General features: G+C 48.7%; 54 protein-coding genes (2 of these 54 running past the window's edge). 19 read left to right on the forward strand and 35 right to left on the reverse strand.

The window, feature by feature from the left end; translation table 11 throughout:
• Positions 1-703 carry the 3' portion of a flagella assembly protein FlgT middle domain-containing protein gene (locus ACO0K3_RS09140; RefSeq protein WP_422983849.1) on the forward strand. The gene continues 257 nt to the left of window position 1, outside the view, so 703 of the gene's 960 nt are visible here — the last part of the coding sequence; the start codon falls outside the window, past its left edge; its stop codon occupies positions 701-703.
• Between the two features lie 388 nt (positions 704-1,091).
• Here ACO0K3_RS09140 and ACO0K3_RS09145 read toward each other — a convergent pair whose 3' ends face one another.
• Positions 1,092-2,780, reverse strand: coding sequence for an acyl-CoA synthetase (locus tag ACO0K3_RS09145; protein WP_422983851.1), 1,689 nt, complete (start codon positions 2,778-2,780; stop codon positions 1,092-1,094).
• A gap of 126 nt (positions 2,781-2,906) precedes the next feature.
• Between ACO0K3_RS09145 and ACO0K3_RS09150 the strand changes: the two genes are divergently transcribed.
• From ACO0K3_RS09150 to ACO0K3_RS09185, 8 genes are all read left to right on the forward strand, one after another.
• Entirely contained in the window at positions 2,907-3,788 is an 882-nt protein-coding gene (locus tag ACO0K3_RS09150) for an alpha/beta fold hydrolase (protein WP_422983853.1), read from the forward strand.
• A 142-nt stretch (positions 3,789-3,930) separates the two neighbouring features.
• Positions 3,931-4,518: a hypothetical protein gene (locus ACO0K3_RS09155; RefSeq protein ID WP_422983855.1), complete on the forward strand. Its 588-nt coding sequence runs from the start codon at positions 3,931-3,933 to the stop codon at positions 4,516-4,518.
• A 231-nt stretch (positions 4,519-4,749) separates the two neighbouring features.
• Positions 4,750-5,991 (forward strand): cystathionine gamma-synthase family protein, encoded by a 1,242-nt coding sequence (locus ACO0K3_RS09160; protein ID WP_422983857.1) that lies wholly within the window; start codon positions 4,750-4,752, stop codon positions 5,989-5,991.
• 193 nt (positions 5,992-6,184) lie between these two features.
• Positions 6,185-8,701 carry an ABC transporter permease gene (locus ACO0K3_RS09165; RefSeq protein ID WP_422983859.1) on the forward strand — a complete coding sequence of 839 codons (2,517 nt, stop codon included), beginning with the start codon at positions 6,185-6,187 and terminating at the stop codon, positions 8,699-8,701.
• Between the two features lie 154 nt (positions 8,702-8,855).
• A complete protein-coding gene (locus ACO0K3_RS09170; protein WP_422983861.1) occupies positions 8,856-9,275 on the forward strand; it encodes a group II truncated hemoglobin in 420 nt (139 codons plus the stop codon).
• Between the two features lie 145 nt (positions 9,276-9,420).
• On the forward strand, positions 9,421-10,917 hold the full coding sequence (gene rmuC, locus ACO0K3_RS09175; RefSeq protein WP_422983863.1) for a DNA recombination protein RmuC: 1,497 nt from the start codon (positions 9,421-9,423) through the stop codon (positions 10,915-10,917).
• A 254-nt stretch (positions 10,918-11,171) separates the two neighbouring features.
• Positions 11,172-11,768: a hypothetical protein gene (locus tag ACO0K3_RS09180; RefSeq protein ID WP_422983865.1), complete on the forward strand. Its 597-nt coding sequence runs from the start codon at positions 11,172-11,174 to the stop codon at positions 11,766-11,768.
• Positions 11,769-11,918: 150 nt separating this feature from the next.
• A complete protein-coding gene (locus ACO0K3_RS09185) occupies positions 11,919-12,518 on the forward strand; it encodes a DUF924 family protein (protein ID WP_422983867.1) in 600 nt (199 codons plus the stop codon).
• Between the two features lie 31 nt (positions 12,519-12,549).
• Here the strand turns inward: ACO0K3_RS09185 and ACO0K3_RS09190 are convergent, their stop codons facing one another.
• From ACO0K3_RS09190 to ACO0K3_RS09235, 10 genes are all read right to left on the reverse strand, one after another.
• Positions 12,550-13,227: a hypothetical protein gene (locus ACO0K3_RS09190; RefSeq protein ID WP_422983869.1), complete on the reverse strand. Its 678-nt coding sequence runs from the start codon at positions 13,225-13,227 to the stop codon at positions 12,550-12,552.
• Between the two features lie 645 nt (positions 13,228-13,872).
• On the reverse strand, positions 13,873-15,486 hold the full coding sequence (locus ACO0K3_RS09195; RefSeq protein ID WP_422983871.1) for a diguanylate cyclase domain-containing protein: 1,614 nt from the start codon (positions 15,484-15,486) through the stop codon (positions 13,873-13,875).
• Positions 15,487-15,618: 132 nt separating this feature from the next.
• The gene (locus ACO0K3_RS09200; protein WP_422983873.1) at positions 15,619-16,059 is read right to left on the reverse strand and encodes a hypothetical protein; all 441 of its coding nucleotides are present in this window, start codon (positions 16,057-16,059) and stop codon (positions 15,619-15,621) included.
• Positions 16,060-16,068: 9 nt separating this feature from the next.
• Positions 16,069-17,328, reverse strand: coding sequence for a porin (locus ACO0K3_RS09205; RefSeq protein WP_422983875.1), 1,260 nt, complete (start codon positions 17,326-17,328; stop codon positions 16,069-16,071).
• 218 nt (positions 17,329-17,546) lie between these two features.
• Positions 17,547-17,888, reverse strand: coding sequence for a ComEA family DNA-binding protein (locus tag ACO0K3_RS09210; RefSeq protein WP_422983877.1), 342 nt, complete (start codon positions 17,886-17,888; stop codon positions 17,547-17,549).
• 98 nt (positions 17,889-17,986) lie between these two features.
• Positions 17,987-18,838, reverse strand: a complete 852-nt coding sequence (locus ACO0K3_RS09215; RefSeq protein ID WP_422983879.1) for a peptidylprolyl isomerase — start codon at positions 18,836-18,838, stop codon at positions 17,987-17,989.
• A gap of 197 nt (positions 18,839-19,035) precedes the next feature.
• The gene (gene glp, locus ACO0K3_RS09220; RefSeq protein ID WP_422983881.1) at positions 19,036-20,334 is read right to left on the reverse strand and encodes a gephyrin-like molybdotransferase Glp; all 1,299 of its coding nucleotides are present in this window, start codon (positions 20,332-20,334) and stop codon (positions 19,036-19,038) included.
• Positions 20,335-20,342: 8 nt separating this feature from the next.
• Positions 20,343-20,954 carry a molybdenum cofactor guanylyltransferase MobA gene (gene mobA / locus ACO0K3_RS09225; RefSeq protein WP_422983883.1) on the reverse strand — a complete coding sequence of 204 codons (612 nt, stop codon included), beginning with the start codon at positions 20,952-20,954 and terminating at the stop codon, positions 20,343-20,345.
• A 173-nt stretch (positions 20,955-21,127) separates the two neighbouring features.
• The gene (gene moaA, locus ACO0K3_RS09230) at positions 21,128-22,255 is read right to left on the reverse strand and encodes a GTP 3',8-cyclase MoaA (protein WP_422983885.1); all 1,128 of its coding nucleotides are present in this window, start codon (positions 22,253-22,255) and stop codon (positions 21,128-21,130) included.
• Between the two features lie 238 nt (positions 22,256-22,493).
• Complete coding sequence (locus tag ACO0K3_RS09235) at positions 22,494-25,442, reverse strand: Rne/Rng family ribonuclease (RefSeq protein WP_422983887.1); 2,949 nt, start codon at positions 25,440-25,442, stop codon at positions 22,494-22,496.
• Positions 25,443-26,125: 683 nt separating this feature from the next.
• Between ACO0K3_RS09235 and ACO0K3_RS09240 the strand changes: the two genes are divergently transcribed.
• The 7 genes from ACO0K3_RS09240 to ccoS all read left to right on the forward strand — a co-directional run bounded on the left by ACO0K3_RS09240 (position 26,126) and on the right by ccoS (position 32,649).
• Complete coding sequence (locus ACO0K3_RS09240) at positions 26,126-27,145, forward strand: RluA family pseudouridine synthase (protein WP_422983889.1); 1,020 nt, start codon at positions 26,126-26,128, stop codon at positions 27,143-27,145.
• Between the two features lie 102 nt (positions 27,146-27,247).
• Positions 27,248-27,907 carry an HAD-IIIA family hydrolase gene (locus tag ACO0K3_RS09245; RefSeq protein WP_422983891.1) on the forward strand — a complete coding sequence of 220 codons (660 nt, stop codon included), beginning with the start codon at positions 27,248-27,250 and terminating at the stop codon, positions 27,905-27,907.
• A gap of 11 nt (positions 27,908-27,918) precedes the next feature.
• Positions 27,919-28,284, forward strand: a complete 366-nt coding sequence (locus tag ACO0K3_RS09250; RefSeq protein WP_422958612.1) for a Rieske (2Fe-2S) protein — start codon at positions 27,919-27,921, stop codon at positions 28,282-28,284.
• Between the two features lie 12 nt (positions 28,285-28,296).
• Positions 28,297-29,271 carry a S49 family peptidase gene (locus ACO0K3_RS09255; RefSeq protein ID WP_422983893.1) on the forward strand — a complete coding sequence of 325 codons (975 nt, stop codon included), beginning with the start codon at positions 28,297-28,299 and terminating at the stop codon, positions 29,269-29,271.
• A 531-nt stretch (positions 29,272-29,802) separates the two neighbouring features.
• Entirely contained in the window at positions 29,803-30,063 is a 261-nt protein-coding gene (locus tag ACO0K3_RS09260) for a heavy metal translocating P-type ATPase metal-binding domain-containing protein (protein WP_422983895.1), read from the forward strand.
• A 29-nt stretch (positions 30,064-30,092) separates the two neighbouring features.
• Positions 30,093-32,402 carry a heavy metal translocating P-type ATPase gene (locus tag ACO0K3_RS09265; RefSeq protein WP_422983897.1) on the forward strand — a complete coding sequence of 770 codons (2,310 nt, stop codon included), beginning with the start codon at positions 30,093-30,095 and terminating at the stop codon, positions 32,400-32,402.
• 103 nt (positions 32,403-32,505) lie between these two features.
• A complete protein-coding gene (ccoS, locus tag ACO0K3_RS09270; RefSeq protein WP_422983899.1) occupies positions 32,506-32,649 on the forward strand; it encodes a cbb3-type cytochrome oxidase assembly protein CcoS in 144 nt (47 codons plus the stop codon).
• 158 nt (positions 32,650-32,807) lie between these two features.
• On the opposite strand, the gene mnmH is transcribed toward ccoS, so the two are convergent.
• On the reverse strand, positions 32,808-33,869 hold the full coding sequence (mnmH, locus tag ACO0K3_RS09275) for a tRNA 2-selenouridine(34) synthase MnmH (RefSeq protein ID WP_422983901.1): 1,062 nt from the start codon (positions 33,867-33,869) through the stop codon (positions 32,808-32,810).
• Positions 33,870-33,873: 4 nt separating this feature from the next.
• A complete protein-coding gene (locus ACO0K3_RS09280; protein ID WP_422983903.1) occupies positions 33,874-34,566 on the reverse strand; it encodes an arylesterase in 693 nt (230 codons plus the stop codon).
• Between ACO0K3_RS09280 and ACO0K3_RS09285 the strand changes: the two genes are divergently transcribed.
• The gene (locus ACO0K3_RS09285) at positions 34,565-35,302 is read left to right on the forward strand and encodes an ABC transporter ATP-binding protein (RefSeq protein ID WP_422983905.1); all 738 of its coding nucleotides are present in this window, start codon (positions 34,565-34,567) and stop codon (positions 35,300-35,302) included. The two genes, ACO0K3_RS09280 and ACO0K3_RS09285, sit on opposite strands and share 2 nt — an antisense overlap.
• A 271-nt stretch (positions 35,303-35,573) precedes the next feature.
• Here ACO0K3_RS09285 and ACO0K3_RS09290 read toward each other — a convergent pair whose 3' ends face one another.
• From ACO0K3_RS09290 to fliF, 14 genes are all read right to left on the reverse strand, one after another.
• Positions 35,574-37,139, reverse strand: coding sequence for an NAD(P)H-hydrate dehydratase (locus ACO0K3_RS09290; RefSeq protein ID WP_422983907.1), 1,566 nt, complete (start codon positions 37,137-37,139; stop codon positions 35,574-35,576).
• A 12-nt stretch (positions 37,140-37,151) separates the two neighbouring features.
• On the reverse strand, positions 37,152-37,943 hold the full coding sequence (fliR, locus tag ACO0K3_RS09295) for a flagellar biosynthetic protein FliR (protein WP_422958603.1): 792 nt from the start codon (positions 37,941-37,943) through the stop codon (positions 37,152-37,154).
• A gap of 56 nt (positions 37,944-37,999) precedes the next feature.
• Positions 38,000-38,269 carry a flagellar biosynthesis protein FliQ gene (gene fliQ, locus ACO0K3_RS09300; RefSeq protein ID WP_422958112.1) on the reverse strand — a complete coding sequence of 90 codons (270 nt, stop codon included), beginning with the start codon at positions 38,267-38,269 and terminating at the stop codon, positions 38,000-38,002.
• Positions 38,270-38,404: 135 nt separating this feature from the next.
• Positions 38,405-39,139, reverse strand: coding sequence for a flagellar type III secretion system pore protein FliP (gene fliP / locus ACO0K3_RS09305; RefSeq protein ID WP_422984055.1), 735 nt, complete (start codon positions 39,137-39,139; stop codon positions 38,405-38,407).
• A 71-nt stretch (positions 39,140-39,210) separates the two neighbouring features.
• Entirely contained in the window at positions 39,211-39,651 is a 441-nt protein-coding gene (gene fliO, locus ACO0K3_RS09310; protein WP_422983909.1) for a flagellar biosynthetic protein FliO, read from the reverse strand.
• Positions 39,652-39,698: 47 nt separating this feature from the next.
• A complete protein-coding gene (gene fliN, locus ACO0K3_RS09315; RefSeq protein WP_422958114.1) occupies positions 39,699-40,127 on the reverse strand; it encodes a flagellar motor switch protein FliN in 429 nt (142 codons plus the stop codon).
• Positions 40,117-41,133 carry a flagellar motor switch protein FliM gene (gene fliM / locus ACO0K3_RS09320; protein WP_422958598.1) on the reverse strand — a complete coding sequence of 339 codons (1,017 nt, stop codon included), beginning with the start codon at positions 41,131-41,133 and terminating at the stop codon, positions 40,117-40,119. The genes fliN and fliM overlap by 11 nt, the downstream gene beginning before the upstream one ends.
• Positions 41,134-41,173: 40 nt before the next feature.
• Positions 41,174-41,677: a flagellar basal body-associated protein FliL gene (gene fliL / locus ACO0K3_RS09325; protein WP_422983911.1), complete on the reverse strand. Its 504-nt coding sequence runs from the start codon at positions 41,675-41,677 to the stop codon at positions 41,174-41,176.
• Positions 41,678-42,153: 476 nt separating this feature from the next.
• The gene (locus ACO0K3_RS09330) at positions 42,154-43,536 is read right to left on the reverse strand and encodes a flagellar hook-length control protein FliK (RefSeq protein WP_422983913.1); all 1,383 of its coding nucleotides are present in this window, start codon (positions 43,534-43,536) and stop codon (positions 42,154-42,156) included.
• Between the two features lie 110 nt (positions 43,537-43,646).
• Complete coding sequence (fliJ, locus tag ACO0K3_RS09335; protein ID WP_422983915.1) at positions 43,647-44,087, reverse strand: flagellar export protein FliJ; 441 nt, start codon at positions 44,085-44,087, stop codon at positions 43,647-43,649.
• 33 nt (positions 44,088-44,120) lie between these two features.
• Positions 44,121-45,434: a flagellar protein export ATPase FliI gene (fliI, locus tag ACO0K3_RS09340; RefSeq protein WP_422984057.1), complete on the reverse strand. Its 1,314-nt coding sequence runs from the start codon at positions 45,432-45,434 to the stop codon at positions 44,121-44,123.
• 94 nt (positions 45,435-45,528) lie between these two features.
• Positions 45,529-46,200 (reverse strand): flagellar assembly protein FliH, encoded by a 672-nt coding sequence (locus ACO0K3_RS09345; RefSeq protein ID WP_422983917.1) that lies wholly within the window; start codon positions 46,198-46,200, stop codon positions 45,529-45,531.
• A complete protein-coding gene (gene fliG, locus ACO0K3_RS09350) occupies positions 46,193-47,188 on the reverse strand; it encodes a flagellar motor switch protein FliG (RefSeq protein ID WP_422958593.1) in 996 nt (331 codons plus the stop codon). Before fliG ends, ACO0K3_RS09345 begins: the two co-directional genes overlap by 8 nt.
• On the reverse strand, positions 47,181-48,893 hold the full coding sequence (fliF, locus tag ACO0K3_RS09355; protein ID WP_422983919.1) for a flagellar basal-body MS-ring/collar protein FliF: 1,713 nt from the start codon (positions 48,891-48,893) through the stop codon (positions 47,181-47,183). The genes fliG and fliF overlap by 8 nt, the downstream gene beginning before the upstream one ends.
• A gap of 206 nt (positions 48,894-49,099) precedes the next feature.
• Here fliF and fliE point away from each other — a divergent pair, with 206 nt between their 5' ends.
• Complete coding sequence (gene fliE, locus ACO0K3_RS09360) at positions 49,100-49,465, forward strand: flagellar hook-basal body complex protein FliE (RefSeq protein ID WP_422983921.1); 366 nt, start codon at positions 49,100-49,102, stop codon at positions 49,463-49,465.
• A gap of 117 nt (positions 49,466-49,582) precedes the next feature.
• On the opposite strand, the gene ACO0K3_RS09365 is transcribed toward fliE, so the two are convergent.
• The 8 genes from ACO0K3_RS09365 to ACO0K3_RS09400 form a co-directional block, all read right to left on the reverse strand.
• On the reverse strand, positions 49,583-50,344 hold the full coding sequence (locus ACO0K3_RS09365) for a flagellar brake protein (protein WP_422983923.1): 762 nt from the start codon (positions 50,342-50,344) through the stop codon (positions 49,583-49,585).
• 34 nt (positions 50,345-50,378) lie between these two features.
• On the reverse strand, positions 50,379-50,684 hold the full coding sequence (locus tag ACO0K3_RS09370; protein ID WP_422983925.1) for an EscU/YscU/HrcU family type III secretion system export apparatus switch protein: 306 nt from the start codon (positions 50,682-50,684) through the stop codon (positions 50,379-50,381).
• Positions 50,671-51,807: a flagellar hook-length control protein FliK gene (locus ACO0K3_RS09375; RefSeq protein WP_422983927.1), complete on the reverse strand. Its 1,137-nt coding sequence runs from the start codon at positions 51,805-51,807 to the stop codon at positions 50,671-50,673. Before ACO0K3_RS09375 ends, ACO0K3_RS09370 begins: the two co-directional genes overlap by 14 nt.
• 39 nt (positions 51,808-51,846) lie before the next feature.
• A complete protein-coding gene (locus ACO0K3_RS09380; RefSeq protein WP_422983929.1) occupies positions 51,847-52,164 on the reverse strand; it encodes a flagellar protein FliT in 318 nt (105 codons plus the stop codon).
• Between the two features lie 15 nt (positions 52,165-52,179).
• Positions 52,180-52,650 (reverse strand): flagellar export chaperone FliS, encoded by a 471-nt coding sequence (gene fliS / locus ACO0K3_RS09385; protein ID WP_422983931.1) that lies wholly within the window; start codon positions 52,648-52,650, stop codon positions 52,180-52,182.
• A 42-nt stretch (positions 52,651-52,692) separates the two neighbouring features.
• Positions 52,693-54,708 (reverse strand): flagellar filament capping protein FliD, encoded by a 2,016-nt coding sequence (fliD, locus tag ACO0K3_RS09390; protein ID WP_422983933.1) that lies wholly within the window; start codon positions 54,706-54,708, stop codon positions 52,693-52,695.
• A gap of 122 nt (positions 54,709-54,830) precedes the next feature.
• On the reverse strand, positions 54,831-55,202 hold the full coding sequence (locus ACO0K3_RS09395) for a flagellar protein FlaG (protein WP_422983935.1): 372 nt from the start codon (positions 55,200-55,202) through the stop codon (positions 54,831-54,833).
• Positions 55,203-55,294: 92 nt separating this feature from the next.
• Entirely contained in the window at positions 55,295-57,091 is a 1,797-nt protein-coding gene (locus ACO0K3_RS09400) for a flagellin (protein WP_422983937.1), read from the reverse strand.
• A gap of 561 nt (positions 57,092-57,652) precedes the next feature.
• Here ACO0K3_RS09400 and ACO0K3_RS09405 point away from each other — a divergent pair.
• On the forward strand, positions 57,653-57,671 hold the beginning of the coding sequence (locus ACO0K3_RS09405; protein ID WP_422983939.1) for a tetratricopeptide repeat protein. Its footprint extends 2,561 nt past the window's final position; the window shows 19 of its 2,580 coding nt (coding positions 1-19); the start codon lies at positions 57,653-57,655; the stop codon falls past the right edge of the window.

The raw sequence follows: 57,671 nt of genomic DNA on the forward strand, positions 1-57,671 counted from the left end.
TCATGTGACGCAGGGATTTTTGACCAGAATGTCGCCAAATTTGCTCTCATTTAATTATGAGGTTGACGCACCTTCAACACAACTGTTGCGCCAGTTGGGAACGCAATACGATAGTCAGTTCGTCATCTCAGGCACGATACTGGACGCCAGCGTCATCACAGAGAAAAAGTATTGGGGCCTGATCGAAAATAAAAAACGTCACCTGACATTACAAATCGAACTGCATGATGTGGCGAGTGGTGTTTTGCTTGCACGCCATAAGCTTAGCCAGATTGCCGACAAAGACATCACGGTGGGTAAAGATAAGCCCTTTGCCAGCACCGTGTTCTTTGCCACGCCTTACGGAAAAGTCTTTGATCAGTTGCTAGAGCAGGCGACGACTATGATCATCAAAGATTTAGAAGCGAGCAGCTTCTACGCAAAAATTACTCAGGTCGGTCCGGATGGAGAAGTCATGTTGGATGCGGGATCTAATTCTGCGGTACTACCAGGCGATGTATTCGCTATCTTTGGACGGCAAACTAATTTGTCCGCAAAAGGTATGGCACATGTCGCCACGGAACATCAAGAGCGTCGGCTAGGAACCCTTGCCGTGATCAAAAGCCAGAGCTCATCGTCAATGGCTGAACTGTCTGCCGATACTAAAATCAGCGAAGTGAAAGTGGGTGATATTGTGAGAGCGGATACGGTTGTTGGTCGTTAGGAGGCAGATATTGATCTCAAACAGGACTGACACAAAAAGCCAAGACCTCTCACCTCAGAGTCACTGAGACGCTGAGACATAGAGACATAGAGAAAAGGCAAGAGTAAACGGTTACGAAATATCGATTAAAAGGCTTGAGAGATTCCCCAAACGATTCCGCAAGCTGAATGCGCCTGTTGGCACGAAATGCCTCTGAAAGCCGCATCCAGCTTGCGGGTTCACTGTGCATGACAGTATGCAGCTTGTCGTATTGCGTAAGTCCTGTCAGACCTTCACCTGTACCACTAGCTTGTCCAGACCAGTGCGATTAATTCGTCGTATCTGATTGACTGACGTTAACATCCTTCTTAGAAAGTATTGCTTTGAAGCGAGCGTTGTTTACTTGCGGTCACAATCGCCCGGCAATTCTTTCCTCTTCGAGTAAACGCAAAACCCGCCGCTGGACCTTACCCGTTGTCGTCATTGGCAATGCCGCGATGAATTCGATTTCTCTCGGATATTCATAAGGGGCGAGTTTGCCTCGTACGTGTGTTTGCAGCTCTGCGATCAGGTCTGCGCTACCTTCATAGCCGCTGCTTAACACCACATATGCTTTCACGATGTTGCCACGCTCTTTGTCGGGCTTGGGGATCACGGCGGCATTTGCTACCGCTGGATGTTTGACCAGGCAGTTTTCTATTTCTGATGGGCCGATGCGATAACCGGCGGCTTTGAACATATCGTCGGCACGACCCTGATACCAGAGGTAACCATCTTCATCACGTAAGGCTAGGTCGCCTGTGCGGCACCAGTCGCCGGTGAATTTGTTTCGTGTGGCATCAGGATTTTTCCAATAACCGAGAAAGAAGACGGGATCGGCCTGTCCATGAATGTCCTTGCGGTGCATGGCGACTTCGCCGATCTGGTGATCGCCAACTTCGTTGCCATCATCATCGATAATTGCGACGCGATGCCCTGGGTACGGTCGCCCCATGCTGCCTGGCTTGGCGGGCCATTGCACAATGCTGTTGCCGACGATGTAGTTCATCTCGGTTTGTCCAAACATTTCGTTCGGGATGATGCCGAGAGCGTCGTTGCACCAGTTGAATACGGCGTCGCCGACGGCTTCTCCCGCACTCATGATGCTGCGTAACTTGAGCTGGTAGCGTGACTTGGGTTCTGGACAGGCTTTCATCATCATTTTGAGCGCGGTCGGGAACAGAAAGGTATTGGTGACCTGATATTTTTCCATCAGATAAAAAGCTGTTTCTGCGCTGAATCGTCCTTGGTAACCGACGATGGGCTGACCAAAATAGAGCGTCGGTAACAAGGCATCCATCAGGCCGCCGGTCCATGCCCAATCTGCTGGCGACCAGAATACGTCACCCGGCTGTGGAAACCAGTTTTGAGACGCGACAAAGCCGGTCAGGTTGCCAATAATGGCAGAATGAGGAATCACCGCACCTTTCGGCGCGCCTGTAGTGCCGCTGGTATAGATCAAAATGGCAGGGTCACTCGCCTTGGTAACCGCCGGAGTAAAATCGGCCGGCATCTGCGGCACCGTGTGCGACCAGATCAGCGAGTCTTCAGCTTTGCATTGCAGAGTGATGAGGGTTTTTAACGCAGGACAATTACCGCGAATTTGCCAATACGCTTCGATGCCGCTCTGATCAACAATCAAGGCGACTGCTTCACTATTTTGTAGCCGATATTCCAGAGCCTCAGGGCCGAACAAAAAAGACAGCGGCATTGCAATTGCGCCCATCTGCAGACAGGCAATCACGCTGATCGCCGTCTCAGGACGCTGTGGCAGGATGTAGGCGACGATATCGCCAGCTTTGACGCCTTGTGCACGTAACAGATTCGATAACTGATTGGCTTGAGTTTGCAATTCGGCATAGCTCAAGGTGCTGGTATTGCCTTCGGCATCTTCATAATGGATGGCAATACGATGAGGATCTTTACTCCAGCGCTGACAACAGACTTCCGCAATATTGAATTCAGCCGGAACATCCCAGCGAAAGTGGTGATAAAGATCCTGATAGTGATCAATCGTGCCGACGGCGGGTGCATGTGTAAGCGTTTTTTTCTGACTCATCCTGACTCCGGTATAATTATCGAACGATCGTGCTATTGTTTGTTATGCTCCAACGTTAATCCTAAACGAAAAACGGGCTTGCCGATATTGCAAGCGCTCTGTTTATTCACGAAAATTATTAATCTCATGATCAAATCATCTCGCTCAGAATTCATTCCCGTTCGCGGTCTTCAGTATCATGTGCGTCATTGGGGGCCTGATAACGCGCCCAAGATCGTGATGTTGCACGGCTGGATGGATGTCTCCGCGTCGTTCCAGTTTGTGGTTGATTGCCTGAAACAGAACTGGCACGTGATTGCACCGGATTGGCGAGGCTTTGGCCTTACCGATGCACCGCATGCGGATTGCTACTGGTTCCCCGATTACATGGGCGATCTGGACGCGATCTTGCAACATTATTCGCCCGACGAAGCCGTCAATTTATTAGGGCATAGCATGGGTGGCAACGTCGCGGGGATCTACGCCGGCGTACGTCCAGAGCGGATCAGAAAGCTGATCAATCTCGAAGGCTTTGGCATGCCCACCACGACGCCGGGTCAGGCACCTGGACGCTATCTGAAGTGGCTGGATGAATTGCGTGAAACACCGGTATTGCGAACCTATGCAACACAAGCGGAAGTCGCAGGGCGTTTGCAAAAAACGAATCCGCGATTGTCCGATGAGCGCGCCGCATTTTTATCCCAACACTGGGCACGCCAAAATGATGATGGCCGCTGGGAAATACTCGGTGATCCGGCGCACAAACTGACCAGTCCCTTGCTCTATCATGTCGAAGAAGTCATGGCTTGCTGGCAAAAAAATACGGCACCAACCTTATGGTTCGAAGCGGACGATACCAATGTCTGGCATTGGATGGGGCCAAAACCGGAAGCCCGTATCGAAATCGACCGCCGACTGTCCCATATTCCGCATTTGCGTAAAGAAATGATACAGAATGCAGGACATATGTTGCATCATGATCAGCCAGAAATTCTGGCGGAAATCATTGAGCAGTTTTTGCTTGAGTGAGTTTTTTTGAAGGTGGCGGACAGTAGGGCGAATTGCAGTGTGAGCCGATTAGGCCAAATTAAGCAAAATTAAGTGCAAAATGATCTGCACATTATTCGGCCTTTTAATCAGTGCAATAGCCTATGTATTAAGAGACGTACCCATGAAACGAATTCTTCTCCCCCTCATGTTGACTATCGCCACGCTCGCTTATGGCGGTGAGCTGTCATCACCTCTGCAGATTGGCGATATTGAGGGAGTATATAAACATCGTTTCATGAATGGCGTAATCACACCGGGCAAAGCACCGGGTGAGGCTGACCAGCCCTATCAGTCTGAAGACATTATTGAAATCGTCCAATATGATCCGTCGCATGTGTACTTTCGTGCGGAGCTTCAGTTTTATAACGGACACTCTTGCAGTATCTATGGAATTGCTGGTCAGGAAAAAGATGGCTTTGTCTACCATGATCTCGCTCCTCCGCTAGCAGGAGAGCCGGCCTGTACCTTAAAACTATCCGGCACGGCAGATCAATTGCATATCACCGACCGGATTACCCCAACGGGTGTTGCAACTTGTCGCATGTATTGCGGCGCACGCGGCAGTTTGTCCGATTATCTGATCGCCAGGAGCGCTAAGCGCAAGATTCGCTACCTTGATCGTTTAAAAGCATCTAGAGAATATCTGGATGCCGTCAAGTTGTTCACAGCATCAAAGACAGCTACTACCGATACTGCTGCCAGAAAATAATTTCAATGACCACGTTGGCACGATCGATCTGTCCATCATCTTTGCCTCAGTTACGCGGCGACATGATTGATTTCTTATCTCTGAGGGGCAATTTCCCTTTGACGCTCGGTGTAGTCCAATAGCTTTAGTGCTATCTGATTCTCTTGCTATGCCGCGTCGCCGCAAAGAATCTCGGTTAAACTTACGAGATTCCTTTTCAGATCTGTTCTACTCCACAGCACCTATTTCATCATGAGCGAAAAAGCATCTTACGGCTTCACTACGACCATCATTCACAGCGATCGCCAAAAAACGATTGAGCACGGCTCTGCGCATAAGCCTGTTCATACCTCGGTGTTCTACGGCTATGAGGATGCGCGTGATCTGGCTGCGGTATTCCAGGGTAAGCAATCGGGTTATCGCTATGGACGTCAGGGCAATCCCACTGTATCGGCACTCGAAGACAAGATTACCAAGATGGAAGACGGCCAGTCCAGCATTTGCTTTGCGACAGGAATGGCGGCGATTGGTGCGGTGTTTCAGGCCTTGTTGCGTCAGGGCGATCATGTAATTTCGTCCTCATTTTTATTTGGCAACACAAATAGTCTCTGGCAAACAGTAGCTGCGCAAGGTGTTGATGTGAGCTTTGTCGATGCTACCGATGTCGCGAATGTGGCCGCGGCGATTACACCGTCAACCCGCATGGTATTTGTGGAAACGATTGCCAATCCGCGTACCCAGATTGCAGATTTAAAACGGATCGGCGACTTATGCCGTGAGCGCGGAATTTTATATGTGGTGGACAACACCATGACCTCACCGTACCTGTTCCGCCCAAAAAGCGTCGGTGCTGGCCTGGTTGTGAATTCTTTGACGAAGTCGATTGCAGGTCATGGCAATGTACTTGGTGGTGCTCTAACCGATACGGGTGAATTTGACTGGTCCGCTTATCCGCATATCGCCGCCAATTTTAAAAAAACACCGGCACCGCAGTGGGGGATGGCGCAGGTGCGCGCCAAGGCCTTGCGTGATTTTGGCGCCTCGCTGTCGCCGGATGCAGCGCACCAGATCGCGGTCGGTGCCGAGACAATCGCCTTGCGTCTGGAGCGTGAATGTGCAAATGCGCTAGCGCTGGCGCAGATGCTGGAGAACGATCCGCGCGTCGACGCTGTGCATTACCCTGGCTTGTCATCTCACCCGCAGCATCAGATTGCGAGTGACTTATTCCGGTCTTACGGTGCGCTGTTCAGTTTTGAATTGAAGCCGGAAATCGACTGCTTCGACTATCTCAATCGCTTACATCTGCCGATCTCTGCCACCCATCTGGGCGACACGCGGACTCTTGTGATTCCGGTAGCACACACCATCTTCTTTGAGATGGGCGCTGAACGCCGAGCCGCAATGGGAATAGTCGATTCACTGATCCGCGTTTCTGTGGGTATTGAAGACACTCAGGACTTGCTAAGTGACTTTGCGCAAGCCTTAAATGCCTGATGACCTCAGATTGAGTTAATCAGTTTTTGACTTATACTAGGTCTGAGTATCGGTGTATAGATGCTCATGTGCCGCATAAAACCTGCGGAATGAGCCAATAAAACTGGATACTCCCCTTTATTTCTCGTGATTCGTGTTTTTTTCATTACGTTTCGGTAATTCCTAATTGTTTTTTATCCTCAGAAAGATCGTCATGTTACGACTCTCATTCAGTATGACCATGCGTGACTGGCGAGCGGGTGAATTACGATTCTTGCTGGTCGCCTTGATGATTGCGGTTGCGTCCTTGTCGTCGGTAGGTTTTTTTGTGGACCGGATGCGCAATGGATTGAATCGCGATGCACATCAGTTGCTTGGTGCGGATTTGCTGGTCAGCGCCGATCAGCCCATCAATCCTGCCTGGCGCACCGAAGCGCAACGACGTGGATTGACGATGGCGGAGACCATTGTTTTTCCAAGTATGGCGATTGCGGGGGAGGGCGATGCAATCACCACCAAGCTGGTCGCGCTGAAAGCCGTCACACCCGGTTACCCTTTGCGCGGCAACCTCAAGCTCAGCCAGTCGCCACAGGGCGCGGAGCTCACCACAACGCAGATTCCCGCGCCCGGCACCGTCTGGATAGACCCGACGCTGCTGCTCAGTATGAAACTCAAGACCGGTGATATTCTCAAACTCGGCGATAAGACGCTCACCGTCACTCAACTGATCGCGAACGAGCCAGATCGTGGTGCCGCGTTTATGAACTTTGCACCGCGTGTCATGCTCAACATGAGTGACCTTGCTGATACCCGACTCATACAGAATGGTTCTCGCGTGACCTATCGCCTCCTGCTGGCGGGCAAAGCCGATGTCGTTACGCCATTTCAGAAATGGCTGCAAGACAGTATCGACCGTGAGCAAACCAAAGGTGTGCGGCTAGAATCTCTCGAATCGGGTCGTCCTGAAATGCGTGCAACACTGGACCGTGCAGAGCAATTTTTATCACTGGTTGGCTTGTTGTCGGCGATGCTGGCAGCGGTTGCTGTGGCAATGGCGGCACGGCGCTTCATGCTGCGTCATGTCGATGCCTGCGCGATGTTGCGATGTCTTGGACAGACGCAAAACCAGGTCACGGGCATGTACCTGATCGAATTTTTGATCGTGGGATTATTGGGCAGCGCCGCCGGTGTCATCCTTGGCTTTGCCGGACATTATGTCTTGCTTGAATGGTTGGGCAAATTGGTCTCCAACGATTTGCCGCCTGCAAGTCTGCAACCAGCATTGCAGGGCATCGCGACTGGCTTGCTGCTGTTGGTCGGCTTTGCCTTGCCGCCGATACTGCAATTGCGAAATGTCCCGCATAATCGCGTCATCCGTCGCGAACAGGATGCGCCGCGAGCGATGACGCTGGCGACCTATGGCCTCGGACTGGGCATGTTCGTCGGTTTGCTGTTATGGCAGGCCGGCGATGTGAAGCTGGGCTTGCTGACCGCATCCGGTTTTTTAATCGGCTTGCTGGTATTCGCCCTGATCGCCTGGCTCGCCGTTGCCTCCTTAAAACGCGTACGCAATTTCAGCAGCCACACGGCATGGCGCTTTGCGATTACGGCGCTGCAACGCCGTCCTGGCGCAACCGTGATTCAGGTGGTATCGCTGGCACTCGGGTTGATGGCTTTATTGCTGCTGACAGTGGTACGTTCTGATCTGATCACTGCGTGGAAAAGTGCCACTCCGGCAGACGCGCCGAACCAATTCGTAATCAACATCCAGCCAGATCAAAAAGAAGAAATCACCAGACGTCTGCAAGCTATGACACCGGATAAACAGGCGACGCTGTACCCGATGATCCGCGGGCGACTGATCCAGGTTAATGATAAAGCCATCACCGGCGATACTTATCCCGACGACAGAGCCAAACGCCTGGTTGAAAGAGAATTCAATCTGTCCACCATGCGCGACATGCCAGCGACGAATAAACTTATCGCCGGAAAATGGTATCAGGAGACCGGTGCACATCCGCAAGCAGAGGCGTCGGTAGAAGAGGGTATTGCTAAAACTCTTGGGCTGAAATTAGGCGACAAACTGCGTTTTGATGTCGCCGGTCAGCAAGTTACGGCAGCGATTACCAGCCTGCGTAAGCTCGACTGGGGATCGATGCGCGTCAATTTTTTTGTGATCCTCAATCCTGCGGCAGTAGCTGAATTGCCGCAGACCTGGATCACCGCTTTTCATTTGCCAGAAAGCGATCAGCGCTCGGTGAATCAGTTGACGCTTGATTTTCCTAATCTGACGGTGGTGGATGTCGGCGCCATGATCAAACAAGTGCAAAGCGTGCTGGATCAGGTCATTACGGCGGTTGAATTTTTGTTCCTGTTCACACTCGCATCGGGTGTGCTGGTCTTGTATGCGGCACTAGCCGGTTCGCAAGATTTGCGCATGCGCGAAGCGGCCCTGCTGCGTGCGCTAGGCGCAACCCGTAAGCAATTGTCGCAGGCGCAGTGGATAGAATTTTTGCTGGTCGGCGGATTAGCTGGCTTACTCGCCGCCAGTGGTGCATCCGCTATCGGCTGGGCATTGGCGCGATTCAGTTTTAATTTTGAGTGGAGCTTCTCGCCGCTGGTCTGGCTCGCAGGTTTAAGCGTCGGTGCATTGTGCGCACTGATCGGCGGCTGGATGGGATTACGTAATGTGTTGAATCAACCGCCCTTGCTGAGTCTGCGTGAAAGCTGAACGACAGTTGCACGACGCCTGAACGGAGGAGTTGCCGCATTCAAGCTAAGGTGCCCCAGTTACCTCATGCGGACCATGCGCACCACTAACGTCCAGATCCCATATGCATCCGCATGTAGGGACGAAACCTGTTACTACAAACTTGTTGCTAGGTATGAATACAGAAACAAACACAGACAATAATGAAGAAGAACAATCCAAGCTCTACGCACTCATCGGCGCCGCAGACAAGCTGCGTGAGATGGTCGATCGCTTTTATGACCTGATGGAACTAGAGCCAGAATTTGCTGGCATCCGCGCACTGCATCCGACACCGATGGATGGCTCCCGCGATAAGCTGTTCTGGTTCTTGTCCGGCTGGATGGGCGGCCCGAATCTCTACATCGAACAATTCGGTCACCCGCGTTTGCGCGCACGTCATTTGCCGTATGCGATCGCCAGCAGTGAGCGCGATCAATGGCTGCGGTGCATGGCGTGGGCAATGCAAGATGTGGGAATCGCAGAAGAGTTGCAACAGCACCTGATGCAATCGTTTTATCAGACAGCAGATTGGATGCGGAATAAGCCCGGCTGATCTGGGTAAATAAAGATCAGCATCATCCCTCTCCCGCAGACGGCAGAGAGGTGATGGATGAGGAAGAGCAGAACATACCTGCGCTTCGCTGAATGTAAAACGCTAATCCTTAACATATCACTAACAAAAAATAAAAGAAAACGACATGAATTTGATAGAAATTTTAGTACTCATCACGCTCGCTATTCTCCTGATCGTGAACCTGCTTGTTTTATCACGCAGTCGCGGTAGCGATGTCGGCACCCAACTGCTCGCACTACAACAGTCATTGCAGCAGGCACAGCAGCAACAAGAGCAATTACAACAAGCACAGGAACGCTCCGAGCGCTCATTGCGGGAGCAGGTGCAATCGACGGCACAAGCGACACGGCAAGAGCTGGGTGGGAATTTTTCACAGCTTCAACAAACCTTAGCCGCCCAACTGACCAGCGTCGCCACGCTGCAAAACAACCAGATAGATGCGTTTTCTCAGCAACTGATCAAGCTGACAGAGACCAACGCGCAGCAACTGGAACAAGTGCGTCTTGCCCTGATTCAGCAAAGCCAAAATTCGCGTGACGAGCAAGCGCTCAGCCTCAAACGGTTTGGCGATACCTTAAACCAGAGTCTGGCAACACTGACCGAATCGAATGCCTTGCGCATGGCAGAAGTGCGGGCGACTCTAGAAGAAAAAATTAAACATCTGCAAGATGACAATGCGGCCAAACTCGAAGAGATGCGCAAAACCGTCGATGAAAAACTGCACGCCACGCTGGAGCAGCGTTTGGGTGAATCCTTTAAACAAGTCTCAGACCGTTTAGAAAAAGTGCATCAAGGTCTGGGCGAAATGCAGCAATTAGCCATTGGTGTCGGCGATTTGAAAAGGGTGCTGACCAATGTGAAGACTCGCGGAACCTGGGGCGAGGTACAGCTAGAAATGGTACTGGAGCAAATGCTCACGCCAGAACAATACGCCAAGAACGTCGAGACCGTACCCGGCTCTGGCGAGCGCGTAGAGTTCGCAGTGAAATTGCCAGGCAAAGAAGATGGCAGAGCACCCGTATGGATGCCGATTGACGCCAAGTTCCCCAAAGAACAGTACGAGCGTCTGCTGGATGCTGCCGAGCGCGCAGATGCAGAAGGCGTGGCGCAGGCAGGCAAAGAATTAGAGCGCGCAATTCGTGGCGAAGCCAAGACCATCGCCGAGAAATATCTCTCGCCGCCATTAACCACCGATTTTGCGATTTTGTTTTTACCGACCGAAGGTCTGTACGCTGAAGTCATGCGCCGCCCGGGTCTGGCCGATGAATTGCAACGCACCTACCGCGTCAGCATCTCCGGCCCATCAACGTTGTCCGCATTGCTGAACAGTTTGCAGATGGGCTTCCGCACACTCGTATTGGAAAAACGCTCGTCAGAAGTCTGGCAAGTGTTAGGTGCAGTGAAGACCGAGTTCGGCAAGTTTGGCGACGTGCTCGCGTCCACCAAAGCAGCCTTGGTAAGAGCCGCCGACAACATCGACAAAGCAGAGGTACGCACCCGTCAAATGACCAGAAAGTTGAAATCAGTCGAAGCATTGCCATCCGATTCCGCCCAGAGTCTGTTGGGTGTGGACGGCGATTTAGGCCTGGATGAATCCGGAGATAACGATATTGCGGGTTGATATATTGATGTGCTCGGATTTTCGCATAAACGGAAATCGGCATTGCAACTAGTTAGGAGTATAAATGTCTCTAACCTTTGTTCAGTTTGCGATGTCAAATCGGTTGGTTCCATTTAGCCAGAAACAGATCGTCCAATAAAAGTGTGCCTTCCAAGAAAATGCATTTCTACGATTAAGCATAATTCAATACTATGTTTTAATATCTTCACCAATACTCGTTGGCAATCACAGCTCATCACCTCATCTCCTCTCATATGAAAATCTTCCTTTTTTTAGTCCCTCTTTTATTGTGTACTGCATGTACTTCTACCAAACATGCTGACGATCAGCAGGCTAAAGCGGCTGCGACTGATGTTCGTCCGGGTGAGAGTCGTACTCAACAAGTGGGTAGTGCTTTGACTGCGCCGCTGAGTGATTTTAATTTGATACAGACGACGATTCCGCCGGTGCTGATGGACGCGCAGATCAATCCGTATCGCGTCAGCACGGATGATACTTGTGCCAGCATTGAGATGCAGGTTGTGGCGCTGGATGCGGTGCTTGGATCTGATCTGGATAAACATACTGAAGGTAATGATCCGAGCATGATGGACAAAGGCGTGAACGCTGCGGAGAATGCGTCGATCTCGGCTTTGCGACGGACTACCGAGGGTGTGATTCCTTTTCGTGGTTGGGTGCGTAAGCTGACGGGTGCTGAGCGTCATTCGGAAAAAGTGCTAGCATCGATTGCCGCAGGGACGATACGTCGTGGATTTTTAAAAGGCGTTGGTTACGCTAAAGGCTGCCAATATCCTGCTGCACCTTTGCCGCCGTTGCCTCCTGCTGTAGTAACACCTGCGCCAAAAAAATGATTGCCTGAGTTGATCTGGTAAGTCGCTCTTCATTAAAAATCCATCGCAAAATCATTATGTGATTGATGACTTCATTCATCATATAAATCGTCACTCAAAAAAACTTCAAGACCAGTCTTGAGCGGAACACATAAATACATAAGGAATGCGATGGAAACTCCCTTGAGTATCAAGACCTTCTGGTTTGGTGATCTCGCAGATGATGCACTGACTGCGGCGTCGCAAGCCAAGCTCTGGTGGTCAAAAAATCCTGACATAGATCAGTTGATGACCCAACGCTTTGCTATGGTGACAGAGCAGGCAGCAGATGGTGCACTTGATGCCTGGAAGGCGACACCGGATGCATGTTTGTCCCTGATCCTGGTGTGTGATCAGTTTCCTCGCAATATGTATCGTGCGACTCCGCGCTCATTTGCTTATGATGCGCTGGCACGTCATGTTTGTCGTGATGGTTTGGCACAGGGCTTTGATCAGCAACTCAGGTTGATCGAGCGGATATTTTTCTATTTACCGCTGGAGCATTCTGAATCTATTACAGACCAGGATCAGTCGGTGTCCTTGTTCAGTGCTTTATTAGCGGCTGCGACAGCGCAGCAAAAAGCCCTATTTGAGGGCTATGTGACTTATGCGCTCAGACACCGCGATGTGATTAGCCGGTTCGGGCGTTTTCCTCATCGCAATCAGATACTTGGTCGTATTTCTACTCTGGAAGAATTGCAGTTTTTATCGGAACCGGGATCGTCGTTTTGATCTGAAGTGTGAGTCGCGATAGTGCGTCTGCTTATTTACATTTTCCTGTCATCGCTGCGAATGCGATGACGGGGATTAAAAGTAAATTGGTGCTTTGGGAATATCTCGGTTTAATGCAGTCTTGAATTTTGGCTTTGTCTGCTTCGGTCTGAAACTGCTCATATTTGGTGACGATAGCCGTATTCATTTCTTTCCTGCTGTTGTCTGCCATTGCCTGTATCTCACTTTGACTACTTTTATAGGCTTTGCGAATGGCCTGGCTGTCAGTCACCAGGAGCGAGGTGGATGATGTCGTCAACGCGGGAGCTGGATTGACTTTGTTTGTATTCATCTCTGTATCCTTTGTTGAATCTGATGTGTTGGCTGGAACATGGAGCGCGTGAGTATTCTCGGTAGTGCTCTTGACTGATAGCGGCGGGGTGGCGCGCGATATTGTTGCAATTTTTGTGCGTATCCGGTTTGCCGCACTCTGTGAGGAGATCGTCTGTGGTTCTGTTTTTTGCGGTATTTGCTGGCGCGGTGATTCCATCAGCATGCTGACCTGAATTTCTGACGTCGGGCCGGTGATATAAAAACTTGGCTGGTGATTGAGTTGCATCAGCATGACAATACTGATGCAGATTGCCAGCAAAGCGGATGTCAGACGCTGACCTGTGCTTGTGGTTTTCCAATGTGGCTGCAGATGACCGGAGTACCAGGAGCCGAGCATGAATGTCCTTATTAATGATCAGATGGTTGCGGTTAATCAAAAATAACTGCGCAAAGATAACTGCGTATTTTTGACGGCAATATAGTCAATAAGTTCAGACCAGGCTGGAGATGACTGTCGAGGGAACTTTAAAACCTCCATACTCGAGTGCTGCATCTGGATTAAAGGACTTTAGAGGTTCTCTGGATTGCATTCCGCAGTGTTTATGCGCCTTTCCAGCCATTATTGGCCTGGGAGGCGCATAAATGCTGTGAGATGAGGGCGCTTATAACAACCTCCACATTGAAAAATCACCTCGATAGGACTGACGCAAAAACCAAGACCTCTCACCGCAGAGACACGGAGACGAGGTAGAAGTGACAGAGGTAGCAGCAGTAAGCGTTTTCATGATGTATCGATTAAAGTTTTTTTGGGTGTTCCCATGAGGGAATGTCTAAAAAAACTATAAGAGAACTTTTAAAAATATTGCCGAACGCATCGCGTCGCTCTATGGCTGTTTTTCAAGCTTTGTAATACTGGCGTATTACTGTATGAGGCTTGCTTAGCCTGTGACACCGTATCGTGATTAAGGGGAGTTTAAGCGTCAACAAACTTTTTGAATCCCACAATTCAATCAGGCAAACAACTTATCCCAGGCTGATCGAATCAGGACTGGTACACGCTGTAATTATTTTTGCCTGATTTTTTGACGGCGTACATCGCATCGTCTGCTTCTCGAATAATCTCATTTTTATCAAAGTTAGCCTGTGCCACGTAGGTGATACCGATACTGGCACCGATGCGGATGACGATCCCGTTGTCGAGTGTCAGCGCGGCACTGGTCTGATCGATGATTTTTTGTGCGATTTCTTTGGCTTTGTCGATTTGCTGCAAGTCTTTGAGCAGAATAATAAATTCATCGCCACCGAGACGGGCAACGAAATCGGATTTTCTGAGGGTCTTGGTGACGATGTGCGTAAAGTGGCACAGGACTTGATCGCCAGTGTCATGGCCGTAATGATCGTTGACCTCTTTGAATTTATCTAGATCGATCAGTAATAGGAAAAATCCTGTCACGTTACCGCGTTGCATCTCTTGTTTTAAGCGGGTGATTTCTTTATCAAAGCCGAGACGGTTAAACGTGCCGGTCAGATGGTCGGTGACGGCAAGCTGGTTTGCTTCTTCTTCGCCGCTCTTGCGGTCGGTGATGTCATTGAGCAGGCCTTGCAGCACGCCTTCTTCGACCGGACTCATGACGACATGCAGCCACTTTCTCTGCGGCGGTTGACCGACTTCGATAGAGAAATCTTCGGACAGGACATCGTCCTGATTGGTCGCTTTGTCGATCATCAGATGCAGACGCAGCTCCTGGCCTTCCAGCGCCTTGGTTAAGGCCGTATTGACCTTGTCTTCGGGGATGTTCTCGTCCACCGCCAACAGGCGTAAAAAGGCGTGGTTGTATGAAATAACCTCACCTGAAGTCTTTAATAAAAAGATGCCTGTTTCTGCATTATTAAAAATGGTCTGGAATTTTTTCTCACCGATTTCATGCTTGATGCGCAGTTGACGTTCGTCATCCAGAATGTGTACAAGCTTGCCGACGATTTCATTGACGTCACCGACTAGTTGGCCGATTTCATCTTTTTCGTTACCGGGTGGCAGGGCGAGTTTGATACCGCTCTCGGGTGTCAGGCGGTGTAGCTGATCTGAAATGGTTTTGATCGGACGGGTGATGATGGTGAGAACGATATACACGACTGCGCAGGCCATGAGCAGGGCTTGCAGCATCAGGAGGTAGCCGATAAACCGGGCCTTGTCATCGACTTGTTGGCGTATGAACAGCAGATTGGGCTCGAGTTCGATCTGACAGACTTTTTCTTTTTCATTAAACGGAGAGAAGACATCACGCACCGTCGGTATTGCTTTGTCTGGAATCACGATGTTGTTGGCGACTTTGGTCTCTTTGGGGCCAGTGTTTTTGCTCATGTGCGCCAGAATGCTGGAACCAGAAAAAATCTTGATACTGGCAACATCCGCGTTCTTCAGCAGCCCGCGGCTGACTTCGGAGGCGAGATTCATGTCGGCGAGGTAGCAGGCAATACTGGTGGTACTCTCAACCGTACTGAGCAGATCCACCATACGACTATTGGCTCTTTCCTGTTCGACGTGCGAGGTCCAGTAGTAGGTGAATACAGCAAAAAAACTACCCACCAGTAAAGAGATCCCCAACACAATAAATGCGCTGCGATAAACGATGCTGGTACGGAGTAATTGGGGCATATTGTGCAATAGAGTCCTGACGGGCTTTGCTGTGGTTGCTGGCTACTAGCTGCGGCAATTCGTTGATCAGGCTGTTGCCGGGTCAGAGGCTATCTGCGCCGGTAAACCTGACGAGCGTATTTTATAACGACCTTATTGTGTTGCGTCAAAAACGACTTTGACACGTTTATCGACTTTTTTCTTATCAATATACGCAATCGCTCCTTTGTTGTTGCTGACGATATCGATAATCTCTTCCACGCTGTCGACCTGACGCGGCGGTGAGCCTTGGCCTGAAAACATCAGTCGCGCCCAGTAAGAGTTAATCTCGGGCAGTTCTTTATTCACCATGCTGGAATAGAACTTACTTTTTTCAGAGACCGGATTGGTCAGGTCTAGCGGTTGTGCGCTGATGCCTGAGGCCAGCTTGCGATAGCGGCCCATATAGATGTTGATGACGTCATCTTTACTCATTTTTTCTATGCCGCTATTCGGGTTGGCGATGACAACGAAATCGGCAGCACATGCGTGGGCGCAGACAGTGAACGCCAGAATAAACGGTGAAAGACGAATGAGGATGGCGAGGGTCGTCATAGCGCTCGCCTAGAATATGAAGTTGACCGAGACGCTGAGCAGTGTTGCCTTGCCATCCCAGCCTGGTTGCTGATTACGCACCAATAATCTTTGCTTATTATTGATGTGATCGAGTTGAATTTTTAGATCGGTCTTGTCATTCAAGTCATAACGTACGCCGAATGAGAGTGTCGTTTGTTCATTCAACTGGCTGTTCGCCACGTTATAGCTGCCGGCAATAAGCGCGTCGATGTAGGGGTTGATACCCGCTGGCAAGCCGGTGTTGCCATCGCTTTCTCTATGCAGGGGGCGTGCTGCGGAGTAGGTGGCATAGTGCGTCCATTTGCCAGTTCGGTAGCCGACGGTGGCATAGCCAGCTGCATAGCCAGGGAAGCCAAGCGTATCTGATTTGGTTGAACTCAGCATGAATTGCGCTTGCAACGGGCCCTCATCATAGGCCAGACCTGCGGAGTAATATTTGATCGTTTTATCCTGAAAACCGACTTCATCAGCGACTTTTCCCGCAGATGGACTCAATGCCAAAATCGCCGGATCGCGTAGCCCGTTGATGAGTGCAGGCAGGCCGGGAAATTCGTTTTTAAACCGCAATTGGCTGTAACCAAGCCGGTAAGACCAGGACTGGGTTTGATATTCCAGATGGGCACCTAATACATCGGAACCGTTCAGCGAAAAATACTCGTCTGGTCCACCAGTTGAGCTTTTTTCACGCGCTTTACCGGCGAATGTTTTGATTCGGGCCACACCATTACCCAGCGGATACTTCAGAACCAGGTCGGCGCCGTCAATATATGAAACGATGATGCTGCCAAAGTAATCGACGGGAGGGCGGACCCAGAGGTAAGAGTAGGCGACATTACGTGAGTCGGCGAGCAGATAGACATCAAAACCTAACCTGCCAGCACGGAGTTGAATCGTATCATTCGGGGTGTAGCGGGCGAATGCCCAAGTGATTTCAGGGTTAAATCCGGTTTGCGAGCGGCGGCTGACGACCTGTATCGTCGCATCGAGGTTGTCGAGGGGAGCGGCGGTGACTTGCAGACCGAGCAGGGAGTCGACACCGAAGTCGAGTTTGTGGGTATAGCCAACACCGTTTGGCTGTAGCAGATCGCGGACAAAATCAGCTTGTTTGTTCGAGTTGTACACGGCACCTAAGGTGCCGAAGCCACTGAGAGAAAATGAAGATTTGTCGCCATCCTCTGCGAATGCTGGCAGGCTACAGGCAAGCAAGCAAAAAGTGGTAAAACATCGTCGGGTGGTCAAGTCCAGCATGGGATCCGGAGTCCTATCGAACAAGTTTTGTAACTGATGTGCCCAGCTTTATCTTACACATTTGAAAACAGACTTACAACCATCTCAGACAGTATTGCTGAAATAGGCAGATTTTGAGGTTGATCCGAAAAAGACAAAAAGCCGGCGTCAGGCCAGCTTTTTGTCTTGATTCATGCCGATATGATGGCGATGTGACTTCAGTACCGCAAAAAACAGACTTATTTCTTTTTGGCGTCGGTTTTTTGTTTGGCAATCACTAGATCTTTAATGCTGTTGTAGGCATCTTCAGGAATGATTTTTTTATTCAGCAAATCATCTTTGCCCTTGTACGGACGACCTTTGATGATGGCATCTGAACGTGCATCACCTATTTTGGGCAGTTCAGAGAGTTCTTTTTTAGTGGCGCTATTTAAATCAAGTAATTCAACTTTTGCAGAGGCGGACACGGAAGCTGACGCTGATGCGGAGGCTTTTTTGGGTTCGTCTTTGGCATAGGCTGAACTAATGGCCAGCATCGCCATACTTGCGACCAAAATGGATTTCAACAGTTGATTCATCATGATTCCTTTATGTGGTACCCGCCTTGAAGACGGGTGATAGACATTGAAAAGACAAGCAAATTAACGGCACTAAAAATTACCTGGGTTAGCCTATCATATTATTGTGTTTGCACCACTGAATTGATAAAAATCGCTGTCGTCGGTACGTCGCTTGAATTAGTAGCGACGGTCTTAAACTTGTCCATGATATCCAGACCCGTCACAATTTTGCCAAATACGGCATATCCGGGATTGCTCGTGCTGGTGTAATCGAAGCCGGTATTGCTGGCAACGTTGAAGTAAAACTGTGAGGTTGCCGAATCGACTGCACTGGTGCGTGCCATGCCGATAGTGCCGCGCACATTGCTCAAGCCGTTATTGGACTCTAATTTGATCGCTGCGAAAGGCGGTGTCGGTTGCTGCAAATCGCTGGTAAAGCCGCCACCCTGAGCAATCGAGAATGATGTGCTGTTGACGACACGATGGAAAATCTTGTTCACATAAAAACCATTCTCTACATAATTCAAGAAATTATCGACGGAGATTGGCGCTTTGGCAGGGTTGAGTTCAATGACGATATCGCCTAATGTCGTTTTCATCGTGACTTGCGGCTGTGCTGCCAGCGGGATCGTCAGTGAGCCTGAATACAGCGATGCGCTGTCACCAGCGGTGATCGATACGGCAAATGTTCCTACGGCGACCATTTTGCAGGCAAACACGCGCTGCGTCGATGTGCCACCGGCGACTTCTGTAATTTTGAGACAGCCTGGATTGGAGATATTGATGCCTAGGTCGAGATTCTTGCCGACGACGGTCATATTGGTGACCTTACGATAGACTAGTTGGTCAGTCGTAACCGAAGTAACAGATACTGTTGATGCTGTGCTGGTAGAGCCGCTGCTGCCACCGCCGCATGCCGTTAACAAAGTGATGCTTGCGCAGCTCATTGCGATCCAGTGTAGTAATTTCAATCTGTTCTCCTAAAAATAATCAAGTGGTGATAGTGATGATAAAAGTGCTAAGGGTAGTGACCAGTTTGGCGACAAAAGTAAATCGTATGACGCCGATTATGACAAGGCAAAATCAGTATAGCGACACGCGATAGTCTGGCTGATTGTTGTAATAATTTGTTACCTGTTTGAAGTGTAACTTATCTTCACGACCTAAATTACAGCAAGCCTTCGAGCAGCAGAATATTGACCTGGTCGCCTGCACTCACATTGCCTTGTTCATGGGGGAGCACGACCATACAGTTGGCTTCTGACATAGAGCGCAAAATGCCTGAGCCTTGCGAGCCGGTGATGGCGACCTGGAGTTGTCCGTTTGACGCTACTGAAGCGATGCCGCGTTGGTACTCAGTCCTGCCAGGACGCTTACGCAGAGCAGCCAATGAGACTGCTGGAACTAAGGGAAGTTCAGGAATAGTGGCGCCCATCATACGAAGCAGGGCATTTCGCGCAAAAAAATAAAAAGTCACCATGACAGCGACGGGATTGCCGGGCAAGCCGAACAGATAGGCACTTTTTCCGGCAGAGTGAATTTTGCCAAATGCCATCGGGCGACCAGGGCGCATGCCTATAGACCAGAAGGCGACATCTCCGAGTTGCGCCATCATTTGCTTTGTGTAGTCGGCGGCACCTACTGATACGCCACCCGAAGTGATGATGGCATCGGCATTTTCAGCTGCCGAGCGAAACGCGGCTTCCAGTGAGGCTGGATCATCTTTGATTACGCCCATATCGACGATGTCGCAGCCGAGTCGCGTCAGCATGCCATGCAGGGTGTAACGGTTGCTGTCGTAGACACACCCCGCATCCAGTGTTTCGCCGAGCGAGCGCAACTCATCACCGGTAGAAAAAAATGCGACACGTAATTTTCGTTGTACCGGTACTTCTGCCACGCCGAGAGAGGCGAGTAACCCTACGTCAGCGGGACGCAGTATTTTTCCTTTGAGGAGTGCCGTCTTGCCTGCCGCCAGATCCTCACCTTTGAGACGCCGGTTGTCACCTGCCGTAACTTTGCCGGCAGGGACATCTACTTGAGTCGTGGAGGCATTGAGCGTGAACTCTTGCGGAATGACCGTATCGCATGACTCGGGCATGACCGCTCCCGTCATAATGCGTATGCATTCCCCGGTGTTGACTATTCCTGCAAAGGCTCGTCCGGCATAAGCCGTTCCCTTGATTATTAATGTAGTGGTCTGATTTACGGACAGATCGCTGCCACGTAGGGCATAGCCATCCATCGCCGAATTATCATGCGATGGCACGTTGATGCCGGAGACGATATCTTTTGCCAGAACCCGTCCTAATGCCTCGCGTATCGCTACTTTTTCGATGGACGATATGGGCGTAATAAATTGCTGAATGATCTGCTGTGCCTGCGCTACTGGCAAGGCATCAGGGTCATAGCCGGACATGCAACTGACGACTTCGTGCAGGCTGTTTGGTGGGGGTGTGGACGTCATGTGAAGGTTTAATTGTCGAATTGTCGCAAGTCTTGCAGGGTGTTGATGTTGCGGAAGGCAGCAACGTCGTCAAATACGACTTCGACGATGTTTAATGATGCGTACCACGCATCTACTTTGCGTCCTCCCTGATCTAGAAAATCGCTCAGATGAGCCAGCACGGAGGATTTCATGAGCGAGAAGACTGGATGTGCTTGTTTTGCGACTGTTTCCCCATTGGATTCGATGGTGACTGCTACCGCCAGATCTACATCCTCCAAGACCAATGCACTTGACAGGCGTTCGACTAGATCCGCTGGCAGGAATGGAGAGTCGCAGGGTACGCTGACCAAGTAGGGTGTTTTACAGTGATGTAAACCCGTCTGTAAGCCCGCCAGAGGGCCTGCAAAGCCATCAATTTTGTCTTGACATACTTCAGCCCCAAAAGCTGCATAGGCTGCCAGATGCTGATTGGCATTGATGATGATCTCTCCAACCTGTGGTGATAAGCGCAAAAATGCGTGCATCGCCATTGGTGACCCGCGAAACACTTGCAGGCCTTTGTCGAGGGTGCCCATACGCGTGCCGCGACCTCCTGCGAGGATCAGTCCGGTAATAAGTTGTTGATCTATGCGTGTCATTTTTAACGAAGTATCCGGTGCTGTGTGCGACATTGTCAGGTAAGAAGGAAATACAGATCAAGTGGTCTATTTCCGGTCAGTTACTGCTCGCCCTTTGGTTTGGTGCAGATGCTTGTCGCTGGCTGCGATTGACTTATCATCGCCATCTAAAAATAGCCTGTGTGGTATGCGTATCAACCACCAATATACGACATTTCGATTTTCTTCCTGCTCTTGATTAACTCTTCGGTTTGCTGACTGCGCAACTCGGAATAACGGTCTGAACGTTTCTTCCATAGCTGCGCAATGACGTTAGAAATGGCTAGATCGGAATGCAGGTGATGTTCATCACGTAGCAGTGATCGCAGGTCATGTCCATGTGTGGCAAACAGGCAGGTATACAATTTTCCTTCGGTAGAGAGGCGTGCGCGGCTGCATTCATGGCAAAAAGTTTGAGTGACACTGGAGATGACGCCGATTTCTCCGCTACCGTCCAGATAACGCCAGCGTTCTGCGGTCTCTCCTGCGTAATTTGCCTGGGTTGGCAATAGCGATAATCCAGCATCGTTCAAAATTTGTATGACCTTGGCTGAGGGAATAACTTCATTCAGTTTCCAGCCATTGGAGGCACCGACATCCATATATTCGATGAATCTGAGTATATGAGGCGTCGCTTTGAAATAGCGTGCCATCGGAATGATTTCACTGTCGTTCAAGCCGGCCTTGACGACCATGTTTACCTTGACTGGTCCCAGTCCCGCGCGATGCGCCGCGTCGATACCGTCGAGTACATCTGATACAGGGAAGTCCACATCATTCATTTGTTTAAATGTAGTGTCATTCATGGAGTCAAGTGACACGGTCACTCGCGATAGTCCCGCATCTCTCAGGTCCTGTGCTTTACGTGCCAGTAGTGATCCGTTGGTCGTCAGAGTCAGGTCAATATCGCTGCCATCGCTTGCCTTGAGCTTGGTCAGCATCTCGATCAGCCTTTCGATGTTTTTACGCAGCAGCGGTTCTCCGCCGGTAAGTCGAATTTTTCTGACGCCATGAGCAACGAAAATTTTTGCGATGCGGGTAATTTCTTCAAAACTGAGTAACGAAGTTTGCGGTAAAAAACGGTAGTCCTTGTCGAACACTTCTTTCGGCATGCAATAGACGCAACGGAAATTACAGCGATCTGTTACTGAGATACGCAGATCGTGCAACGGACGATGCAAGCTATCTCTGAGTTGGCCGTCAGGTTCTATTAAACGATCTGGAACCGTTAAGGTTTGTTCGCGCTGCCGGTAATCCGTCAGAGGGATAAATTTTTCAGACATGAAGTTCAGACAAAGTAGGTATTGCAAAGTAATTCAGCGCACTAGACCGAAAAGATACCACGAGAAGCGATAACGGGTTTGTGCAAAAAAATAACCCGGCAACATCACTGTTGCCGGGTTATTTCATTCAGATAATTAGACCAGATTTGCCAGTTTTATAGTCATGAATTTTATATTCATCAGCTTTGGATTTAAAAGCTTTGGATGTTTAAAAAATCCCGTGAATAGGTTGGCTTAATTACTTCTTGGTTTCAACCAAAACCAAGGGCTCGCTGGCAGCAGTAGCAACTGGCTTGCGTTCCCGTGGTACACGTGGCGCTACCGTAGCAGTTGCTGCTGATGCTTGTGCGGCACGCAGTTTTTCTGGGTTAGTACTCGCCAATACCAGACCTGCCTGTTGCAGCATGACATTTAAGCTCTCTACGGGCATTACAACCGCTTCTACGGGTTTTGATGCCACGACTGGTGCCGTCGTAGTCGCTACTGCTACCGCTGGCACTTCCGTGGTTGCCGGAGCGCTAACGGTCGGAGCAGATTCAACTACCTGAACTGTTTCGGCTACTGGCGGTGTGACTGGGGCAATTACTGGAGCAACGATGTCATTTGCGACATTGATTGCCGCCGCTGGTGCCGGAGTCAGGTCCAGATGTGCCTGAACCGGTGCTGCCACTGCTGGTACGTCAGATTGTGCCGGAGCTGTCGCTACTGCTTCAACGAAAACAGGTGTCGTTACGACCTCAGCCGGCATGACAGGCTGAACAGCAACAGGAGCTGGCGTTACTTCGACTGGCGCAGTATGGTTCGAGATGGCGGCGATCTCAGAAGATTCTGCAACGGTTTCCGCAATTGCAGCTACGGCGTTGATTGGCATGACTGGTGCTTCTTCGTGTGACACGAATTCATTGCCAGAAACGGCATCGCTATTTTCCGTATTGTCACCAGCTTCACGGTCACGACGGTTGCGATTGCGACCACCACGACGGCGACGGCGACGAGCTTCACCTTGTTCTGCGTTTTCGCCTTCTACTGCGTTCGGCGTCAAAGACTTTGTATTGTCTGTTACGTCGTTTGTTACTGCCACCGATGGTACGGCATTCGCAGCCAGAGCAGCAGTATTCAGGTTGGCATCAGCAGATTTTGAGTCGCCCTGAGTTTCCTTGCGCTCTTCGCGTTGACGTTGTTGACGATCACGACGAGTTTCTTGCTTAGGTTCTTGCGGATCGCGCTCTTCGCGTGGTGGACGTGCTTGTTTTGGCGGACGCGGAGCTTGTTCCTGGGGTGCCGGTTTTACGGAATCATCCTTCTCTGCACGATTAGTCGCAGGTCGTTCTTCGCGGTCTTCACGATCTCGTCCACGGCCATTACGGCTACGATTACGCTGACCACGACTATTGCGGTCACGTTCAGATCGTTCACGGCTTTGCGATTTTTCTGCTACTGCCGGTACTTCAGCGACTGCTTCTGCTGGTTTTGAGCGGAACAGGTTAAACAACTTGCTGAAGAAACCTTCTGAGGCTGGTTTGGCAGCCGCGACCAAAACTGGCGCTGCAACGGGAACTTCTTTGCGTTCTACGATAGGTGCAGTATCTGGAGTGATACTTTTTACCATTGCTTCCTGGCGTGGCTTGACATCCTCTTTCTGACGCTTGCTATAGCCGATATCTGTATCTGCCTGCTCAGCCATCGCATAACTGGCGTGATGTTCTTCCAGACGTGGATCATCTGTTTTCAGACGGTCCAGTTTATAGTGAGGCGTTTCCAAATGCGTATTTGGAATCAAAATGACAGTGACGCGATGACGTGTTTCAATTTTCAGAATTTCGCCGCGTTTTTCGTTCAGCAAGAATGCCGCAACATCGACCGGCACTTGTACGTGGATCGCTGCTGAATTTTCTTTCATTGCTTCTTCCTGGATGATGCGCAGGACTTGCAATGCAGAAGACTCGGTATCGCGGATGTGGCCAGTGCCATTGCAGCGCGGGCAGGTCACATGACTGCCTTCGGATAAAGAAGGGCGCAGACGTTGACGAGATAATTCCATCAGGCCAAAACGGGAAATTTTACCCATCTGGACGCGTGCGCGGTCATAGCGCAAGGCATCTTTCAGGCGGGTTTCCACTTCACGCTGGTTCTTGGCGTTTTCCATATCGATAAAATCGATCACGATCAAGCCGCCCAGATCACGTAGACGCAATTGACGTGCGACTTCTTCGGCCGCTTCACAGTTGGTATTGAATGCGGTTGTCTCGATATCGCCACCGCGGGTTGAGCGCGCTGAGTTGACGTCAACGGACACCAAAGCTTCAGTGTGATCAATCACAATTGCGCCGCCTGATGGCAATGGCACGGTGCGGCTGTAGGCTGTTTCGATCTGATGTTCGATCTGGAAGCGGGAGAACAGCGGTACGTCGTCGCTATAACGCTTAACACGGTGCACCATGTCTGGCATGACGTGGCTCATGAACTGCTGGGCTTGTTCGTAGATTTCGTCAGTATCGATCAGGATTTCGCCGATATCTGGCTGGAAGTAATCGCGGATCGCGCGAATAACCAAGGACGATTCCTGATAGATCAGAAACGCGCCGGCAGAGGATTTGCCTGCTCCTTCGATGGCGCGCCAGAGTTGCATCAGGTAGTTTAAATCCCATTGCAATTCGTCGACGTTACGGCCAATACCTGCGGTACGTGCAATGACGGACATGCCAGTAGGCAAGTCCAGTTTATCCATCGTTTCGCGTAATTCCTGACGATCCTCACCCTCAACACGACGGGAAACACCACCACCGCGAGGGTTGTTTGGCATCAATACCAGATAGCGGCCAGCCAGAGAGATGAACGAGGTCAGCGCTGCGCCTTTATTGCCACGCTCTTCTTTTTCAACTTGGACCATAATTTCCTGGCCCTCACGCAACGCATCTTTGATGGAAGCATTGCGAACATCAATACCTTCTTTGAAGTAACCGCGGGCTACTTCTTTAAATGGTAAGAAACCGTGACGTTCTTCGCCATAATTGACGAAACAGGCTTCAAGGGAGGGTTCGATGCGGGTGATAACGCCTTTGTAAATGTTGGACTTACGTAATTCACGTCCGGCGGTTTCGATATCGATGTCGATGAGTTTTTGCCCATTGACAATGGCTACGCGCAATTCTTCTTGCTGCGTCGCATTAAATAGCATGCGTTTCATGGTTCTGCTCCGTGACCTTTTGGTCATCTTGTGTTGTTACCCCGTTAGTGCGAGGCAAGCAACTTGCGTACATTGGGATGTATGCGAGAACGGAGAGTCTGATGGGGCGGGAAATGCCTCTGGCGCAACAGAATCAATTACTACTGACGAGATATCCGACATATCCGACAACTATGTCTGAAAGCGACTGGCAGAGTTGATGCCGTCCCTGAATATGATCGCTAGCTTACTTCTGTTGCGCACCAGGCGCGGATGACTTTAATTGTGGATCGAGTGCACATGTCCCCCGCGTTGTCTGATTCGTGTTTTATCGTACAAAACATGAATACAACGCCAGGCGATGAGCAACTTGTTGAGTGCCAAACCATCTTTGATTAATTGTATTTGGCGAAATCGATCACACTGGTCAAAATCATCAACCGGCAAGCACGGGTGTAATAAATATACAAACGTCTCTTGCTGGACTGATCCTTACTATTCAAACTTTCTGATCCAAATCATTACATCCTGTCCGATTGCCACAATTGGTTGCAACCCTGACCAATATAATGATGTGCATACACATCTTTTCCATCGAATTTGCAAATTGGCGAGGCCGATGAACATGCCCCTGTGTAGAATACGCGTTTATTCATACACCAGCTAAAGCCTAAAGCTGAAGCGAAAACGATTATATATTCAAAATGAAGGACTTAGCGATAAATAATAGGAAGCCACCTGAAAAACAGGGGCAAAACAGTGCTTCCAGCCATCCTTCTCATGCGTCGTCGCAAGTGCTGCCTCAGGTTCAGCTCGTTACTATCGCTGAAGAGGATGCAGGGCAGCGAATAGATAACTATTTAATACGAATATGTAAAGGCGTGCCAAAAAGTCATGTTTACCGTATTTTACGATCCGGTGAGGTGCGGGTAAATAAGGGGCGGATTGATCAGCTCTATCGCTTGAAGGAGGGCGATATTGTTCGCATACCACCAATTCGTATTGCTGAAACCTCTACGCAGATCGTCCCGGGAGCAGAGTTTGACATCGTATTTGAGGATAAGTATCTGCTCATTATTGATAAGCCGGCCGGCGTCGCTGTCCACGGCGGGTCCGGAGTGAGTTATGGTGTTATTGAACAACTCCGGGCATCCCGGCCAGAGGCCAAATTTTTGGAGCTGGTACATCGTCTTGATAGGGAAACTTCCGGTATTTTGTTGCTGGCTAAGAAACGAACGGCTTTGACCAATCTGCATGAACAAATGCGTGACGGCTTGACCGACAAGCGTTATCTGACCTTGGTCCATGGCGACTGGAAAAATGCACGTCAACATGTAAAGTTGCCATTGCATAAGTACACAACCGCTGACGGAGAGCGGCGCGTCAGGGTGCAGGCAGATGGTATGGCATCCCATACCGTGTTCTCACTGAAGAAAAAATTCCATAAGTTCGCACTGCTAGAGGCTGAATTAAAGACTGGCCGCACACATCAGATTCGCGTGCACTTATCGTCCAGCGGTTTTGCAATTGCAGGTGACGATAAGTATGGTGATTTTGCACTTAACCGTGCTTTGCTCAAGCCGACGGAGCAGCGCGGAGTTCTGAAGAGAATGTTTCTGCACGCACATCAAATTACTTTTACTCATCCTGAAACTGGTCAGGAAATGACACTCAATGCCCCGTTGCCGACGGATTGCCAGAGTTTTCTTAAAAGCCTGGTTTAGCGGGTAAAAACTTAATCCTTTATTAAGGGTAAAATAGTTACTTCGATTATTTAGGGTACTGGCAACGCACTGCGTCAGACAGGTTTGTGGTGAAGAAAGAATATGGCAAAAAAGCAATTTGATTTTATTGTGTTTGATTGGGATGGCACATTGATGGATAGCACGGCAACGATCGTGCAATGTATCCAGGCAGCAGCAAAAGATCTTGGTTTACCTGTTCCGGATGAAAAAGCAGCCGCTTATGTCATTGGTTTGTCTCTGGCAGATGCGATGCAGGCTGCCTTGCCAGATATCGATCCGAAATATTATCCTCGCATGGTAGAGCGCTATCGTCATCATTATCTAGCGCGTGATCACGAGCTACCTTTGTTTCCGGGTGTCAGAGAAATGCTGGCTGAATTATCTCAGGACGGTTATTTCCTTGCGGTAGCAACGGGGAAAAGTCGTGTTGGATTAAGTCGTGCACTGCACACAGCAAAGTTATTATCGGTTTTTGATGCCACTCGTTGTTCCGATGAAACATTCTCCAAGCCGCATCCGGCAATGTTGCAAGAGCTGACCCGAGAGTTGGGGCAGGACATGGAGCGTACCCTGATGATCGGAGATACAACACATGACTTGCTGATGGCGAGTAATGCAGGTGCAGCGGCAATTGCCGTTGAATATGGCGCACATGATGCCGCGACATTGCAATCGCACAATCCTCTTTACTCAGCCAAGACAGTTGCGGAATTGCATGCATGGCTTAGTCAGAATGCCTGAGGAGATCAAACGTGACTGAGATCAGGATCTGCGACTCATCTGAATTAATCGAGGGTGGTAAAGGCATTCGTTTTCCGGTAACGGCTGGACATGAGGATGCAACAGGCTTTGTCGTGCGTTTTGATGGTATGGCACATGCCTATCTGAACCGCTGTGCTCATGTGCCCATTGAACTTGACTGGAGCCCGGGTGAGTTTTTTGAGTCCAGTGGCTTATACATCATGTGTGCAACACATGGTGCCATCTACACGCCGGAAAACGGGCATTGCACGGGCGGACCTTGCCGCGGTGCACGGTTGCGCAAAATTGAGATTACCGAAAAAGACGGCCAGATAGTCTGGCATCCCGACGACTACATTACGCCAGTCGTCGCTTAACATTGATATCGCATGATGGAAAATCCAATAAACACGAGTGCAACTAATTCAACGCCAGGCTGGGAGCGCGAATTGCTGCAAAAGCTGGCGACAGAGTCCTTAAAAGAGCAACGTTTACGTCGTCGCTGGGGCATCTTTTTTAAGTTGTTATTTCTTGTTTTAATTCTCTTCAGCTTTTATTTATTCAGTGACTATCGCTCTGCCGAGACGGAAAATCCCGGGCGCCATACGGCACTGGTAGATATCAATGGCACGATTGAGTCTGAGGGAAATGCGAGTGCGCATGCCATTATTCCTGCACTGAACCGTGCTTTCTCTGATTCTGGTTCGATTGCTGTGATTCTGCATATCAATAGCCCTGGAGGCAGCCCTGTCCAGGCCGGGATGATCAATGATGAAATTCTGCGCTTACGCAAGCAATATCCGCAGAAAAAGCTATATGTCGTCGTCGATGAAATGTGCGCCTCTGGCGGCTACTACATTGCTGCCGCAGCGGATAAAATTTTTGTGAACAAGGCGAGTATTGTCGGTTCGATTGGTGTCCTGATGGATAGTTTTGGTTTTACGGGACTGATGGATAAAGTAGGGGTTGAGCGTCGCTTGATGACTGCCGGTGAAAACAAAGGTTTTATGGATCCATTTTCTCCGCAAACCGCGAAACAAAAAGCGTTTTCACAAGAGATGCTGAATGAAATTCACCAGCAATTTATTGACGTCGTGCGTCAGGGACGTGGGAAACGTTTAAAAGAAACTCCCGAGACCTTCTCTGGATTGTTTTGGGTCGGCAGTAAGGCTGTAGAGATGGGGCTGGCTGATGATTTTGGTACCACGGCGAGCGTGGCACGTGATGTTATCGAAGCGGAAGATATTGTTGATTACACTGAAAAAGAAGGCCTGCCGGAGCGCGTATTGAAGAAATTTGGCGCGTCGATCGGTGTTGGGGCAATCTCCGCAATGACGAAGCTCAATACGCCAGGAATTCACTGACGAAGCAGGGTAGTGCATAGCACTGATAGACCCAAATAGTTTAGTTAATTTTTTTAATCCTGATCCAAAAGCGATAGTTATATTTTTCTTCTTCTGCGTCTGACATTGGCCTATATTAGGGTTGTAACTGGTTCAAAAGAAGGAGGTCGATATACAAGGACTAATTTGTATCCAAGACGGATGGAATTTGAGCTCCGGTTCTCTTTAGTGATCCGGTTATGTGCGAAGTGAAAACAGGTAGCACCTAAGTCGTATTTGAAACAGTCTCAATCACAATTTGTGTAGTATCTCTCCGTGATGTCAAACGGATCCGAGGTCTCTCTGATTCCTCACAATGTCGCCAGTACAGGGGCAAAAAAGCGGTGGTGCAATGCCACCGTTTTTTACGTTTACGGCTTGAATTATTAGCGATTTTCTTCAAAAATAATTTGAGTTGGTGGCCGTTTTTTAGAACAAATCTTGTTCCATATCAAGAATGCCTATTATTAATTCCTTAAGATAAAAAATATCGCCTTTCTATACGTCATTGTCATGGCTATCGCAGTTACTTCTTTTTTTGCAGGAATATTCCCAGGCTTGCGCTCGGGGGAGAAAATTGCCTGTTTTCATTGCGATGAGCTAATGCGAAAGCCGCAGGCAGTCGAAGTAAAATTTGACAGTAAAATGCAATTGGTATGTTGTCACGGCTGTGCCGCCGTTCTTAAAACAATTGAGCAAGCTAATTTAATTGCTCAGTATCGGCAGGTACGTAATAAGCCAAATGATCGGATTGCATCCCCGGATGTGACATAAGTGATACCCCTTACAATGACTTCACATCAATGACTTCACATCAGCCAGCGCAAAGCAATACAGCGACTCGACATGACAAACTGAGTTTGTCCGGCATGCGCTGTGCTGCTTGTGCTCAATTAATTATCTTTCGCGTACGCCAGTTGCCTGGCGTGACAAGTTTTAATATCAATGCCGCGAGCCATAAGGCAGACGTGGCCTGGCAACCGCATCTCACTTCGCTAAAAAAAATTATTCAGTCAATTATTGACCTGGGCTATGGCGCTTTTCCTACCGGGCAGACTCAGGACGATGTTCAGCAACGTGAAAATAAGATGGCGTTGTGGCGCTTGTTTGTTGCCGGTTTTGCGATGATGCAAATCATGATGTACGCTTTTCCGGCTTACCTGGTTCCGGTGCCGCAAATCGATGGTGATCTGACGCCAGATGTAGACCGTTTGCTAAAAATCGCCAGCCTCGTTATTACGATCCCCGTCGTCGGATTTTCAGCAATGCCATTTTTTACAGCAGCGTTGCGAGATGTCCGCAATCGCCATGTTGGGATGGATGTTCCAGTCTCACTCGGCATACTGTTGACGTTTGTCGCGAGTGTTTGGGCCACGTTTCATGGCGGTGCAGTTTATTTTGATTCAGTAATTATGTTTGTTTTTTTGCTGCTAGGTGCACGTCTGATCGAGGCGCGGGTTCAGCTCAAAACAACAGCGGCGTTGCGTGTATTGACGCAGCTGAACCCGATGCTTGCCCAACGCCTCATACATTATCCGAAGAATCGTCAGACAGTATCGATTGACACTGCCGATGTCCAAATAAATGATGTGTTGATGATTGTTGCGGGTGAGCAGGTGCCTGCAGATGGGGTAGTGATCGAAGGGCAAAGTGATTGTGATGAATCGCTGATGACTGGCGAGTCACACCCGCTCCCTAAATCACCGGGTGATGAGTTAATTGCTGGCTCGATGAACCTGAGCGGAGTCCTGCTAATGCGAGCACAACGAGTCAGTAATGACACGCAGTTATCGTCACTGGTCAGCATGATGGAAAGTGCGGCAAATGAAAAGCCACCACTCGTACAGCTCGCCGACAAACACGCGAGCCGTTTCCTCTTAGTTATTTTAATCGTCGCTGCGCTCACGACATGTGTCTGGTGGCGTATCGATCCTGATCGCGCCTTATGGATTGCGATCAGCGTGATTGTCGTGACTTGCCCTTGCGCTTTATCTCTGGCGACGCCGGGAGTAATGTCTGCGGCAATAGGGCAAATGGCTAAACATGGGGTGCTGGTCGCCAAAGGCAAAGCAATTGAATCAATGGCGAAAGCCACGCACTGTATTTTCGATAAAACCGGTACACTGACTTTCGGAAAGTTACGACTCTTCAGTACGGTTTATTGTGCGGGCCATGAGCTACAGTCCTCTCAGTTGACGTCGGCACAGGTAGATGCCATCAGTCTGGCCATGACATCGCATTCTATGCATCCGGTATCGAAAGCAATTGCCGATGCCATCTCATCAAATAACGATACCGGCAACGGTAATGCCTGGGACGAAGTCGCCGTCACTCATTTGTGTGAGTTGGCCGGTGGCGGTATTGAAGCGCGTATTGAGGGTAAAAAATATCGTCTGGGTCGCTATGATTTTGTAGCTGAAATATGCCCTCAGCTTTGTCCGCTTCCTTCTCAGTTTGCAGATAAAACGATCTCAGTTCTTGGTAATGAAGATGGTTTTCTCGCGATGTATGCTTTGGAGGATACCTTGCGTGACGATGCCGCTGATGCAGTACATCGTATTCAACAAAGCGGCAAGAAGATATTGTTATTATCCGGTGATCGTGACGACGTTGTGCAGTCTGTGGCGCAGCAATGTGGGATCGTTAATGCGAGAGGTAACCTTAGCCCTGCTGATAAATATGCGGTCGTTCAGGATCTTCAGCGTCAGGGAGCGATCGTCATGATGGTCGGTGATGGGATGAATGACGGGCCGGTATTATCGCTCGCCGACATCTCTGTAGCGATGGGGCAGGGCGCGCCGGTTTCACAGTCCCGTAGTGATTTGCTATTGATGTCGAACTGGCTGAGTGATCTGGAATTTGCGATGACGATTGCAACTAAAGCCATGCAGCTAATTCGCCAGAATCTGATCTGGGCGATTGTTTATAATCTGATTGCAATTCCGGCTGCGGTGACAGGTTTGCTAGAACCCTGGCATGCTGCCGTGGGGATGTCCGTCAGTTCTTTGATCGTCGTGTTGAATGCTTTGCGCTTATTGCGAATGAACCGGTCCGCGACATTTAATTTAATTACACCATATCAGGAGCGAGCGGTGACTTTGCAGATAGCCTGATGAGTATCGACTGATTTACTGAGCTGTATGGAGGCACATCAGCACAGCAATATAGCAGCACTTCAACGTACCAATATGTCGTTATAGCGAATAGATTGAATCCATGGATATTCTTTATCTGTTAATCCCCCTAAGTGTCGTTCTTGTATTCGCGATTGGCGGCGTATTTTGGTGGGCCTTAAGTAATCGCCAGTTCGACGAACTGGATCAAGAGGGGCAGCGCATTATTGATGATAACGCGGGCTGATTGGTCTGATGCGGCCTTCACTTGCTCGCAGTGAAGCCTACTCTCTTCGTAAAATTATGCGTGTTGTGTATGACTGCACTTATTTATTATGGCGGCGTCTTTGTCACATCGAGCAGAGCGTTCAGACCATTCAGACATAAATTCCATGATGAGGGGAATTACTCTGCACTCAGGATCAGTTTTGCTGTAGAGGTAAAATCTTCGTCGCTAATGCCTTGCAGGCGCAGCGCCTGTGCCTGTGGATATTGAATGAAATTTTTATCAATAGAGCGTACGTAGACTGGGTCGTAATGCTTCTCCAATAATTGCGTCACCAGTTCTCGCATTTGCCCTTCGTTTGCATGTTGCTTCCAATGCTGAATTTTTTCTTTGCCATGCAGACTGACCAGGCACTCTAGTTGCCGGTTTAGTCCCTCAGGATTTTGTACAAAATGGGCATATTCCTGCATCAATAATTCGACGCGATCAGACATCGTTAAATGCAGCGCGATACAAGGCGCGCCGCGCATTGTCTGGATGACTTGATCGGGAACTCGCAGGTTGCCGACTTTTTTACTTTCTGACTCCACATATACCGGACGTCTTGCATCAAATTCACGCAAGGTCTGCCAGATCTGGCTTTCAAAATATTTTTGCGAAGGCTGAGCCAAGTCCGGCAAGCCGCCGAGCACAGAACCTTTATGTAAGGCGATTTGCTCCAGATCGAGCACCTGCGCACCTTGCCTGTGTAAGGTTTGCAGCAGGCGACTTTTTCCGCTGCCTGTCGTGCCGCAGATGACGCGCCATGAGATGGTATTGGCGATCTCAGGCAGGTATTGATTGACGTGCTGGCGATAACTTTTATAACCACCGTCTAACTGCACTACTGGCCAGCCGATCTTGGCAAGGATGTGTGCCATCGATCCACTGCGATTGCCGCCGCGCCAGCAATAGATCAGCGGCGTCCAGTCTTTTGGTTTGTCCAGAAAATGTGTTTCGATATATTTGGCAATGTTTTTTGCAACCAGTGCTGCGCCGACTTTCTTTGCCTCAAAGGCATTGACCTGTTTATACATCGTGCCGACCCGGATACGCTCTTCATCATCGAGCACTGGACAATTGATCGCATGGGGTAGATGGTCTTCTGTAAATTCGCCAGGACTGCGCACATCGATAATCGCATCAAATTCCGCCAGTCTTGGCAGCACATCGGAAAAGCTCAGCAGCTCAGGATATTTCATTGACTCATTTCGCGCTGGAGATCAGCAAAGGGTATAAGTGCAGCCAGACATTGTCCAGCATCATCGGGTGGGCATCGGCAATCAGGTGAATCCGGTCAGGCTGAAACAGTTGTGGTTTGTCGGCGACGCCTTGCAGTAAAAATGGTACTAGTGCAGTTTTGCTTTCCTTGGCGATCTTGCCGTAGATAGAAAAAAAACGCTCGGTGTAATCGCGTCCATAATTCGGCGGGATCTGCATGCCGACCAGGAGCACTTTGGCTTTAGCCGCGCTGCTCATTGCCACCATGTCGCGAAAATTGGTTTCCGACGCGCTGAGCGCCAGGCCGCGCAATGCATCATTGCCGCCCAGCTCGATAATGACGATATCGGGCTGATATTGACTCAGCAGTTTTTCTAAACGCGCCTTGCCGCCGCTCGTAGTTTCGCCGCTGATACTGGCGTTGATGACATTGGCCGCGATTTTTTTCTCTTGCAAGCGATGCTCCATCAACGCGACCCAGCCTGTGCCACGCGCCAATCCATATTCTGCTGACAGGCTATCGCCAAGCACGAGCACGGTTTTTGATGCAGAATGACTGGCCGCTTGTGCGAATGCTGGCGTAAGGCCGTATGCGATGATCAGTACGATGCTGAATAACGCACAACGGTAAAACTGCTGTACTAATTGCAGCCTATTTTTTTTATACCAAAAAAGCATGAATCTTCCTAAAGAATTAAGCAGTGAATTGACCGGTGCGGCGACCACAAATAAGCTGGCCGGTCGTCAGGCAATCGATGTTAGCCATCTGGCGAAGCAGGTGACGGACGCGACCGGTACCTTGAGTATTTTGCGTGACATCAATTTTACCGCGCAAGAAGGAGAGACGCTTGCGATAGTTGGTGCTTCTGGTTCGGGTAAGTCAACTTTGCTAGGGATTCTGGCAGGATTGGACACGCCAAGCGAAGGCAAGGTCGTACTGGATGGTGTGGACATTTTTGCGCTCGATGAAGACGGCCGGGCGCAATTTCGAAAAGAACGACTGGGTTTTGTATTTCAGTCGTTTCAATTGTTGAGCCATTTGAATGCACTTGAAAACGTCATGCTGCCGTTGGAGTTGCGCGGCGATACGCAGGCCAAAAGTAAGGCGACCGAGATGCTGGAGCATGTTGGCCTGGGCAGTCGCTTACGCCATTATCCCAAGTATTTGTCCGGTGGCGAGCAGCAGCGGGTTGCCCTAGCGCGCGCATTTGTGACGCAGCCACCATTGTTGTTTGCCGATGAACCTACCGGTAGCCTGGATGCAGCGACAGGCGAATCGGTAATTCAGTTAATGTTTGCGTTGAACCGTGAGCGCGGCTCGACACTGATCCTGGTAACGCATGATTTGTCGATTGCGGCGCGCTGCGGACGGACATTGCGTATTACTGCGGGGCGTCTTGAGACGGAACAGTAGTACCTCTGATTTGGGCCTGTACGAGACTGCTCGGCCCGTGTTGTATGGTTGTCCGGCGGAGCCAGGTGTATTGGTGGAGCTCATTGGCGAATTCGATGTACTAATTCGATGGGCTAAATCTGCTAATCGTGCTGGCTTCGCCACTGTATTTCACAGGAATAGTTTTTTGCTGGATGAAATACATCAATAGAGGGGAGTATTTTTCAATCACTACGTCGATAAAGCGATTAAGGCATTGTTTTTGATGATACTCATCCCTAGTATGATTAATTCAGCGTTCTGGACGCCTGGAGTAGTGATTGATGCAATCGCGAATCGCCGGGATTAATTCGCTGGCGGTCATGCCGATCGGACCTCTGCCGCGGGCGACCCATTGATCCGCTGCTTTACCATGTAGCCATACCGCGATATTGGCGGCTTCATGGGCTGCCATTCCTTGAGCCAGCAGTGCTCCGCATAATCCCGCTAACACGTCACCTGTGCCAGCTGTCGCCAGAGCCGGGTTGCCGCTGGTGTTGATGATCAATGTTTCGTCTGGCGTGGCGATGATGCTACCAGAACCTTTCAGTACAATCGTTGCGTTGAACTTGTCGGATAAGGCCCGGGCACTACGCAAACGATCTGCTTGTATGGTGTCGGTCGAGGTTTCCAGTAATCTGGCGGCCTCTAAGGGGTGCGGTGTCATGACGGTACGCAAAGCGTTGCCTGCAGGGTCTTTGATGTGAGAGCGCTGATTCACCAGTTTTTGCAAGGACGTATCGCTGGCAATCAAATTCAGCGCATCGGCGTCGATGACTAGTGACTCTGCCTGCTTCAGGCTATCGATTAACAACGCTTTGGCCGGCTCAGATGTACCAAGACCTGGGCCAATCACAACGGTGGTATCGATAAAATGAACATCCTCTGCCCGACGGCACATTAACTCCGGATAGCGGCTATCAAATGCGGGAGGTGCGCTTAAGAAGCCGGCAAATACCCGTCCAGCACCACCATGCAAAGCCGCTCGTGCTGACAATATGGGCGCGCCTGCCATGCCTTCTTCGCCGCCAATCACGAAGACATCACCGTAGCTGCCTTTGTGGCTGTTATGCGGACGTGGGTTGCTGGATGCCAGCAGCACCGCCGCGTTGCTGAGTACGGCGACAGGCGCGGGGAAGAGCTGAGATGCAATCGCCAGATCAGCAACCTTGACCTGTCCTGCATAGTCTTTACCTGCGGCGGTATGCAGTCCAGGTTTGTTCGCAATAAACGTGATGGTATGGCTGGCGCGTATGGCAATACCCCCTGTACCGACTACCTGGCCGGTATCCGCGTTCAATCCGCTCGGCACATCAAGTGCCACGACCGGCACACCGGAGAGTGCTGTATAGCGATTGATGTGCTCAATCAGCTGGAACATCTTGCCTTTAACCGGACGAGTCAAGCCAATTCCAAACAGTCCATCAATGATCAGGGTCCATTGCTTGCCAGTGGTTTTTTGCAGATAGTCGAGGCCAAAAAAATGCGCCTGACTTGATTGTGCTTTTAGCAGACTTTCTTTGGCGTCGACTGAATAATGTTGTATGCCCTCTGCGATGATGACCGAGACACGATCACCCGCGGCAGCGAACAGATAAGCCATTTCCAGTGCATCTCCGCCATTGTTGCCCGGACCGGCAAGCACCAGTATTTCAGCGCTGCCGGAGGGCACAAGATTGCGGGCGAATACCGCTGCTGCCTGACCCGCAGCGCGCATCAGGGAGCCAGAGGTCAGCGTGGAGTGCGCTTGTTGCTCGACGCTACGGATATCTGCGATGGAATACAGGGTATTCGTCGAAAACGGCAGGGGCAAAGTCATGGGAATTCTCAGCTAGCGGTGAGGAGGCGTGGTGATTCCCAATGATAATATCGCTTCTAAGCCGTGTTGAAAAAGATTTTCTATCGGTAGCATCAAATAAGGCAAAATCATTCCCAGCATCAAAAAGCCTACGCCTATCGTTATCGGAAAACCGATACCAAAAAGGTTTAGTTGAGGTGCGGCCCGCGTTAAAATCCCCAATGCGATATTGGTAATCAGCAGCGCCGCCACAATGGGTAAGGACAGTCGCATAGCGGTACTGAAAATTTCTTGCCCCCAGATGGCGAGGCGCTGAAAACTAAATCCTGCAGTGAGCGAAGTAGAGATCGGGATGGTAGTAAAGCTCTCAACGAGCGTCGCCAGCATCGATAAGTGTACATTCAGCGTTAGGAACAGCAGGGTTGCGACCAGCACCAGAAACTGACTGATTGCCGATGAGCGTCCTTGCGTCTGTGGATCAAAAAAAGTGGCGAAACCCAGACCCATCGTCAGTCCGATTACTTCTCCTGACATTTCGATGCCCGCAAAAACAACCCGCATCATAAATCCCATCGCCAGTCCGATTACGAACTGCTGCATCAATATCATCACACCTGTAAGTGACACCGGATCGGCTCCTGTCAAGGGCGGTATGGTTGGCGCAACAATCAATGCCAGCATGACGCCTAAGACTATCTTGACCTGAACAGGTACGCTGTTATTACCAAATGGAGGAGCAATTGCAATCAGGCCGAGTATTCTGGTCAGAGGCCAGATAAAAGACGCGATCAGGGCGATCAGTTCATTTCCAGAAAAAGACACCATAGGTTGGGAGGGGTGTGTGAACGCAAGAGCTTAGTATCAGCAATTCAGTGTCAGTATTAACTTGCCATCGTTGCGATACTAGTGAACATCTGACGCATGTAATCCGTCAGTACCGACAACATCCAGGGACCGGCAACGATCAGGGTGACAAAGATGCCAATGAGCTTGGGGATAAAAGACAAAGTCGTTTCATTAATTTGTGTCGCTGCCTGAAAAATACTGACAATCAGGCCGATTCCCAGAGCGACCAGTAGAAGCGGTGCCGATACCATTAAGGTGACTTCCATTGCCTGACGGCCGAGGGTCATGACGCTATCTGGTGACATACTGTGTTCCCTAACTAAATTTAATAAAACTCGACAACATGGGCCTGAGTTGCCTGCAGCGTTAAACGATATTGATCAAGCTCAGCAATTAACTTCGCCAATCAACTTCATAGGCAAGCAGAACGATGGTCGTCGCTAATAAAAACTCTGTGCCAGAGAACCGATCAGCAATTGCCAGCCATCGACCAGCACGAACAGCATCAATTTAAACGGCAATGACACAATCGACGGCGACACCATCATCATCCCCATCGACATCAATACGCTGGCGACCACCATATCGATAATCAGGAACGGGATGAAAATCGCAAAGCTGATCTGGAACGCTGTCTTTAGCTCACTGGTAATAAATGCCGGGATCAAAATGCGTAAAGACACATCTTCAGGTCCGCGCAACTCGGGTGTGTTGGATAACTTGACGTATAGCGCCAGATCGCTCTGGCGGGTTTGTTTCAGCATAAAGGCTTTAAGCGGTGCGGCACCTTTGTCCATGGCCTCGGACATCGACATTTTGTTTTCTGCAAAAGGCTGGTACGCCTCGGCATAAATTTTATCGAATACCGGTCCCATGACAAATAAGGTCAGAAATAAAGCGAGACCAACCATTACCTGATTCGGTGGTGCTGATTGCGTTCCCAGGGCCTGGCGTAACAAGGACAGGACGATAATGATGCGGGTAAAACTGGTCATCATTAACAAGATCGCCGGGATGAAGGACAGCGCCGTCAGAAATAACAGCGTCTGTATGCTTAGCGAATAGTTTTGACCGCCGCCTGCTGCCGGTGTCGAGGTAATCGCCGGTAAGCCGCCCGTGGTTTGTGCGTGTGCCTGCTCAGGAAAAATACATACCAGTATGAGCAAGATAAACATCAAGATCACCGGTGCTTGCAGAAAGTAGGGAGGACGCAAGTTATTCATACTAGTGGTTGGTGTACAGCGCATTATTCTGCTGCTTTATCTGCAGAGCGTTTATCCATTGTGCGGGCTAGCCAGTTGGCGAATGGGTTCGTTGCGGTATTACCTGAAGCGGATATCTCCGCTTGCGCTTGTTTTGGCATCGTCGACAGGGTCGTGATTTGTTGAGCAGTCACACCAACGACGATCCATTGATCTGCGACTTCGACGACCATGATACGTTCGCGATTTCCCACGTTCACACCACCGACGACCGTCACCGGCACTTTACTCGCGGCGGTAACAGGGCCAAGCCGTTTAAAAAACCAGGCAGCAAAGGCCATTAATGCAAGTACCGCGACCAGACCAAGAAAAATTTGTAGCAAGCCTGTAGTTGGTGAGATAGCGGCATTGTCGGCGGCAACCGCCAGGCTGCTTGATGTCAATAGCAGCGCAATACTGATACTTACACTGAGACTCAAACTCATAATCAAGTTCAGTGCAGTAATACTCTGTTTGCCAGGCGGTCTGCGCATTATTTATTCAGCTTACGGATGCGCTCAGCCGGTGTCACGATATCGGTCAGGCGAATACCAAATTTATCATTTACCACCACAACCTCACCCTGAGCAATCAGACAGCCATTGACTAGTACGTCCATCGGTTCACCTGCCAGGCCATCTAATTCAACCACCGAACCTTGTGCCAATTGCAGCAGGTTCTTGATTGCGATTTTGGTACGGCCTAATTCGACGGTCAGTTGTACCGGAATATCGAGAATGAAATCAATATCATTATGGGTTTCGGTCTGTGAACCTTTTCCGGAGAATTCTTTAAAGATAGCTGGTTCGGCAGCAGGTGTACTTGCCGCCGCGGCGGCAGCGGCAGCGTCGGCTTTTTCTTGTTCGGCAATCGCCGCACCCCAATCATCTTCACTGATCGGCGTATCGTTATTATCGTCCATGATTTTCTCCTTGCGTCGCCTCGTGCGCGACTTCGTTGACGCTGGAACTCAGCAGTTTTTCTACGCGCAACGCATATTGTCCATTGAACACACCGTATTTGCATTCCATGACGGGTGTGCCATCTACTTTTGCTGAAATAATATCCGGAACTGAGAGAGGGATGACATCACCTTCTTTCATATTCAAAATATCACCCAGCGTAATTTTTGTCGTACCCAGATCTGCCACGATCTCTACTTCCGCGATCTGGATTTGTTGTGTCATCAGACGCACCCAGCGCTTATCTACTTCCAGCGTTTCACCTTGCAGGCTGCTTGTCAGGATATCGCGTATCGGTTCTATCATCGAGTATGGCATGCACATATGTAGCTCACCGCTGACAGGACCTAATTCAATTGTGAACGTCGTGGACACCACAACCTCGTTTGGCGTCGCAATATTCGCGAACTGAGTGTTCATTTCAGAACGGATATATTCGAACTCGACGGGATAGACAGGTTCCCAAGATTTAGCATAGGTTTCGAAAATAATTTCCAGAATCCGTTGAATGATCCTTTGTTCTGTCTGTGTAAAATCGCGTCCCTCAACCCGGGTATGGAAACGGCCGTCACCACCAAATAAATTATCGACCAATAAGAAGACCAGTCCTGGATCCATGACAAATAAAGACGTCCCGCGCAAGGGTTTCATATGCGCGAGGTTCAGGTTGGTCGGCACCACCAGATTCCGGATAAATTCGCTATATTTAGATACTCTGACCGTGCCAACGGATACTTCAGCACTACGGCGCAAAAAATTAAATAGTCCGATACGTAATAAGCGGGCAAAACGTTCATTGATAATTTCCAGAGTCGGCATACGGCCGCGGACGATACGTTCTTGCGTAGCAAGATTGTAGGGGCGAACGCCAGAGGTATCCTCTTGCGATTGCGAGTCGTCCTGATCTCCCGTGACGCCTTTTAGCAGCGCATCGACTTCTTCCTGGGAGAGAAAATTATCAGACATGGTGTATGCAGATCCTTGGTATTGGCAAGATGGTTTGAGACTATTGAATTACGAATGAGGTGAAGAAAACGCCAGACAATTTTTGCGGCTCTCCTTTTGGTGAGAACGGTAATTTAACCTGGTCAACAATTTCTCCTGCCAATTGTTCTTTACCCTCAGAGGTCAGAATCTCGCTCGCCTGCTTGCTTGACAATAGCATTAACAGACGGCTACGCACCTGAGCGTTATTTGCCTTGATCAGATTTACTTGTTCTTCATCCTGAACTTGTAAAGTCATGGTGACTTGCAGATATTTATCACCATTTTCAGATTGCAAATTTACTGTAAAAGGCTCTAGTGCCAGGAATACGGGAGCTTTTGCCGGTTCAGCTTTGTGTTCTTTTTCTTTAGATGCGGCATTCTTTTTCGACAGGAAAATCGCAGCGCCACCGCCGACACCTGCCAGCACTAATACACCTGCCGCGATCATGATGATCAGCTTTTTCTTAGATTTGCCTGCGGGTGCGGCATTCGTTTCTGCTGCCTTCGCTGGTGCTTTAGACATTTTTTCCTCTCAAACGATGCACTTTGTTCATGCATCTATCATGTTTCACATTATCTGCAATAGTTGATCAATGACATCCAAGAAACAGAGGGCATATTCCCACTCATCTTTTCATTTCTCATAATCACCGGTATTGCCAGTTTAGTCAGATTGGTCTTGAGTGGCGTCTTTTAAATCGCGATTTTGAAGGGCTCGCCGCTTTGATTAGGGCCATCTTTCGATGGCATCTGATCATCGATAACATAACTGATATTGAAAGACCACTCTCAAGCTATTTTACATGCGAAAGATCTGCTTACAGAGGTGCACAGCGTATTTGCGACAGAATTATCCGTTCGCTTAGTGTTAGTAGGCGGATTGTCGGTTGTCGATTGCCGGGAAGTTCACGTCCCAGTTCAGCAGAGAAGTGGCAGAATTGTCTGCGTTTCCCTTTTGATCAGATAACGGCTTATTGCTCGGTGAAATCCTTGCCGGGACTAGGCAAAGGTATCGACACCACCGATTTTTGCCGTACTTCTTTTTACTATCGTTGTTGTCGCGCTGGACTCAGTCTCGTTATTCCCGTTTGTCTGACGTGAGGCGCTAAGGCTTGAGCGACTCTGACTTTCAGGCGGTTGATTATTTTGTTGTGAGGCCTGTGAATTAACCGAGAAGCCAGATAACTGTACGCCTGCATCACTCATCATTTGCTTTAATCTTGGTAATGCAGCCTCCAAGGCTTCCCGTACTTCCGGCTGAGCTGAACTGAAAGTTGCACTAGCCTGGTCGTTACTAACACTAAGGACAATTTGTAATGGTCCCAGGTCTGGTGGATTAAGGGTCAATTCGGCAGTCTGTTCGCCACCAGCGACCATCCAGACGACTTTTTGACCAACCGCCTGATCCCAGGCTGAACTGCCTACCCGTGGAGACAGATGCTCCGCGACCACGGTGCTGGCGACCTGGTTCGTGCTGATCGCTAATTGCTGGGCAAAATTATGTGATACCTGAGGAATTGCCGGCGCTGCATCCTGCATTTTTTCTAAGGAAGCATTTTTCTCTGTCACACTATTTTTAGCTGAGTCAGCCGCGAGTTGCGCTACTGTCTTCGGTGGATTTTTCTCGTTGGCAGAGAGTGCAGGTTCTGTCAGAGTCTCAGCTTTGTCTTTTGTTTTACCTTGGGCGAGCTGGTCATCTGCCAGCGTCAAACTGGTTTTATCTTCAGGCAAAATACTTTGCTTTAGCTCGGCCTGATTGTTTTCTCCCGTTTTTATCAGCGGGGCTGTACCGATTTTGCCAGCCGCTGTTAAGTTGGTGTCAGGTAGGTCTTTAGTATCGGTACGCAACTGCGCTGCCACGGCGCTGGATGTGTCGACGATAGCCAGAGCCGCATCATTTGTTTTGGCTTCATCTTTGACGCTAGTGTCGACTTTGGCCGTGTCAGTTGAAAATTGTCCGATATTGCCGACCAGTGCGATGAGCTGTGCATTATTTGTCTGCTCTGCGTTATCAGCTTTGTCGACATTGCTGTTGTCGTTCGCTGTCTGATCGCCGTCGTTATTGCTGCTAGTTTTGTTTTTATCGACTTTATTGTTGTCGTTACTTGCCGCGTCTGACTTTGTTGCTTGTGCGGTGTTGGATACCGGCGTTTGACTATTAGCAGGTTTATTTGCGTTACTGGTTGCAGGAGCAGCGTTTTTTTGCGGAGGTGTCGGTGCGTTTGTGGCTTCTTTTGGTTTTTGCTGAGTGATTTCTTTGTTCAGGAACTGATTAAATGAGGTACCTGAACTGGCACTGCTGGCGGCGTTATTCTGTTTGGCAGAATTAGAGGCAGAAGTCGAGATAGTATCAGTCGAGCTCGGAATAAGTGCTGTTTGCATATGGTCACCAACATTATCACTAAAAGAAAACTCATCTATCGGTCTGAGTACAAAATGGTCTGCTGACCTTATGTATTCTCATTCATTTACGTCGATGAACTGGTGCCCAGTCAAGACTTGTAAAAGTAACTTCTTGCTGCATGTTCATCAGTTTGTTTCTGGTCCAGCTTACTTTCCTTTTTTAGCACATCGGCTTGTGCTCGGTTGTGCAAAATGCCGTAAGAAAGTCGTTTCTTTTCACATTCCTGCCAAAGACTTCGTGCCTTACTGACGCGATATTCGGCGTCTTTGACAATTTTTCTTTGCCCGTCAACTGCGCTATCCAGCTTATATATAAACGACTGAAAATTCATATACTGTCCTGCACTCAATCCAGCCGCCGCACCATTCTGAAATCGCATGACGTAATCATCACGGTATTGTAATAGCAGCGCTAATTGCTTTTCTGTTTCCTCTAGAGCACGAATTGCCTTGCCTACATTTTTGGCCGCTTCATCGGTATCTTTTTCAGCCAGTTCAATTAGTGTGCTGATAGGAGATTTTTTCGTCATTTCAATCTAAGTATAGTGAAGATGAAGCGAAATCTAAGCGTTGAATAGAGCAGAAAGTCCCTGCAAGCTCTCGGTTATAGTCGATTTCTCAAGAATGTCTTGTTGTAAAAACGCGGTGATATGCGGATACAGTCGTATTGCCTCATCTAATAACGGGTCTGATCCCGCAGAATAGGCACCAACACTGATCAGGTCGCGACTCCGTTCATAGCGCGAGTATAGTTGCTTTAATTTTCTGGCGAGTTTTTGATGTTCTGACGACGTAATACTGTGCATTGCACGGCTGATGGATTGCTCAATATCAATCGCAGGGTAGTGACCGCTCTCGGCAAGAGTGCGGTTGAGAACAATGTGGCCGTCCAGAATCGCGCGGGCGGCATCAGCGATCGGATCTTGCTGATCATCGCCCTCGGTCAGCACTGTATAAAACGCAGTGATGGAACCGCCTCCCTCAATGCCATTACCGGCGCGCTCTACTAGAATCGGTAACTTGGCGAAGACGGATGGGGGGTAACCTTTGGTCGCAGGTGGCTCGCCGATCGCCAGCGCGATTTCGCGCTGCGCCATGGCGTAGCGGGTCAGTGAGTCCATGATCAGCAAGACGCTTTTACCCTGATCTCTGAAATATTCTGCAATCGTCGTCGCGTAGGCCGCTCCTTGCAGGCGTAAGAGTGGCGGTGCATCAGCTGGTGCTGCGACGACTACGGCCCTTGCAAGACCTTCCTCTCCCAGAATTTGCTCAATAAATTCTTTGACTTCGCGACCACGTTCACCAATCAGGCCAACCACGATGACATCCGCCGTGGTGTAGCGCGCCATCATGCCTAGCAAGACACTTTTACCCACGCCAGAGCCTGCAAACAAACCTAGGCGTTGACCTCGGCCTACACTCAGCATGCTATTAATAGCACGCACCCCGACATCCAGTGTGTCAACAATTGGAGCACGTAATAAAGGATTATAGATACGCGACCCTAACGGCGCTGATTCTGTTGCCATCAGCGGACCAAGTGAATCTAAGGGTTTGCCGTTACCATCTAGCACGCGGCCAAGTAATTCATAGCCGACTGGCAAATGTCTGGTGCGATCGCTGGGGCGTCTGCGAGGATGTTTGCTATTTCCGAGAAACAGAGTCTCTTCTGCATAAACAGGCGTGCCTGGTGTTACGCCACCAAGGTCGCTGTGTGGCATTAAAAAGAGGCGATCGCCGTCAAATCCGACGACTTCTGCATCAATGGTCGAGCCGCTTTGTAAATGCACACTGCAAGCGCTGCCAACGGGTAATTTCAATCCAACAGCCTCCATGACCAAGCCTGTGACTTTAGTCACTCTGCCTGCTGATAGCATCGGCTGTACATGAGCAAGCTGATCTTTGCTGTTGTCGATTAGTTTTTGCCAGGAATCGGATAGTGGAGGGCGCATAGTATCTATGATACGGCCATTACGGCATGGACTTTTTGACGGCTTCAGCAATACGGCGCCAGCGCGTTTCTACTGTCGCGTCAATCAGATTTTGAGCGGTTTCAATCTTGCATCCACCTCGCTCAATATGATTGTCTGTGTGAATACGCCATCCTGCGTTGATGAGTTCATCTCCGGCACGGAGTTTGAGAATTTCTGCGTCGGCAGGATGGACAAAAATTTGTGCTGGTTGCTGCATAGAGGGAAGGGAGTCAATCGCCTCTCTGACAATAGGAAGAATTACTTCAGGATCAATGTCGATGCGGGTTTTGAGCATACGCTCGGCGAGCTCCAGAGCCAAGCCAAGTAGTTCCGAGCCCATTACGGCACTTGCGGTATTGATTTGTTCCGATACGTTTTCCATTAATGACTGAAGCTGGATTACTTCGGTCTCTATCAAGGTTTTTGTATCAGCGTAAGCAGCATCTTTGCCTTCTTGCAGTCCGCTGATATATCCTTCTTTGTAGCCATTTGCGTAGCCGTCTTTATGTGAGCTTTCTTTCAGTCGCTGAATTTCTTCCAGATTAATTTTTTCAGCCAGAGTTGATGCCACTTTTTTTTCGGCTTGATGGGAAGGGCGATCATCACCAAAGGATGCCATTTCCCAGCGTTGGAAAGGGGAGAGACTTCCTTTAGAAATGACGCTAGACATACGCGTCCTCGCCTTTGGCTCCCAACATGATCTGACCTTCGTCTGCCAGGCGTCGTACGATCAGCAGAATTTGTTTTTGTTGCGCCTCTACTTCAGATAAGCGTACTGGACCTTTTGACTCCAGATCCTCGCGCATCATTTCGGCAGCGCGCTGAGACATATTTTTAAAGATTTTTTCGCGCATATCAGGATTAGCACCTTTCAATGCGACGATGAGTGAGTCTGACTGTACTTCACGCAGAAGAAGCTGGATTCCTTTGTCATCAATTTCCAGGATGTTATCAAAGACGAACATTTCATCCATGATTTTCTCTGCCATATCACCATCGTATTTACGTAAATTCTCCATGACTGAGGCTTCATTGTCACCGCTCATGAAGTTAAGAATTTCTGCTGCGGCACGGACGCCGCCGATAGATTTTTTCTTCAGACTTTCGTTGCCAGTCAGTAGTTTTGTCAGTACATCATTTAATTCACGCAGGGCAGTTGGCTGAATACCATCGAGCGTCGCAATACGTAATACGACGTCGTTACGTAATCGTTCTGTAAACTGATTCAGAATCTCACATGCCTGATCGCTTTCCAGATGTACGAGAATTGTGGCTACGATTTGCGGATGTTCATTTTTGATCAGGTCAGCTACCGATGGGGAGTCCATCCATTTCAGACTCTCGATTCCGCTGGCATCTTTGCCACCCAAAATACGATTCAGCAGAGAGGAGGCTTTGTCATCGCCAAGGGCTTTGGTCAAGACATTGCGAATGTATTCGTCAGAATCCAGTCCTACTGAGGAGCTCAGATCCGCTGCTGCCCTGAATTGCTCAAGAACTTTAGCAATATTTTCATGCGGAATAGCGCCGATGGTTGCCATCGCCGCACCAATTTTTTGCACTTCTCTCGGGCCAAGGTATTTCATCACCTCTGCCGCGCCGTCTTCCCCCAGCGCCAGCATCAGAGTAGCCGCTTTTTGTACGCCTTCGTCACTCATTACTCACCCATGTCTTGATTACGTTTGCTACGATTTTCGGATCCGTGCTTGCCAATTGTTTGGCCAGGTCCAAATTCGATTCATATCCTGTCGATGCTTTAATGATATTGCCGTCTGCATCTTTGGATAAATTGACTATAGCAGCTTCCTCTTCTTCCTCTTCTTTTTGTTTAGCCAGGGCTTTTTCATTTTCTATTGCCAGCTCTTCTTCTTCCTCACGTTTTTTGGTTTTTTCGTCTTTGCCCATCATTTTGTATAGCATAGGACGCAGATAACCAAAAAACAGATAGGCAAGGGCGATTGCCGTGAGCAGGTATTTACCCGCCTCTTTTGCCATCTGGATGCTGTCTGGTTGTTTCCAGATCGGTATATCTACTATAGATTCTTTTTCTGGACCGGCAAATGGGCTGTTGACAACATTCAGCGTATCGCCACGCTCTTTGTTGAACCCCATGGCCTCTCTGATCAGATCAGTTAGCTGGTTTTTTTCTACATCGGTGAGCGCTCTGGTTGTGACTTTGCCGTTCTTGTCTGTTTCTGATTTGTAGTTAATCACGACCGCGACGGACAGACGTTTTACGCCGCCCATAGCCTGCTGTGTATAGCGTATGGTTTTATCGACTTCGTAATTCACGGTGGAGTCTTTTTGCACCAGACCTGCATTCGATGCGCCTGTGCTTTGAACTGCTGCACCGTTGGCAACGATTGGTGCTGTGGCAGGTACGGGCGGCTGATTGCTCAAGGAGCCTGGAATGCCAGATGCGTTAGCTGTTTTGTTATAGCTTTCGCTGGATTGCTGACTTCGTATCGTTGAGGCTTCTGGCGGAGAGTTGGGGCGATAACTTTCAGCAGCTTGCTCACTGCGCGAAAAATCAATATCAGCAGTTGCTTCCGCTCTGACATTGTTGGTGCCGACGATGGGCGAGACGATGGATTCTATGCGTTTGATAATATTTTGCTGGAAATCCTGTACGTATTTGAGTTGTGCCGGATCAAGCGTGTTGTTGCCCATCTGTTTTGTCGGGTCGGATAGCAGATTGCCATTTTGATCGACAATGGTGACGTTTTTGACGTTCAATTCAGGCACGCTACTGGCGACCAGATGTAAGATTGCGCCGACTTGCTGCTGATCGAGATTGCGGCCCGGATAAAGATTCAGTAGCACGGACGCTGTAGGTTTTTGCTGGTCGCGGATGAATACAGACGATTTAGGAATAGCTAAATGCACTCGGGCTGCCTGTACCGAAGAGACTGCTTGAATAGAGCGCGCTAACTCACCTTCGAGCGCGCGTTGGAAGTTGACTTGCTCCAAAAATTGGGAGATACCGAGTTTTTGGTTTTCCATCAGCTCAAAACCGACATTGCCGCCTTTGGGCAATCCCTGAGATGCTAGTTTTAATCTGGCGTCATGAACCTGATTTGCCGGAACTAAAATCGCACTACCACCCTCAGAATATTTATACGGAATATTCATTTGCTGTAAGGATGCAACAATGGCACCACCGTCTCTGTCATTGAAATTTGAGAACAGGACTTTGTAGTCTGGCGTCTGACTCCATAGCCATATGCCAACCATAATAGCGAGCGTAATAGCTGCACCGACACCCAGTATGATGTTTCTCAGACCTGGTGTCTGCGGAAAACCCAAAAAGGTAGGTAAGTCCGATCCTGGCGCAGTCAGAACCGCTTCGTTAGCTGTTGCCATGGTCAACCTCGTGTCGGGATGTCGTCAATTCATCGTGTTGCATATTAAATCCATGTTGGGTTTTTTCCTTGATACTGATTGTGATGCGATTTTTAAAAATCAATCCAAGGAAAAAGACATATTTTGTCGCTCTTATCAACGCTATGTTCTTGTTGGTGGCTGCTAAGGTAGCGCAATGGCTTATTGCGACTGAATCGGAGCAAAATATGAAATTAGGCGGAATTGACAATAGTCAGATCAATGCCATGGTGGCACAGCTTAAAGCGGCGGCAGCTCGTATGGAGTCGGCGGTACCGATCGCAGCTAGTGGCGTTGGTGGTATTAACGGTGAGGCGACAGCACCGGCAAAATTAGATTTTGCGGATGCATTAAAAGCTTCATTGGATCAGGTAAATACTGTACAGACGACTTCACAGGAGCTGGGAAAGAAATTCGCTCTAGGTGATGATAAGGTCAGTTTGTCCGACGTGATGATATCGATGCAGAAAGCCAATATCTCATTTCAAACAACAGTACAGGTCAGGAATAAACTGGTGTCTGCTTATCATGACATCATGAATATGCAAATATAGAAATTTTTTATACAGTACCGGAATCCGTACCAACAGGAATATACCTGTCCAAATCAGATTGAAACAATACTCTTAGTGTGTCTTAGCTATTGCCAACTCGTCTAAGGGTAAAACCGCTTATCGTATTCCGGTCAGCTTGGAGTTGCGCTCTCTCTCCAGCTTCATAATATAGCGCTGAATACTGGCCAGAACCGTGCTGGACAAGTTCAGGAATTGACAGCCAAGGCGACGATTCGTTTTGCCATTCAGCAGTATCAAATCCTGCGCATTTCTGATTTGCAGGTCGACATCGATTAAACCGATTCCCGGGAAGTCTATTTTGCAATGTTCGTAGGTTGTTCCGATATTACTATCGAGGAGTTTTTTTTCATCCAAAATAGCAATGCCACCGCAACTGATATCAACCAGTGAAAATTTGACAGTCTGGGACATGCCTTCATCTTCAACAAAAATCATGCATCGAATAGGATTCGATAGCGGCGTGTTAATCCGGTAATACTCACGACGCTGCAGGCGGATGACATTTGTTGGCATTCCGAGTTGTAAAGCCGGGCGATTATCAAATGTAGCTCTTTGAACACCTGAAGACGAGAACTGAATACTGATACGGTCCAGCAAACCTTCAAAAGAAACTCTGGGTGCCTCAACAATACGTTGATTCGCAAGTTGTCCAGGTGCGCTATCGATAATTAAACTGTTATTTCCGTCGTCAACTTCCAGGATCGATGTAATAAATACTTCCGAACCTCCATTAATCATCATACTAATTAATTGGTTGCTTTCTTTCAGTCCTCGCAGCAAGGCAATAATCTCGCGACGTGAGTCAACTTGATAAGGACTTTGATTCTCAGTACCTAGCACCGGAGGAGAAGATTGCATGTTTTTAGTATGATTTTGATTTGGGAAGTGACAGTTATTTTTTCTGATCGAGATATATCGTCCGTGTCTCCGACTTCTCAGATTCTATATGGTAAAGCCAAGCGAGCAGTTCTGCAACCGCTCTATATAGCGCTGGTGGAATATCTTTGTCCAGTTCTACCTGCATTAGGAGAGACACCAATTCTTTTGACTGATGGACAAAAACACCATGTTCCTTGGCTCTGGCGATAATTTGCTCTGCAATCAGCCCTTTTCCTTTTGCGACTACCCGTGGTGCTGAGTCACCGTTCTGATAGGCGAGCGCTACCGCATTTTGTAATGTTGGCTTAGGTGTTGTCATCTTGTTTGACTGATATGGCATCTAAAGAGGTGCCTGCGCTTTTTAATGAATCGGCTAATTGGGCGGTGTAAGTCTTTAAAAGCTCGGCAGTATCTGACTGACTGGTGCGTACATAAAGCTGAATATGCTCACCTCGCAAATGGATCGTTGCTGAGACTGCGCCCAAATGAGGCAATTCAAAACGGACGGTGCTTTGCCATGCGTTATCGCTTTCTGCTGCGGGACCATTTTGTTCTTGTTGATCTCGTACAATTTCCCACTGCATGGGTAAATTGGGTAAGAGATTTCCTTGCCAGACGATTTTTTGCTGCTCTAGTGCATCCAGTTGCAAATGGATTAACTGGGTAAGCTCTGTGCTGACAACAGGCTTACCGGAGACTGAGACGAGTTGATCATCAGGGCTGGTTTGGGCGGTTTCTTCGATTTGAAATGATTGTAAGGCCTGTGGTTCTCGTCGTATATCTGCAGCGGTGAGTTTGCCTTCCGCTAGGTCGGCTAAATGAGATTCGTAAAACAGCCCGCTTGAGGAAATCGTTTTTTGCAGTTGAGCAGATAAGTCAACTGGCGATTTTAGTATGTCGCTATGCTCAGCAAGTGGTCTTGTTCCGATCAGGCTATTGGCAGTGCCTTTTTCCTGAGCAAGATGCAGAATGCTGTCGATAAGTTTCGCTGTCTGGCTAATTGTAGTGGGGGTACTTGTTGATGCTGCCAGATCCGACGATATTTTTTGCGGGAGATTACCTGCTTTGGATAAGTCTGCTGAAATTGTTTCAGCATGACTGCTTGTCATGTCGAGAAGGGTTTGTCCAAGTAGCGCTTGTTTGGGGAAGGTAGCGATAACAGTCTGATTACTTTCACCAAGCAAAAAGGTAGGGCGGGGATCGACTGTGAGTAACTTTAAATTAAGCAGATCGCCTGCCTTACTATCAGCAGGGAGATTCATTTTTGCAGTTGTTCCTGCAATTCTCACTAAGAAGCTGCCATCATTTAACCGGGAAAGTACTTCGCCTTGTACTTGGCGGCCAATAACCAGTTGAGATAATTTACTGACGGCCTCTTGTTTGGCTTCCCCAAGAGAGGCAACAGCAGACGGCGCTTCGATAGCAGCAACGGGCCTTAGCAAATTATCGACCCTTGGCAACATCAGTGTTTACCTTAAAAATTAGCTTGAGCCGTAAGTTCGCGTTAGCTTACGATGTGATTCTGAACTGCGCATGACGTTTGCGAGTTGCGCCATCCAGGGTTCAGTTAAGTTACGAATTTCCTTATCATCAGCGAGGATTTTTCTGATGATCTGAATTTTTCTACTTCTTAAATCAGGTGACAGTTCTTGCTCAACCTCACGGATTCGAAGAATCTGTACTTGAGAGGTGCAGTCACTTTCTAACTTGGACAAAAGATCCCAGTCGCCATTGCGTGCAGCACTTAGCATTTGATCGGTAATTGTTGCGACATTCTCGTATATCGAGATCATTTCCATGCTATCCATCATCAATCAAGCCTCAAGAAATTTAGCAGAACGTGGTGCGAGTGCATCAGTATTTAATACAGGTGGTTCGACGGTAGAGGCCGTAGTTGGGGCAATCGCTTCCCAGGAACTGCGTAGATCTTTTAACAGATTTTGTACTTCAAGCAAAAGTTCGGCCTGATTATTCAAATTTGCAAGAATTAAACGTGTATTCATGTACTCGTATAAGGCATCCAGGCTGACCGCAATATCACCCCCAGATTTCTTATCGAGACTTGCACGTAAGCCATTGTCAATGATCGAGATCGCTTTTGAGATTGACTTCCCTTTGGCCGCAATCTCACCAGCATTCAGATGCTGGATCGCATTGCCAATCGAGACAATTGCGCCATCGAACAGCATGACAATTAATTTGTGCGGACTAGCGGCAATGACTCCAGTTTCAATACCGACTTTTGCGTAGGCATTGGCACCGTTCATTTGAGATGAGCCAAACATGTATTTCTCCCGTAATTTTTATTTCAATACCTAGAAACTTTTTTACTTGGTATTCGATCCTGTTAATGCTGACAATTGTTGAGTTAAAAACGTACTCGTATTATTTAAACTACTGATGGTGGAATCTAGTGCTGTAAATTGAGCCCGGTATCTTGCCTCGGTGTCTGCAAGTCGGCTATTTAGCGCAATACGTTGTTTGCCGATGTCGGTAATACTTTTCGTGACGCCTGATGAACTGCTCGCAATGGTGCCATTACTGCCAAGAAAACCATTTAATAAATTATTTAATTTGTACGCATAACCGATCGAGAAGTTGACGGTACCACGGGTACCGACGGCACCTCCAGATACCAAAACTTTTAGGCCTTCTGCATCGGAACCTGCACTTCCGGTGAGTGTTTGACCGGATCCTGTTGCAGCTACACCATTTAATGTACCAGCTACATCGTTGCCCGCAGTTCCGCCCAAGATACTTCCGGTTAATAGGGCGGCCGAGGATCCTGTGTTTGACGCAAGACTAACATTTGACGTCGCTCCGAATTTTGCAGATTGCAGTATGAGGTTACCCGTACCTCCGATAGAGGCAGTAACAGTTGATCCATTTGCAGAGAAAGCAGAAGTTCCATTAATCGACGACTGAACCAGAGCGGCTAACTGGCTGGGTGTGTAAGTGCCTTGTGCCAAGCCTACAGAGGCTGTTACACCATCTAAGGTTACATTGATCGCGGTACTCGCTGCGATCGTTGTTGTCGCCGGCAAAGACAGGTCTCCACTTAAGCTACCTTGCGTAGCAATTTTAGTGATGTTTAAATTGTAGCTGCCTGCTTTTGTGGCAGAACTGGAAGAGGCCACACTGACTAAACTATCACTGGCTTTACCGATAGAAGCAAACAGACCACCAATATCACTTAACTTTGTTGTCAGGGCTGTTGTAAGCTTGCTTGAGTCTAGTGCTAAAGAGCCGTCCTTTTGAAACGTGACACCAATTTGAGATAAGGTAGTCAGCCCACCACCAAGACCATTTACCGCAGTGGATAATGAGTTGCGGATCTGATTTTGTACACTTTGAGTAGTCGAGTCGCCAAGTAATAATCCGCCCTTTTTTGTACTTGGATCATAGGCTGTTAGCGTCTTAATTGTTGAGTTCAGGTCATTGTATGCTTTGACTAAACTATTAATGCCGGCTTGTATCCCTGTCGTATTGGCGGAAACAGCGATAGAGGTGCTTCCAATTTTAGTCAGATTGAGGCTAACACCTTGAATGGCTCCGCTTACAGTATTCGATGCGCTGGTAATGTCGATCCCATTAACTTTCAATGCTGCACTTTGTGCCGTATTTATTTCAGTAAAATTTTGGGTTCCCGCGGGATCATAATTTAATAAACCCTGAACGGCTGTATCACCGGACGCGCTAATTTTTAAGCTTGATGCAGCGCCAGTCTTACTTGAGTTTAATACCAGATGGTATGGCGTCGCACTTCCATCGCCAACGATGGTTGCGCTTACGCCGATGTTTGCAGCGTTGATGGCATCACGAATACCCTGAAGCGAGTTGTTGCTACTGTCAATAGTGATTGATCCAGTTGCTTGAGCGGCATCTTGGGTAAATGTTGTGCCTGTTCCATACACGCCATTCGTCGCAGTGCCGGTAATCGTACCGAACTGAAAAGAAATTGTCGTTGTAGCGTTTATGTCACCGATAGCGTTTGTTGTGCTGACTTGTCCCGCACTTGAGATGGATTGAGCTTGGGCTAACTTGGTAATGTTGACGCTGTAATTACCTGGAGCAGCACCGCTAGTTGCTGATCCGGAGACGATCGTAGAGTCTCCGGAAGAGGCATTGAGAGATTGAAACGTGGAGGGATTGTTGAGACTCGATAGGGAACTTTGAAATGCGCTAAGGGCACTGTTCAATGATCCATATGCAGACAGCTTCGCTTGATAGCTCGCTTCTTTGGTAGCGAGAGCCGTTAAGGGCTGGCTTTCTACCTGCATTAATTTGGTAACCAGTGTATTGACGTCCAGTCCTGAACCAATACCTGTTGATTGAATAGTCACTATATTCCCCTTCGTATGCTTGCACTATACCTAGTTATCGGCTCAGGCAAACCAGACTTTAGAGGGGGATTTACCTATCAGTTTTAAAGTAGCATTTTCTTACAATAAATTTTTGAAGTTACCTATGCTTGTTGCTTAATTAACAGGCCTTGCAACTTATCCAGTGATTTTGAAATTTCAATCGCTTCTTCAGTCGGAATTTGACGCAGTACCTGTTTGGTTTGCTGGTCGACCACTTTGACGACAACACGCTTGTCATCATTGTCGACTGTAAACTCAACACCTTGTGAACTAGATTGAATAGATTTATTAATGTCTTGAACAGCTTTAGTCACATCGGCAAGACTAGGGCTTTTGTTCGGCTGGCTTACAGCCGTTTCAGTAATGGTTGGTGTGGCTGCTTGTGCTGTAGAAATTGACGCATCTGAGCTGGCTTGTCGGTTAAGTACGACTGCCACATTTGCATTGGAATTACCAATTGACGAGATGTCCATGATCATTTCCTCTAAGTAAAAATTCCCCTGATCAAAAAATGACCAGGGGATTAGTTCTTGCTAATGAAAATTCAGCGAATAATCATTAGTAATTAACGAAGCAGAGCTAATACACCCTGTGGCAACGCATTTGCTTGCGCCAAGATTGCAGTACCTGCTTGTTGCAACACCTGACCACGAGTCAAGCTTGCTGTTTCTTGTGCGAAATCAGCATCTTGAATACGGCTACGTGACGCAGTGAAGTTTTCTGCACTTGTTTGCAAGCTAGTTACTGCTGATGACAGACGGTTTTGATACGCACCCAGTGAAGCACGTGAGCTATTGACTGAAGCGAGAGCTGCATCAATTGTTGTCAATGCTGATGTAGCACCAGAAGCTGTCGACAAGTCGAGTGACGACAGGCCTGCGCCCGCAGTAACCGTTGCGGCTTTAGTGCCGGCTGTCAAACCTGCAGCAGTAGTACCTGCACCGGCAGCGGCAGAAATGGTCGTTGTACCAGTTGTGTAACCAAACGCAGTATTCGCAGCTGCAGTTGCAGTAATGTCAAAATTTGCGCCATTAACCGAAGTTAATGTTACGGCACCAGCTGTTGTTGTGCTTGCAGCAACGCCAGTTTTGCTCGTCACCTTGTTAATTGCATCGACCAGATTTTGACCAGTGACACTTGCAGCAGTGCTTGCGGTAACTGCACCGATATCAACACCATTGATTTTCAAATCACCGGCAGAAATACCTGTGGTTGCCGCTGCACCCGTTGTATCTCTGATGTCAGAGCCAGTTGATACGGTAATACCTTTATCACTGCTTGATGAAAGATTAACTTGAGCCGATGTAGTAACAGAGTAAGCCACACCAGCACCACCGCCTGTTGTAAGGCCGGTCACGTTGTCATCGGATCCACCTGTTGCTGCTTTTTCAATCGTGATATTGCGACCATCAGTAGCTGTTAAAGAAACGGCACCTGTCGTGGTGTCATAGCTTGCTGTTACGCCAGTTTGTGACGATTTTGCGTTGACCGCAGCAGTAACTTGAGCACCACGTTCTGCCGCAGAACCAGCTGCACCCAAAGGACCAAGATCAACACCGTTGATTTTGATGTCGCCTGTTGCTACCGCTGTTGCAAAACCAGTTGCTCCAGTACCTGTGACTGTATTAGCACTGACAGTCGCTGTTACACCGGTATTGCCGGATGCTGCGTTGATTGCAGCCGCTTTAGCAATCGCGCTACCGTTGGAATCCTTGTATGACACACCGTCAGAGCTTGATGAGCCAACGTTAAAACCATTAACGACTAAGCCACCAGCGCCCAAAGCATCAGTTGTCGCAGCGGAACCGGACAAGTTTGTTGCGTAGCTTGATCCAGAACCAACACCTAATGAAGTTGATTTTGCACTGGCAATTGAACCAATAGTGATCTGGTCGTTGCTAGTACCGTTAGCGCCGACTTGGAATGTTTGATTGGTAAAGCTACCGTCGAGCAAGTTCACGCCGTTGAAGTTAGAGTTGCTTGCAACACGGTTGATCTCAGATACCAACTGGCTAGCTTCGTTGTTCAGAGCAGCGCGGTCACTTGCACTATTAGAGCCGTTGGCTGCCTGAACAGCCAGATCACGAATACGTTGTAAGTTATTACCGATTTGAGTTAAATCGCCCTCAGCGGTTTGCGCTAAAGAGATACCATCGTTCGCATTACGTGCTGCCTGATTCAAGCCGCCGATTTGTGAAGTCAAACGCTGAGAAATCGCCAAACCTGCGGCGTCGTCTTTTGCGCTGTTAATACGTAAACCGGAGGAAAGACGTTGTAAAGATGTGTTTAACGATGCTTGTGAAGTCGTCAAATTGCGTTGCGCATTCAGCGATGCAATATTGGTATTGATAAATGAAGCCATTTTAATTCTCCTTACCTAAGTTAAAAATCGGCACTAGCCTTAAACTTTGGTCTGTTTCTGTGACTACAGCACCGCCGTTGTTTCAGGTAACGGACAGGTATCCAAAATATTTAATTTGTTACTGCAAATAAATATTTTTTTTTGAACTAAAGTTTTTACCCTTACTCCGCTGAACGACGAATTTTGAAAATACTTTAGGGTTAAATTAAATTTATTTGACATTGCTAAAAGATAAATTTTCATCAAAATTCTAATTTAATTAATGTCAAATATGCAATTAAACTACTTCCTGGCGATGCAGTTAATAAAAAATAGGTACGCATGACAATATCTTGAATGATGAGACACATTTTTTATGCGGCCACGCCATTACCGCTTTAAAGCGGATTAGCAAGTTGCCACTTATTGTTTATGTGAGTTAAATGTGGATATTTCTGTCTCTAATCAACGAATGCTTGGCGGCTAAGTTTGTTATTGTTTAGGAGCCTCTGCGTAATTCTGTTGATTAGTTTGTTTTACACCCAATCCATTGCGGATTTGTCCAATTTGAGTGAATAAATAATGATCGAAAATAAGCCTG

This window comes from Undibacterium sp. Rencai35W (genome assembly GCF_049340185.1).
Taxonomy (GTDB): Bacteria; Pseudomonadota; Gammaproteobacteria; order Burkholderiales; family Burkholderiaceae_D; genus Undibacterium.

Excerpts from the sequence above, each read along its gene's own strand:
- ACO0K3_RS09145 (WP_422983851.1), bottom strand. The coding sequence starts at position 2,780 with ATGAGTCAGAAAAAAACGCTTACACATGCACCCGCCGTCGGCACGATT.
- ACO0K3_RS09150 (WP_422983853.1), top strand. The coding sequence starts at position 2,907 with ATGATCAAATCATCTCGCTCAGAATTCATTCCCGTTCGCGGTCTTCAG.
- ACO0K3_RS09155 (WP_422983855.1), top strand. The coding sequence starts at position 3,931 with ATGAAACGAATTCTTCTCCCCCTCATGTTGACTATCGCCACGCTCGCT.
- ACO0K3_RS09160 (WP_422983857.1), top strand. The coding sequence starts at position 4,750 with ATGAGCGAAAAAGCATCTTACGGCTTCACTACGACCATCATTCACAGC.
- ACO0K3_RS09165 (WP_422983859.1), top strand. The coding sequence starts at position 6,185 with ATGTTACGACTCTCATTCAGTATGACCATGCGTGACTGGCGAGCGGGT.
- ACO0K3_RS09170 (WP_422983861.1), top strand. The coding sequence starts at position 8,856 with ATGAATACAGAAACAAACACAGACAATAATGAAGAAGAACAATCCAAG.
- rmuC (WP_422983863.1), top strand. The coding sequence starts at position 9,421 with ATGAATTTGATAGAAATTTTAGTACTCATCACGCTCGCTATTCTCCTG.
- ACO0K3_RS09180 (WP_422983865.1), top strand. The coding sequence starts at position 11,172 with ATGAAAATCTTCCTTTTTTTAGTCCCTCTTTTATTGTGTACTGCATGT.
- ACO0K3_RS09185 (WP_422983867.1), top strand. The coding sequence starts at position 11,919 with ATGGAAACTCCCTTGAGTATCAAGACCTTCTGGTTTGGTGATCTCGCA.
- ACO0K3_RS09190 (WP_422983869.1), bottom strand. The coding sequence starts at position 13,227 with ATGCTCGGCTCCTGGTACTCCGGTCATCTGCAGCCACATTGGAAAACC.
- ACO0K3_RS09195 (WP_422983871.1), bottom strand. The coding sequence starts at position 15,486 with ATGCCCCAATTACTCCGTACCAGCATCGTTTATCGCAGCGCATTTATT.
- ACO0K3_RS09200 (WP_422983873.1), bottom strand. The coding sequence starts at position 16,059 with ATGACGACCCTCGCCATCCTCATTCGTCTTTCACCGTTTATTCTGGCG.
- ACO0K3_RS09205 (WP_422983875.1), bottom strand. The coding sequence starts at position 17,328 with ATGCTGGACTTGACCACCCGACGATGTTTTACCACTTTTTGCTTGCTT.
- ACO0K3_RS09210 (WP_422983877.1), bottom strand. The coding sequence starts at position 17,888 with ATGATGAATCAACTGTTGAAATCCATTTTGGTCGCAAGTATGGCGATG.
- glp (WP_422983881.1), bottom strand. The coding sequence starts at position 20,334 with ATGACGTCCACACCCCCACCAAACAGCCTGCACGAAGTCGTCAGTTGC.
- mobA (WP_422983883.1), bottom strand. The coding sequence starts at position 20,954 with ATGACACGCATAGATCAACAACTTATTACCGGACTGATCCTCGCAGGA.
- moaA (WP_422983885.1), bottom strand. The coding sequence starts at position 22,255 with ATGTCTGAAAAATTTATCCCTCTGACGGATTACCGGCAGCGCGAACAA.
- ACO0K3_RS09235 (WP_422983887.1), bottom strand. The coding sequence starts at position 25,442 with ATGAAACGCATGCTATTTAATGCGACGCAGCAAGAAGAATTGCGCGTA.
- ACO0K3_RS09240 (WP_422983889.1), top strand. The coding sequence starts at position 26,126 with ATGAAGGACTTAGCGATAAATAATAGGAAGCCACCTGAAAAACAGGGG.
- ACO0K3_RS09245 (WP_422983891.1), top strand. The coding sequence starts at position 27,248 with ATGGCAAAAAAGCAATTTGATTTTATTGTGTTTGATTGGGATGGCACA.
- ACO0K3_RS09255 (WP_422983893.1), top strand. The coding sequence starts at position 28,297 with ATGATGGAAAATCCAATAAACACGAGTGCAACTAATTCAACGCCAGGC.
- ACO0K3_RS09260 (WP_422983895.1), top strand. The coding sequence starts at position 29,803 with ATGGCTATCGCAGTTACTTCTTTTTTTGCAGGAATATTCCCAGGCTTG.
- ACO0K3_RS09265 (WP_422983897.1), top strand. The coding sequence starts at position 30,093 with ATGACTTCACATCAGCCAGCGCAAAGCAATACAGCGACTCGACATGAC.
- ccoS (WP_422983899.1), top strand. The coding sequence starts at position 32,506 with ATGGATATTCTTTATCTGTTAATCCCCCTAAGTGTCGTTCTTGTATTC.
- mnmH (WP_422983901.1), bottom strand. The coding sequence starts at position 33,869 with ATGAAATATCCTGAGCTGCTGAGCTTTTCCGATGTGCTGCCAAGACTG.
- ACO0K3_RS09285 (WP_422983905.1), top strand. The coding sequence starts at position 34,565 with ATGAATCTTCCTAAAGAATTAAGCAGTGAATTGACCGGTGCGGCGACC.
- ACO0K3_RS09280 (WP_422983903.1), bottom strand. The coding sequence starts at position 34,566 with ATGCTTTTTTGGTATAAAAAAAATAGGCTGCAATTAGTACAGCAGTTT.
- ACO0K3_RS09290 (WP_422983907.1), bottom strand. The coding sequence starts at position 37,139 with ATGACTTTGCCCCTGCCGTTTTCGACGAATACCCTGTATTCCATCGCA.
- fliR (WP_422958603.1), bottom strand. The coding sequence starts at position 37,943 with ATGGTGTCTTTTTCTGGAAATGAACTGATCGCCCTGATCGCGTCTTTT.
- fliQ (WP_422958112.1), bottom strand. The coding sequence starts at position 38,269 with ATGTCACCAGATAGCGTCATGACCCTCGGCCGTCAGGCAATGGAAGTC.
- fliP (WP_422984055.1), bottom strand. The coding sequence starts at position 39,139 with ATGTTTATCTTGCTCATACTGGTATGTATTTTTCCTGAGCAGGCACAC.
- fliO (WP_422983909.1), bottom strand. The coding sequence starts at position 39,651 with ATGAGTTTGAGTCTCAGTGTAAGTATCAGTATTGCGCTGCTATTGACA.
- fliN (WP_422958114.1), bottom strand. The coding sequence starts at position 40,127 with ATGGACGATAATAACGATACGCCGATCAGTGAAGATGATTGGGGTGCG.
- fliM (WP_422958598.1), bottom strand. The coding sequence starts at position 41,133 with ATGTCTGATAATTTTCTCTCCCAGGAAGAAGTCGATGCGCTGCTAAAA.
- fliL (WP_422983911.1), bottom strand. The coding sequence starts at position 41,677 with ATGTCTAAAGCACCAGCGAAGGCAGCAGAAACGAATGCCGCACCCGCA.
- ACO0K3_RS09330 (WP_422983913.1), bottom strand. The coding sequence starts at position 43,536 with ATGCAAACAGCACTTATTCCGAGCTCGACTGATACTATCTCGACTTCT.
- fliJ (WP_422983915.1), bottom strand. The coding sequence starts at position 44,087 with ATGACGAAAAAATCTCCTATCAGCACACTAATTGAACTGGCTGAAAAA.
- fliI (WP_422984057.1), bottom strand. The coding sequence starts at position 45,434 with ATGCTATCAGCAGGCAGAGTGACTAAAGTCACAGGCTTGGTCATGGAG.
- ACO0K3_RS09345 (WP_422983917.1), bottom strand. The coding sequence starts at position 46,200 with ATGTCTAGCGTCATTTCTAAAGGAAGTCTCTCCCCTTTCCAACGCTGG.
- fliG (WP_422958593.1), bottom strand. The coding sequence starts at position 47,188 with ATGAGTGACGAAGGCGTACAAAAAGCGGCTACTCTGATGCTGGCGCTG.
- fliF (WP_422983919.1), bottom strand. The coding sequence starts at position 48,893 with ATGGCAACAGCTAACGAAGCGGTTCTGACTGCGCCAGGATCGGACTTA.
- fliE (WP_422983921.1), top strand. The coding sequence starts at position 49,100 with ATGAAATTAGGCGGAATTGACAATAGTCAGATCAATGCCATGGTGGCA.
- ACO0K3_RS09365 (WP_422983923.1), bottom strand. The coding sequence starts at position 50,344 with ATGCAATCTTCTCCTCCGGTGCTAGGTACTGAGAATCAAAGTCCTTAT.
- ACO0K3_RS09370 (WP_422983925.1), bottom strand. The coding sequence starts at position 50,684 with ATGACAACACCTAAGCCAACATTACAAAATGCGGTAGCGCTCGCCTAT.
- ACO0K3_RS09380 (WP_422983929.1), bottom strand. The coding sequence starts at position 52,164 with ATGGAAATGATCTCGATATACGAGAATGTCGCAACAATTACCGATCAA.
- fliS (WP_422983931.1), bottom strand. The coding sequence starts at position 52,650 with ATGTTTGGCTCATCTCAAATGAACGGTGCCAATGCCTACGCAAAAGTC.
- ACO0K3_RS09395 (WP_422983935.1), bottom strand. The coding sequence starts at position 55,202 with ATGGACATCTCGTCAATTGGTAATTCCAATGCAAATGTGGCAGTCGTA.
- ACO0K3_RS09400 (WP_422983937.1), bottom strand. The coding sequence starts at position 57,091 with ATGGCTTCATTTATCAATACCAATATTGCATCGCTGAATGCGCAACGC.